Source organism: Candidatus Chromulinivorax destructor, assembly GCF_003366055.1.
Taxonomy (GTDB): domain Bacteria; phylum Babelota; class Babeliae; order Babelales; family Chromulinivoraceae; genus Chromulinivorax; species Chromulinivorax destructor.
On the sequence record NZ_CP025544.1, the window covers coordinates 749,731 to 807,401 of the forward strand.

Below are 57,671 nucleotides of genomic sequence, written 5' to 3' on the forward strand. Positions count from 1 at the left end.
TCATCTTCATCATAAGATTCTATTGCTTGTGCTGCATCTTGAATTGCAAAAAAATTAATGTTATCAGGACTTTCAATTGGAGTTGCTATAACATTATCAACTTCAGTTGTATAAGGAAATTCATTTCGCTTTGTTTTGTTATTTTTATGGGGCGTGGAAAATGAAGATGGAAATATTATAGAAGAACAGATAAGCAGGTGTACCACTAATAGTTGTAATTTTTTAAAAAAGTTCATAATAAAAATCCATATTGAGTTATAAATTTAAAATCTTATGTAAATAATAATGCAATTTGTGTTGCGTAATCAAGTAAAAATTTTTCTATATGAAATTTTTATCATTTGAATTGCTATTTTTATAATCTTTTATTAATTGTTAAAAATTAAAAGTATGAGGTTCTGTAAACCAAATTTTTACGAGAGATTTTTGCACTCCGTTTTCTATAAAAACTCCGGGGATCTGTAGGCCAGTGGGCCTGATGTACTATTTATTTACATAAAAAAGCGTAACGTGGTCGCTGCCACGATGTCTTGGTTGATGAGCAGAACTATATCGTAAGTTTTTATGCACATGTAAATTCGGTTGACACAGCTAGGTTTCCACATAAATTTTTTAAGGTTTACAAATATTCTCATTTACAATTCGTCGAGTTATAATTTTCAATATAGCAATTGATGTTTATTACTTTATACTTCATAAAGAAATAAGATTTTTTTAAAAAATAATTATAGTATCGTAAGTTTTTATATATGAATCACATTCCAAAAAAATATTATATTGCAAATTGGAAGACGTATCAGTCAATTTCAACAATTAAAAGATTTATACAAGCATCTAATCAAGAAGCAGACTGGCATGAAACTATAATTAATTCTTACATTGGAATTGCAGCATCCTATGAACACCTTTATTATTTGCATAAAAAAATTTCAAAGCTTGCCATGCACCTTGGTTCTCAAGACTGTTCAGCTTTTTTGCCTGGCGCTTATACAGGACAAGTTTCAATAGAATCATTGCAAGATATGAATATATCATTTTGCTTAGTTGGTCACAGTGAGGTTCGAGCAGAGCTTGGTCAAAGTGATATGCTGATAAGCTCCAAGTTTAAAATGTTACTTGCAGCAAACATATCTCCTATTATGTGTATTGGAGAAACGCTTGCGCAAAAAAATGATGGTATGGCTTTGCAGGTTTTATATGATCAACTTGAACATATTTTAAATTTTTTACAATCGTATACTGGTTCTACTAAAATTTTTATAGCATATGAACCACGGTACTGCATTGGTACTGGTATTGTTCCCTCATCAGATGATTTACAAAAGGTTTTTTGTTTTTTAAAGAGTTTGGTGCAACAACTTCCTATTGCTAAAAACGTGATGTTTTTATATGGTGGGAGTGTTTCAAGCAAAACAGTGCAGCAGTTGCATGATATTAAAGAAATTTCAGGTTTTTTGATTGGAAAAGCGAGTATTGATTTTCAAGAGTTAAAAAAAATAGTACAATCAGACGGTAGAATGGTATAAAATTTTTTTATAAACAAGAGCGAAGGTTTTTTATGATTATTTTTTCTTTATTAACTTTTTTGTATGGCCTTATGTGTTGCGTTATTGTACTTCTTGTACTTATTCAACGTGGTAAAGGAAGCATGGGTCTTGGTAACATGGGTGGAAATAACCAAATGCTTTTTGGTAGTTCTGGTGGACAAGATGTTTTTCAAACAGCAACATGGATTTTATGCGCATTGCTTCTTGGTGGGTCATTAGTTTTATCTACATTAAAAAGTCGATATGGTAAACCACTTTCAAAAATAACATACACAAGAAATATTCCTGCAGACAACAATCAGAACGAAGATTCGCAAGAGCAAGCTGTTTAAAAAACAGTTTGTTTACACCGTAAGGTTGTCGTATGGCACTTGAATTATTTGGGTTTATTGGAAAAAATGTTTTACAAGCTTGTCATGGATTTGGGCAGTATGCTCTGTTTGTTACTCAAGCTGGAAAAACAGCATGCACCATGAAACTTAAAGTCAGTAAACTATTTGTGCAAATGGAAAGGATTGGAATCCAGTCCCTTCCTATTAGCATTCTTACCGGTTTTTTTGCAGGAGCTGTTCTTGCTTTGCAGACGTACTCAGGATTCCGTCAATTTGGTTCAGAAGCAATGATTGGGCCAGTAGTTGCCATGACTATCACCCGAGAGCTAGGGCCAGTCTTAACTGGTCTTATGGTTGCAGGGCGATGTAGTTCTGGAATAGCTGCTGAAATTGGTACCATGCGAATAACTGAACAGCTTGATGCGCTTGAAACATTATGTATTAATAATTTTCAATATCTTATTGTTCCAAGAATTTTGGCTGCAACTATTGTTTTACCATTCCTCGCTATATTTTCTATGGCATTTGGTATTCTTGGTGGTTATTTAGTATGTGTGTATGTTTTTTATTTAAATCCAATTGGATACATTGATGGAGTTAAAGAATTTTTAACTATTACTGATATCTCAGGCGGCTTAATCAAAGCTGCTGCATTTGGATTTATACTTTCTTCTGTAGGCGCTCTTAAAGGGTATTATACCTGGGGCGGAGCTAAAGGCGTTGGTATTGCAACGACCCAAAGTGTTGTTGCTGCATCTATTGCTATTTTAATATCAAATTATTTTCTCGCTATTTTACTTTTTGAGACGTTGTAATGCATAGATCAAAAATAAAAATTGTTAATTTAAAAAAACAGTTTAGCGATACCGGTCGTTATATCACCGATGGATTAACGCTTGATATTCCTGAAGGAAAATTAACGTGTATAATTGGTCGTTCAGGTGAAGGTAAATCAGTTTTACTTAAACAGATCATCGGTCTTATTGAGCCAACATCAGGCTCTATTTTTGTTGATGGTAAAGATACCGTTGGACTTGTTGGCAAAGATAGAATTAGTAATTTTAAAAAATTTGGGTATGTTTTTCAATCTGCAGCATTGCTTGACTCTTTAACAGTATTTGAAAATATTGGAATTGTTGATTTAGAAGATGGAATTGATCCTGCTCTTGTTCGTAAACGGGTGCAAGAAAAATTGTCGTTAGTTGACCTTGATCAAAGCACAATTGATAAATATCCTTCAGAATTATCTGGTGGTATGAAAAAGCGGGTGGATCTTGCAAGAACATTAATGGGAAACCCTGAAATAATTTTATATGATGAGCCAACAACTGGATTAGACCCAATAACAGTAAAAGTTGTTCACGAATTGATATCTAGTATGCAAAAAAAATTAAATGTTACATCAGTCGTTATTTCACATGATGTTGATATTTTTAACTATGCTGATAAAGTTGCACTGTTGTATGAAGGTAAAATTGAAACTGAACTTTCAGCTCAAGGCATTTGGGAGAGCCAAGATCCATATATTTATCAGTTTATTCGAGGCTTACCTCATGGGCCAATACAGCTTGAGCATGTTGTAATTAAAAATAAAGCATAAAGATTTTTGATCTTTAGATTTTTTTTAATTACTATAGTTAACATTAAATCGAATAGAAGAAGGCATAAGAACTTTTTAGGATGAAAAAATGGAACAAAAATCGTCTGAAAAAATTATAGAACAAGTTGCTTATTACAGCCAAAAATTTGTTGTATTGAAAGCTGAAATATCTAAAGTTATAGTTGGCCATAGTTCAATTATTGATGCAACGTTAATCGCAATGCTCAGTAATGGGCATATTTTGCTTGAAGGTGTTCCTGGCGTAGCAAAAACAACGTTAATTAAAACGATTGCAGATGCTTTAGGTTTGTCATTTAGTAGAATTCAATTTACGCCTGATTTGCTTCCAGCAGATCTTATTGGTACTTTAATTTACAATCCAAAAGCACAAGAGTTTGATACAAAAAAAGGCCCTATTTTTGCCAATTTAGTTTTAGCAGACGAAATAAACCGTTCACCTGCAAAAGTTCAGTCAGCTCTTCTTGAAGCAATGCAAGAACATCAAGTAACTATTGGATCAACGACATTTCCGCTTGAAGAACCGTTTTTAGTTTTTGCAACACAAAATCCTATAGAAAACGAAGGAACGTATCAACTTCCAGAGGCTCAAATAGATCGTTTTATGTTTAAGCTACAAGTTGGATATCCAACATTTGATCAAGAGCGTGAAATTTTAAATAGATCAATGCAGAAAACAACCGTTTCTAAAGTTGTTTCTCGCCAAGATATACTTGATACTCAAAAAATTGTTCAAAATATTTATATAGATGAAAAGCTTATCGAATATATTTTAAAGCTTGTTTTTGCAACCAGAGAACCTGCTGCATACGGCTTAACTTCATTAGCTAAAATGGTTCAATATGGAGCTTCTCCTCGTGCAAGTATCTCTATTGTTCATGCAAGTAAAGCGTATGCTTTGTTGCAAAATAGACATTTTGTGATTCCTGACGATATCAAAGTAGTAGCTCGAGGTATTTTGCGTCATAGAATATTGTTAACATATTATGCTCAGGCAGAAAATATTACATCAGATATGGTTATTGATAAAATATTTGATATTATTTTAACACCATAATTGACTCATTTTTATTATTTTGTCATACATTCAAGGGTTCACCAACTTGATAATTTTGATTATACAGATAGTGGTGTAAAAAATATTGAAAAAAGGATATACATGAAACAGTCGGTGTGGATTTTAAATAGTAGTTTGCTTATTCTTTTTTTTATAAGCCAATTATTTCTTTTCATGCTGCAAAAAGCTGTACCTCGACGTATATCCATAGCTCCAACTGCAGGTATAGTTATAAAAAATCAAGTTGTTGAGCCGGTAAATATTGCTACTATTTATGAAAACGACCTTTTTGGAACGTATCAAACACCCGCTAGCGTATCAACAAAAATTGATGATTCTATTCTTCCAATGCCTCAACCACCAAAAAATATAGTATCACAAGTTCCTCTTGAAAAAGCTCCTACATTTTTTGCTCCATTACAAGCAATTTTAAAAGGGGTTATTTTTGTGAAAGATGACCCTGCAAGCAGTCTTGCAATTATTCAGTTTAAAAAAACAAAAGAAGAACAAAATTATCAAGTAGGCGACCTCATTGAAGATGCTCAAATCTTAAAAATACTTCCGAATCGAATTATTATTATTCGATCAAATGGACAACAAGAAACATTGTATTTACGAGAAGAAGATGCAGTTCATGATTTTGATGCTGAATCAACGTATTTACCAAAAAATGTTATTGAATCATCTTCTGGAAATAAATACAAAATTAACATTGATGAATTTGTAAATAGAATTTCTAATCTTGGTGAATTTATCACCATGCTTGATTTAACAACTGTTTATCGACAAGGAAAAAGTTTTGGTTGCCGTGTTGGTAAAATTAGCACTGATTCATTAGGCGCTATGTTAGGTTTCAAGGCAGATGATATTATTGTAAAAATTGATGGATATCCTCTTGATGATGTAACTCATCGACTTGCAATTTACGATCATATTCTTGCAAGTGCTTCTGGAGATATCATAGAAGTTGAAATACTCAGAAATAATATTTCTATGACGATGTTATACGGTTTAATTGATAATGCTTTTAAAAATAGTACCTTTACTCAGCAAGATATGCATCAAAAGTTAGTAGCTTCTTTAACACCGGTACAAGAGCCTCAAGATGTTACCATCCAAAGAAAAAAAGTTCCTCATGAATCTGAAAACAAAGCTGAGACGGATAATTTTTTAGAAGATAGAGCTATAATTGAATATCAAGCATCATCACCAATGATGATGCAAGTTGTTTGCCAAGAAAAATTACATCAACTTGATAATCATAAAAATAAGTTGTCACAAGATCGTGAAAAAATGGAGCCTATCATCCAAGATATCAAGGCTCAAGACAGAAAGAATATGCTAAAACAGTCAAAGCGTAATGTTATTTTTAATGGAATGACACAATAGTTTGCTTAAGATACAAAAGTAGATAGGTATATTGCAATGAAAAAAATGAACAAATTTTTAATGGTAAGTTTGCTGGTTGTGGTAACTGAACTTCTTATAGCAAAAGATGTTCTCGCTTCAATGCATGAGACTTTTGGAACAGAAGAGATGGGTCAAGAAGAACAAGAGTCTTTTGAATCGTCATTTCATCAAAAAAATGAGATAGATCAACAGCAAGAGCAGCTGCTTCCAGAAGAAATACAATCAGTTCCTCTGCGACAACCAGGTGCTGATGTTGTTGAATCGGTTGTTTTTAACTTTGAAGATATTGATTTAAAGAACGTTGCTCAGTACATGGAACGAGTTCACAAGGTAAAATTTATTACAGATGATATTTTAGATACGAATAAAAAAGGACCGAGTCTTGCAGGCAATAAAGTTTCTTTTAGAACAAATACGCCTTTAACAAAGCAAGAAAGTTGGAGCTTGTTTATTACGTTTTTGAGTATGGCTGGATTAGATCTTGTACCAATGGCTCAAGCTGGTTTTTATAAAATTGTACCTTTACCAAATGCATCACAAGAAGCAATTCCTACCTACATTGGACCAAGTCCTGATATACTGCCTGATAATGATATGATTATTCGGTATGTTTATTTTATGCAAAATGGTGATCCATTAAAAATTCAAGCATTAATTAGTAAGTTTCAGGGATCAACTGGTTCAATTTCTATTTATAAAGATTTAAAAGCGTTAGTATTTACCGATAAGTCATATAATATTAAATCGCTCATGACTATTGTTAAAGAATTTGATAAACCTTTACCACCTCAAGTGATGTCGGTTATCAAATTAAAGCGAGCAAACGTTGAAGATGTTATTAATCTGTATAAATCATTGCAGCCTCAAAATCCAGCTCCTCAACGAGCTTGGTCTCCCGATGGTAAAGAAACCTATACAGAATTCTTTCCATCAAATGTTGTGTTAGCTCAAGATAAAAGAACAAACACCTTAATTCTTTTAGGTTCTCAAGAAGCTGTTGATCGAATTGAAAAATTCATAATTAAATACATTGATATTGAAGCAAGTGGTGATAAACCACCTGTTTTTGTTTACTACCTTGAATATACCAACGCAGCTGAAATGCAAAAAACATTAACAGCGCTTGTTTCGTATGGAAGTCAAACATCGGCTGGTCAATATGGTGGTGTGCGTGATGGACAAAAATATCTACAACAGATGAATATTGTTGCAGATACGCACTCAAATTCATTGATTATTAATACTAACCAAGAAGATTATAATGCAGTTGCGGATCTTATTAAACAATTAGATGTTCCGCAAAAACAGATTGCCTTAGAAGTTTTAATCGTTCAAATTACTTCAATTAATGATAAGGCGCTTGGTAGTCAAATATCTGGCCCTAATAATGATAATACATTTTTAAGAAATGTGAGTGCTCAAACCTCAGGAATACCTCCGGGAACTGGTATCGTTACAACTGCAGGTGGTAATGGTTTAGCTCAATCAATAAAATCAAGTCTTGCAAGTTTATTAGCAGGTCCTATTGGTGAAGTAGGTTCAACAATATTAACCTTTGGTCAACCAATTTGGGCTGTTTTTAAAATATTAAAAACAATATCGACAACAAAAATTTTATCAAATCCTTTTTTAGTAGTAAGTAACAATTCAAAAGGGTTTATGAAAATCGGAACATCTCGTCGGGTTGTAACCGGGGAAGTTGTTTCTGGAGGAAATACAAGTGCTTCTGGTTACCAATCAGCTGAGGCAAACTTATCCCTTACCATTGTTCCTCAAGTAAATGACCAAAAAATGATTAATCTAGCAATTGCTATTGAAAATAATCAATTCGTTAATCCTGGACCAAACAACGCGGTACAGGATCAAAAATCTATCACTACCATGGCAACAGTAGCTGATGGCGAAGTGTTAGTTCTTGGTGGTATTATGGCTGATAATACGTTAGGTTTTGCGGCTGGGGTGCCTTTCTTTTCAAACATTCCTATTTTTGGTTGGTTTTTTAAGTCAAAAAATACTTCTAACAGAAAGAACATATTTATTACGTTTATTTGTCCAAAAATTATAGATAACATAACAAGCCAAGAAGATGTTCAACGTTATACTCGTAGTAAAATAGAAGAAGCGCAAGATTATCTACGTATTATGAACGAGACTCAAGATGCTGAATCTGGCCAAGATCCTTTAGAGCGAGCTTTTTTTGGTAAGCGAGAAACAAAAGCTGATGATTTAACGGTTGATCGATTAGCTACTCGTGGGGAGCTTGTTTCTGCTCATGAAAATGTGAAAAGAACTAAAAAAGAGTTTGAAAAAAAGAAACCATCAACTTCTTTAAAGAAAACTAAGATTAAAAATCAACCAACTACAAAGCCTGTTATTATTGACATGTCTGAACCTGAAAAAGAAGCTATCTATAACAAACAGTATCGTATTAAAAATATAGTACAAAATGCTTCAGGAGACCTTGCATGATAAAAGATATTTTTATACCAAGCAAACTTGGATCATATTATATTTCTCATAAAAGAGTTGTATCTTTTAAGATCACGACAATAAGTGTGCATGCTACATTGTTTTCATTTGTAGGTAAGAAAATTACTATTGAAAATACGATGACTATAATATTACAAGATCAAACACCAGCAACACTTATAGCAGCGATTAAAAAAATTGGGTCAACAATTGGGACGTATGATGAAGTCGTAACTTCATTAACAAGTTCTGCTGTCATATGTAAAGAATTGGTTCTTCCTTTTATAGGTCGAGAAAAAATAAAAATGATTCTTGGTTATGAAATAGAGCCGCTTTTACCTTTTGCATTAGATGAAGCTGTTATAGACTTTATAGTTACGCAAGAAAATAAAGAAACGATGCAGACTACGATCTTGGTTGCTGCAATTCGTAAATCAGATCTTGATAATCAGGTAAGTTATTTTGAAAAAGCTGGTATTAAATTAGATAGTGTGACACTTGATATGTTTGCTTTGTATGATTTTTATAAAAATACAGCTCCTGTTGCTCAAAGTAGTTTGCTTGTAGTTGATTTTAGTGTTGATGCAATTGATATATTGTATATTCAGCAAGGAATTTTAAAATCAGTTCGATTGGTATCATATGGCCTTGTAACGATTATGAATAGAGTTGATCAAGCGACAACTTCTATCATGCAACATCGAATATTGGAAGGTCTTTTGCAGCACAATGCTCATGAAGAGCAAGATGTTATACATCATGATATTGCTCAAAAAATTATTATTGATTTTTGCAAACAGATTAATTTGTCGTTGTCTTTTTTTAAAAAACAGATTCCAAACTTTGTAACCCCATCAAAAATAATTTCTTTAGGCATTGGAACAGGTATTCCTGGATTTTTAGAACAAGTAAAAATTCATACCGACATTTCTGTTGAAATTTTTGATATTAAAAAAAATATAACAAAAAGTAATATTGTTGTGCATAAAAAATCTAAAATTGATGCAAAGCATAGTGCAAGTATCATGGTAGGTTTATCAGCAGCTCATTACGGAGATGTTAATTTTTTATCATATACATTAGATGCAGCTAAAAACTCTTTATTGTACAAACAGCTTATCAGCGTTGCAATCATTACATGTGCAGCATTTGCAGGGATTTATTTTTATAGTCAATACCAGCTAAGAATTTGGGATGTAGAATATAATAAATCAAAAAAAGAGTTGATAACAAAATTAAAAGAGCAGATGGATGTTGATACAAAAGGAATGAAGCGCGTTACAGATATTGTTGCAGCAGCACAAGCAAAATTGGAGCAAGCAAAAAAAGTATGTTTTTCTTTTTCTCCATCGAATCATTCATTTTTACGTTATTTAGAAGAATTAAGTAGTAAAATAGACAGAGAAAGCTTGGGTCTTGACCTTAAAAAATTATCGATACATGATAAAGAAGTTACGTTACAGGGTAAGGTAAAAGATTTTGATGTAATAGAAACATTTGAGGAAGAGTTAATGGAACTTAAAAATTTTACTTTAAAAAGTAAGCTTCCTGGTGAATTGGCTTTTACGGTAGTATTACAAGCTCAAGATACTCAAGATGCTCAATAGGAATAATAATGTTTGATATACAATCTGTTAAAGATTATTTGTATAGTCTTAATCAAAAAGAATCCATAAGACTTATGGCAGCTTTTTTTATGTGTTGCGCTTGTATGATTGGATTTTTACTTTTTCGGCATACGAGTCTATTGCATGAAATTGAACAAAAAACAAAAGTTTTACAAAAAGCTCGACGAGATGTTCAGACTATTTTAACTGAATATGAACAAATGAAAAATAAAAAAACTGAAGTTGATCTGATTTTAATGAAAGATAAAAATTTTTATATTAAAAAATATTATCAAGATACCATTAAAGAATTGCAGATTACCAATGAATCATCATCTAATTTAATGACTCAGTCATGGCCAAATGGTTATGAAGAAGAAAGTTTACAAATTAACTTTTCTCAAATGAGTATGAAGCAGCTGTGTGAGTTTTTACAAGCGTTACAAAGTAACCAACGTGTTTTTGTAAAAGACTTAGATATTACCAAAGGGTCGTCTATGACTAAAAAAATTAATGCGACATTAACGATTGCAACGCTCAAGCCAGTCATAGATAAACAAGCAATACGAGGTAATTAAAAAATGATAAAAAGAGTAATATTAGCCGTTGTTATGTGTTTGCTTGTAGGTCAAAATAGTGCAATTTTTGCTCGATCAGAAAAATTGATGAATGAAGATGACAAAAAAGCACATGCAGCAAATCTTGTAGATTTTAAATTTGATAAAAGGGATTTAAAAGATATTTTAAATGAATTTGCTCAGTTGCGAGGAATTAATATTTTATATTCATCAACAACTCAATTGAATGCAAAGGTAACTTTTGATGCAGGTAAAAAAATCACGTTTTTAAAAGCGTGGGATTTTTTACTTATGATGATTGAGCAAGCTGGATTTAGTTTAATTAATCAGGGCCAAGATTTATATGCTCTTATTGCAATCGATCAAGTTGGTTCAACACCATTACCAACCTATATTAATACTGACACAAATGAATTGCCATTAACTCAAGAAAGAATTCGCTATATCTATTATTTTAAGAATATAAATATAACGCAGCAACAGAATGATCTTACCGTTGTTTTAAAAAACTTCTTTGATCAAAAAAATATAAATCAGCAGTTAATTTTTGATCAAAATTATAATGCTGTGATTCTTACTGCAAAATCTGAAATGATTAAAGCAATCATGAAATTTATTGATGTATTTGATCAATCAGGTGAAGGGCAGTCTGTTGAAATTTTTCAATTGAAGTATGCTAGTGCCAATGAAGTAGCGTCTATTTTAACGGATCAACTTATCAGCGGACAAGGAATTGCAAAGTCAAATAGAGGTTTGAATGCACGGCAACAAAACTCAGGTGATGGCGCAGCTGTTTTTTCTACAGGGACCCGAGTTATAAGCCTTTTTGGTGCTACATCTGCACTTGGTTCATCTTCAACAACAAGTAGCTCTAATTCAATTGTCATCTTTGGGAAGAAAAAAGATATTCAGCAAGTAAAAGATTTTATTCTTGAGCACTTAGATGTGCCGCTTGAACAAGGTAAATCATTTTTTCATGTTGTTGATTTACAATGGATAAATTCTTCAACATTAGCAGATGTTCTTAATAATCTTATTAAACCTTCAAGTGGCTCAGGTCAGTCAACAAGCGTGAGCTTATCTGACTTAGCATTTGATCCTCAAATCCAAGTTGTTCCAGAATCAGTTACGCAAGGGCTTGGTCAAGGCCAAGGAGAAAGTGCTTCACTTGCAACTGGGACACAAAATAATTTACAACGCGGAAGTAATAAAGTTATTATTGCAGCAACGAACAAAGATTGGAAACGCATTCAAGAAGTTATTAATAAAATTGATATTCCTCAAAAACAGGTAATTATTGAAGTTTTAATTTTAGATCTTGCGATGGTGTTTACGCATAAAATTGGATCACAAGTGAGAACAAATTCACTTGTTTCATCAATATTTCCAAAGACCGTGCAAGCACAAGCTTCAATGTTGATCAATACGATTACAACACAACCTGCACTGCCTTCAAATACCTCATTACAAGCAGATTTATCAAATATTTTAGGTTTTATTGCAGGTGCTGGTGGAGATGATCAGACCGTTGATTCAACAATCTTAATGATTGGTGATAGAACCAAAACAAATGGAATTTGGGCATTTTTTCAATTATTAGCGCTGCACCAAACAACAAAAACGGTATCAAGAGCTTTTGTTATTGCTCAAAATAATCAACCAGCAGTTATTACCAGCAGTGTTACCAAGCGGTTAAAAGGTAAATTAACAGCCGGTGTTACTGCAACGATTTCATATCAAACGGTTGCTGCGCCTGTAACGGTAAATATTACTCCGTTGATTAGTTCAAATGATATTGTAAACTTGCAAATCGAGATGGATGCTACCTATTGGAATGATCCTACAAATGGTGATTCTGGGACTGCGCAAAATCGTCATCTTGAGACGAATTTTTCGATGCAAGAAGGGCAAGTTGCTGTACTTGGTGGTTTAACCTATGATCAGCTGGACATTATTTATAATGGCGTTCCTTTTCTTGAAAAAATACCCTTACTTAATTTGTTTTTTACCAATAGAAGCAAAACTGAAGATAAAACCAAGTTGTTTTTATTAGTAAAGCCAACAATTATTAAGCCTGTGGTTAATGGAATGGGTAAAGTAACTCGTCGTATTGCAGCAGTGACTGATCATTTATTAAAAGATGATCATGATGATCTATTTAGTTCGTTAAGTGACCCTATTTCTCACTGGGTCTTTGATGAAGTGGTTCCTGGTAAAAAAACTGGTATGCCACTGCATGATTTATTCATGTCATCAAATAATCAAACAGGCATATCTGGTTAGTAGAGTAGTATGAATTCATAAAAGAGCGGGTATAGTCCATTGGACTATACCCGCTCTTTTATGGGCGATTTTTACTTTTGATGACCATGATGTTATAATTTGAATTATTACAAGTTATATAGCTTGTATAAGCTTATTTTTAATTACAAAGCTATTAACAAAATGAAAGTTATCACATAAAATTATGAAAAAATATCAATTATTATTTATTTTATTATTCGGTATGCATAGTGTAAGAATGTATGCATCGCAAAATAATTTACTGCAATATGAGCAAGATAATAAAGATATTTTAGATAGTTATATTCCTTTAAAAGAGGGCTTTAATCTTTTACCAGATGAAGATAAAACTAATTTCTTATCAAAATACCATCATAACAATATTGATGATGTCATGAAATGTATGCTGAATGATAATGAAGATGAAGCATTCTATGGCGATGTAATTCAAGAAGTTGAGGATTTACTTAATCAGAGATTTAAAGATTCTTTTTTGAAAGAATTTGAACGAGTAATTAAAACACCACGTAACAGTATTTATACTATTTCTGATCCAGTATTTTCTTATGTTATGAAGTATCATCATACTAAGCTACAAGGAATGGTAAGAAGTTGGATAGGAAGAAAAGATAAAAGATATTTGGACAGTGCAGTTGATCATAAAAATCGATGTGTTGTTAAAATGTTATTAGATCTTGGAATTAATCCAAATGTTAAAAGTTCTTTTCGTTCTATCATGCGAGATGAGATCGTTTTAGATATGCAAGCAATAAAGCATAAGACTAGATTATTTGAAGGTTGTGATAATGCAGGCACTGCATTACATAAAGCTGCAGAAAAAGGCTATGTAGAAATAATAGAAGAATTAATAGCTCATGGTGCAGATATAAATATTCAAGATTTTAATGGTTTGACTCCTTTACATCAAGCAGTGCAAGGAAACCAGATTCGAGCTATACAATTATTATGTCGTGCGGGTGTTGATCTTAACATTAAAAACAGGTTAGGACAAACAGCGTTACACCAAGCTGCAGAAAAAGGCTATATAGAAATAATAGGGGAATTAAGAGCTCATGGAGCACATTTAAATATTCAAGATAATGAAGGAAATACTCCATTACATAAAGCAGTGCAAGCACAGAAGATTCAAGCTGTACAATCATTATGTTCGATGCGTGCTCATGTTAACATTCAAGATAACTTGGGACAAACAGCATTATATAAAATTTGTTTAGGTAGAAGAACAGACCGGGAGAATGATTTTTTAGGAATATTATTGCGTGCACATGCTGATGTAAATATACCAGATAATGAAGGAAATGTGCCATTACATATTGCTGTAAAATGTGATCGGAATGCTTTAGTAGATTTACTTATTAAAGCAGGTGCAAACCTAAATGCTCAAAATGATAACGGTGACACTGCTTTACATTATGCTCGATATCTAGGATCTAATAGTGAGTATTCATTATTGAAGGCAGGCGCAAAGGCATTTGTTAAGAACAAACAAGGGATGCTTCCAGAAAAATCTTCTACAATGAGTAATGATAATTGTCGGATGTATCGCTTTCGTATATACAACAAATAATTTGTTATTTTGTTTATATGGTGTCATAAAGCAAATTTAGTACTTTAGATTTTTTATAAAAAAGAGTATCTTTGCAAATAAAACAAAGATACTCTTTTTATGTATTGAATGTCTATTACTCAGCGTTGATCATGCGGTCAATTTCTAACAATCGATTATATTTACTTAAACGTTCGCCTCGACAAGGTGCACCAGCTTTTATAAAATCTGCAGCAACTCCAACAGCAAGATCAGCAATAAACGTATCATTTGTTTCGCCTGAGCGATGAGATATAACAATTGTTAAATTTTTATTTTTACACACATCTATAGCTGCAAGCGTCTGGCTGACCGTACCAATCTGGTTTGGCTTAATTAACACAGCATTTGCAATTTTTTGTAAAACGCCTTTACGAATTTTCATTGGGCTTGTTACAAAAATATCATCACCAACAAGCTTAATTTGCTCACCTAGTGCAAGCGTTAATTTTTGCCATCCTAGAGTGTCGTTTTCGTCTAATCCGTCTTCTATGCTCATAATTGGGTACTGCTTACACAGTGATTCGTAGAGAGTTATCAAATCAAGGCTGGATAAGTTTTTTTCTTGTTGTAAGTGATAGGTTTTTGTTGCTTCATCATAGAACTGTGATGCTGCTACATCAAGTGCTATAGCATAGTTTTGTAGGCCAAGTTCTTTTATTGAGCTCATTAAAAGCTCAAGAGCTGCAGTATCTTGCGATAAATTTGGAGCAAAGCCACCTTCATCACCAACGCTTGTTGATAATCCTTGTGTATCAATTGATTTTTTAAGATGTTGGTAGAACGTAACGCCATCATGCAAAGCTTGCGTATAATTTTTTGAAGTTGGTACGATCATGAACTCTTGGATAGCAAGATTATTATTTGCATGAGCACCGCCATTAATCATATTAAACATTGGCGTTGGCAGATGTGCTTGATTTGTTCCAGATACTCGTTGAATTAATTCAAAAAGTTCGATATTTTCAGCTGCCGCTTGAGCTTTAAATAGTGCCATGCTGACTGCAATTGTGGTGTTAGCGCCAATAGTAATTTTTTGAGGATGTGTATCAAGATCCATTAAGATCGAATCCATGGCAAGAGCATTAATTGGTTGACCAATAAATTTTGGAGCAATGGTATCGTTAATAATTGCAACTGCTTGCAATACGCCTTTGCCAGCAAATCTTGTTATATCATTATCACGGAGTTCTAAGGCTTCTTGTTTACCAACTGAAGCGCCAGATGGAGCAGATGCTGTTACTTTTTTTCCATTTGCTAAATAAATACAGCATTCAATTGTTGGAAGTCCTCGAGAATCAAAAATTTCATAGGCATATACATTAGTTATGTTCATACTATAGACAATCTTTTTTAAGGTTAATTATTATTTTAAATTATACTGTAATAAAATTGTGGTTGAAATGTTATTTTGTATACAAAAATATTTTTTAAAATTTTCAGAAAGTTATGACGATGCATATATCTATATTTTTAATTTTTTTCTTGCCATGTATCGTAACTCATCAACTTATGAGCGCTGAAAGGCTTCAATTTTTAGATGAAAAGTTTATAAGTAGTTATGTGGGAAAATTGAAAAGTGAAATCATTGCTCTTGAGCTGCAGCTAGAAAATGAATCAATATCTCCTGCTTGTTATGCTCATGCACTGCAATTTTTAATGCAAGATTTTTCTATGCAAATCAAGACTCAAGAGTTAAAAATATCGGTAGAAACTCTTCATCAAAGGGCCCTTGATAATGATATTGAATTATTACCGCTTGAGGCAAGCGAAAAACTTATTGCAGGTAACCACGTGTACTCAGCAGAATATATAAATTTTATTTGCAATAGATTGACTTGCCCTGTAAAAGCAGACACTATACCTCTTTCTTTTCCTGTTGCTCAACATGTTATACAAGTAAGAAAAGCAGCAATTATAGCAAAAAATAATTACGAACAAGAAGAATATGATAGGTAATAAAAATATTCATCTGTTTATTAGGTTCCGTTGAGTTTTTAAAATAAATAAAAAACAATAACAAAAACATCCTACGTTTTTTACAAAAACTCCGGAAAACGAGACCCCAGCGGGGGTGAATCGCTAAAATTTTATAAAAAAGTGGATAGTTGCCGCCGCCACCACGGTCGCAAAAGCGCAAGCGTAGGCTTATGGTAAGTGATTTAAAGGTTAACTACAAAACTCAACAGAACCTAGTAAGTTTTTGTAATTACATAAGATTTACATCTAAAATATTTTTTTATCAGCACGGTTTGTTGCATCTGGATGAGCTCCTAATGAAAGTAAGAGATCAATAGCTTGACGACGTTCAAAAAGATAAGCTCTATCAAGAGCACTGTATCCTTGAGAGTCTTTTTCATTCAAATCATGACCTAAATAATGTAAATATTTAATAGTTTTAATGGCATTGCATTGCGCAGCAAAAATAATCAGAGGTGCTGCTTTTAATGATTTTCTATGGGATTTATGCCGTCCAGATGTGCTTTTTACCCCAGATTTCATAAGAAGTTGTACCATTGGTAGAGCATCATTTTGTAAAGGGTAATAGAGGGGGGTTTTTTTTATTGGCTTATTATCATGATGAATTAAAATACCACATGCAATCATTAAAGCTGCAATTTCCAAACTGTCTTCAGGGTATAAAATATCTGCACATATATCATTAAAATAGTTATTGCATGCAGGCAAAGCACTGTCACAAATTGGTGATGGCGGCATATACTTATCAGTTGTTACATTTTGTCTTTGTGCATAAGCAAAGTATCTATTCCAATATTCAACTCGTAAACAATTTTTTATATTTTTAATTGCATATTTATCTCTGTTTGATGAGGAGAGTAGATCAAGATAGCATTGTAAATTATTTTGACAGTTTTTAACAACAAGAGCCTGGTGTTCAGGAGTTTTAATTAATGTTAATTCATTTGATACCTCTGAGTTAAGAGGAGTAAAGTGAGTTGCTTGTAGATATGATGTTATCTGATCTTGGACAGGGACAGGTAAATTGTTATATTGTGAATATAGGCTTGGTTTGCTTCGTGTAATGGATTGTTTTTCTTGTGTTAAATCTTCTGGATAGAAAGCATAAAAATTATTGCTCTCTAAGAAATCATTATATTTTTCTTGGGGAGTTTTTTGTATTTTTTTATGTGATTTTTGTTGTGGTATTATGTCAATATGGCATAGCAAAGGCAATAAAAGTAAGGTTGTTCTTTTTCTCATGAGTTACTACTTTTTATTATTATATTTATTGTAATTGTTTATATACGCAAATGAGGTTACAGCAACTACCCCAATAACAGCTTCAGGAGTTGATGCACTGACGCCAAGAACAATACCTGCGCAGTGAGCTGGAATCGATTCTGGTGCTTTTACTCGAGCTAATCCATAACTATTGATAGCAAGTGCTGCAAGATGAAGAGCTTGCATGTATTCTATTGGTTGATCACAGAAAGATCGTTGTTGAAAAGTTACATTGCCAATAGATTTTTTTAGCAAATGTCTATGCATTGGTAGAATTGATTGATGCACGATACAACAACTGAGTAAAAATATTTTTTTAAGTATATGTTTCATAGTACTCCATTCTATAGCGTCATAAAATAATGTTTATTATTCTAAAAAATGAGAGGAATTAGATTCAAGAGCTTGAGGTAGAATGAATCAAATTTTTATTATAAATTTTCGCCCTACGTTTTTTATAAAAACTTGGCGAAATTGCAGGCTTGTATATTAATTTTTAAATTTGGTTCACATAGTCTACAAAATAAAAGCTCAGGCAAGTGCTGAGCTTTTATTTTGTGTAATTTAGTTATGTGATAGCGAGTTGTTTTCTTCATCTATTGCTCTAATATGAACAGTTAGCACTCGTTTGTGGTCTGCTTTTTCTATAGTAAAAATAAAATTTTTATAAGTAATAGCTTCACCTTTTCGTGGTAAATGTTGCATTTGTTCAGAAATAAATCCGCCAAGCGTTACGGCAGATTGTGTTGGAAACGATATTTTGAGTAATGGATGAAGTCGATCAAGATCAATTGTTCCATCAACAGACCATTCGCAATCTTTTTTTAAGACTCTAATTTTTGCAGAGTCACGATTTGCATCATGTTCATCATGAATATCGCCAACAATTTCTTCTAAAGCATCTTCAAGCGTTACAAGACCAATCGTATTTCCATATTCATCAAGCACCATCGCCATGTGAATATGTTGCAATTTAAACTCTTTTAAAAGTTCATTTACTTTCATATTGTCTGGCACAAATATAATTGGACGCATTAATTCTTGTAACTTCATAGAACGCTTTTTTTGCAGAGCAAATAAAAGGTCTTTTAAGTAGACGATACCAATAATATTTTCTGGATTATCTTGATAGACAGGAAATCGAGAGAATTGATATTCTGAAAATTTATCAATAAATGTATCAATATCATCCATGACATTAATGCTAATAATTTCACTTTTAGGGATTAAGATTTCTTTTACCGAAGTCTGTGTCATAATGAATATATTTTGCAGCATAGCTGTTTTTTCATAATCCATAAGACCATTTTCTTCGATATAGTTAATCAAAAAATGAATCTCTTTTTCAGAAATAATTTGCTCATCTTCTGCACCCATAGCTTTTGAGATATATACTGATATGTTATTCAGTTGATTAGCTATTGGTCCAAGGACTTTATAAAAAATATTTACGATCCACAAGGTTGACGTAAATGTTTTAGTCCCAAGTGATTGAGCAATACTTTTAGGAACAATTTCACCAAAAATAGAAACCATGATTGTCGTAATCAAAATCCCAAGGATAAATGAAATACTATCTGGAACCTGGAATCGTTGAAATAAATTGTCTGTTAAACGTTGTGATATAACAGCACACGTTACATTGGCAAGATTAGCAGCGATCAAAATAGAAATTAAAACATGCTGAGGATTTTTTCCAAAAGCCTGAAATAAATGTTTATATTTTGGCGTTGCAAGTTCTATTTCTTTTAATTTAAACAATCGTAGTGCTGTTATACTCGTTTCAAGAAATGAAAAAAGTGCACAGGTAACTAAAGATAATAAAAAAAGTATGACATTTACTGATAATGTTTGCGTGTACTGTTCCATAAAAGCTCTCTTTTTAATTTACAAAATTATTCGTTGTCATCAACATCAGTATTATTAAACTCTTTTTCGAAGAAAGATTGAAGCTTTTTGCTTCGAGAAGGATGTTTAAGTTTCTTTAAAGCTTTAACTTCGATTTGTCGAATACGTTCTCGCGTTACAGAAAAATCTTTACCAACTTCTTCAAGTGTATGTTCTGATGCAACATCAATACCAAATCTCATTTTTAAAACTTTTTCTTCACGAGGAGTTAAAGTTTTAAGAACTTCACGAACTTTTTCTTTTAAATCGCTGTTAGCAACAATATCAGAAGGTGAGAATTCATTTTCACTTTCAATAAAATCTTTAATCGAAGCATCGTTGCTATCACCAACCGGAGTTTCAAGTGATATTGGTTCTTTAGAGATTTTAATGATGTTCTTAATTTTCTTTTCATCAAGATTAAGTTTTTTTGCTAATTCTTCGTAGGTCGGTTCTCTTCCTGAATCTTGTAAGAAGGAGTGCTTAATTTTGTTGATCTTGTTTAAGGTTTCTACCATATGCACTGGAACTCGAATAGTTCTTGATTGATCAGCAATTGCACGTGTTATTGCTTGACGGATCCACCAGGTAGCGTAGGTAGAAAATTTATAACCACGTTCAAATTCAAACTTTTCTACAGCCTTCATTAAACCGATATTTCCTTCTTGGATCAAGTCTAAGAAGTGTAATCCACGGTTTACATATTTTTTTGCAATATTAACAACAAGTCGTAAGTTAGCTTGTGCTAAATCACTTTTAGCTTGTTTGTCTTTAGCTTGCCCTTTTAAGAACTTTTTGTAAAATTCAATCGATTTTGCAGACGGCAAACCAAGTTCATTTTCAGCTTTTCTAATTGTTTTTGTTGCAATTCGAGCCTGAACTTCGTAGTCATTAATTGTCGCTTGCTTTTCTTCATCACGATCTTTTGATTTCTTAAGACTTGTAATCGTCAAATTCATTTTTTCAACAAAACGACGACGCTCAAGAATCTTATTGATACCTTTATCGATTTTCTTCCCAAGTTTTCTAATTAATTTATTAGATAACTTAATAGATGAAATAGTAACGCTTATTTCTTCTTTGTTTTCGCGCACTTTATCAAGCATTTCTTGCTTAGCAGCTTGTGTTGTTAGTAAGCCTTTATAGCTGACGTAAATAGCTTTTTCGTTTTGAATCAGCTTTTTAATTTTTGTAATAATCTTAAGCAGATATTTTTTCTCTTCTTGAAGATTTGGTAAGTTTTCTTCATCAAACTCAGAAAATTGAATAATATCTTTCAGTTGAATTGTCTCTTTGGTTATCTTATCGCCAATAATAGACAGTTCTTTATGAATAATCGGAAAATATGATAAAGCTCGAATCGATTCTGCTTTTCCTGATGCGATTTTACTTGCAATTGCAGCTTCAGTTGCTTTGTTAAGCAAAGGAATTTTACCGATATCACGTAAATAACATTTAACACCATCAGCTACTTGTGATGAATCTGAAGTATGACGAGTTTCAGCTTTATCTTCTTTGTCATCTTCGTCTTCTTCATCTTTATCATCTTGAAGATACAGTGTCGAATTAATTTTCCCAATGGTAAATGAAGCCGACTCATCGGTATTGCTGGTTCTCATGTCATCTGCAGAAAACAATGGATCAGCACTTATTTCTTCTTGCATAACAAGTTCAATATTGTTTTTTTCGATTGATTTTAAGAACTTGTTAGCATCAGCTTCAGAAAACTTGTGTTCATCACCAAATTCTATAACCGATTCATACGTAACAAAACGATTCTTTTTACCTTCGTCAAGAAATGCTTTAATAGCATCTTCTATCGAAATAGGTTTTTCAGCTGCAGCGACATCTTTCATCGCTGATAGCTTTGAGTATTTGGTTGGTTTTCCAGCTACTTTTTTTATCATAAGCTTCCATTCTTTAATAATTTTAATTTTATAGCTTGAAAAGCTGTCACAATCGTTTGTATTTCTTCGTTATTAGAATCTTGAGTAGCTTGTTTCAATTTCATCTTAATATTTACAACGATTGATTTCCAATGTTTTTTCTGAAATTGTAACAACATCTGCTCAAAAGCACTTTCTATATTTGTTTCTTCAAGCGCAAACAAAAGTTGATGAATATAAACTTGCTCATCAGCTGTGAGTTGTTCTTGAATTTTTGCTAAAGAAATAGTTGGATTCGGTTCTATTATTTTCGCTATTTTTAAAAGTAATTCATTATAAGGGGTTGGTAACCCGGCTGCAAGTAAAGTTTTATTTTCGCTATTTAATAGATGCGGATAATGCAATATTGCAGAAAATATCTTACTTTCAAGCGGCGTTAGAACGCTACTAGAGGTTATATCTGTCGTTGATTTCTCAACTGGTTTGCTGGTAACATTATACTCTGTTCTTAAAATTTCTAAAGGAATTTGTAAGATTTCAGATGCTTTTAAAAGTAATATATCCTTTTTTAAAGGATCTTGGAGCGAGTGTATTAACGATATAATACTTGCTGTTGCTTCCATTTTTTCTTTTAAGCTTTTATTCTGAAAATCATGACCTTTTGATTGTAAGAAAAATGTAAAAACGTCTTGCGCTTGGCGAATATACGGTTTTAGATCCTGATTTTTATATAAAAATGATGCGGGATCACTATCTTTTGGCAAGCTAATAACTTTTGTCTCAACATCAATACTCCAACAAAGTTGCGTTAATCGTAAAATAGCTTCTTGCCCAGCATTGTCACCATCGTACATAACATACAGTTGTTGCGTGTAGTTTGCTATTTTTTTAAGATGTTCAAGTGTGCAAGCTGTTCCAAGTGTAGCAACGCTATTTTTGTATCCATAACTGTGCATTGCGATGCAATCTGTGTATCCTTCAACCAAAAATGCAATATCATTGCTTTGAATATTTTTCTTTGCAACGTCTAATCCAAAAAGTAATGTTCCTTTCTGGAAAAACTGATTTTCTTTTGAGTTGTAATATTTTGAGCGTTCATCATCTGGCAAGAAAACTCTTCCGCCAAAACCACAATGACGTCCAAGGTGATCTTTAATTGGGAAGATAATTCTGCTTTCAAAAGGTGAATAGATGTTTGCCTGCCCTTGAAAAATAATACCAGCACGTATTAAATCTTGTGTTAAAAACCCTTGCGCAGATACATAGTTGAGAAGGCTTTTTATAGCCATATTTCCTTTAGGGAAATATCCAATTAAAAACTGTGTAATTGATTGCTGGTTAAATTTTCGACTATGCACATAATTTAATGCGGTATCATGTTGAAATAACTGGTCGTGGCACCAGTTTGCTACCAGCTTACACAAAGCAAAGTATGCATCTTTTTCGGTTCGAGTTTCTTGAGATGAAGAAAATGATGATTTAATTTGTTCAGGAACGTTCAGATTATACTTTTCAATTAAATATTGAGCAGCTTCGTATTGCGACATTTTTTCAATTTTAGCAATAAAAGAAATTACATCACCAGACTCATTACAGCCAAAGCAATAAAAAATTTCCTTGTCCGGACTTACCGTAAACGAAGGAGTTTTTTCTTGATGAAACGGGCAAGGTGATTTCCAGTAGAGACCACCAGATTTTTTAAGTGTTGTATATTCATTGATGACATCAAGAATGCGAACACTGTTTTTAATAAAGTTAAATAGATTCATCTGTTTTTTTATAGATCGTAATAAAGATGAATAAAATGAGTGCCGCTCCAAAAAGCAACACGGCTAACAATTGTTGAATGGATAGATACCTAAAATATCCACATTCAGTATAAAAAGCTTGATCACCACGCCAAAACTCAACAAAAAATCGTTCTGCGGTTGTGAGCATAATGTAGAGGCTTATAAGTTGACCTGGTTTTGTGCGTGTGTATGTATCAAAGCAATATAGCACAACAAAGGATAAAAAAAGTAGAGAACTGCTATAAATTTGTGTTGGATGCATCATAACATGCAATGGAGCTAGGCTTTGCGCATGAGTATACACAACACCCCATGGAAGATTTGTTGGTAATCCATAACAACATCCAGCAAAAAAACATCCAAATCGAGAAATTGATTGTAACAAAGGCGCGTACAGTGCAAAACGATCAAGTACCGCAAATAAAGGCAGTTTTAGTGATGAAATATACCATGACAACCCAATTGCAATACCAATCACAGCTCCTAAAATTGATAAACCACCATTCCAGACGGTAAAGTAATCGGTCCAGCTCGTTATTTCAGAAAAATTTGTGGTCAAAAACCAGATTCTGCCACCAATAATGCCAGAAATGACGCAAATATTGATAATGTTTGAAAGCTGGGCAGATGTGATCAGTTTTTGTAATTTTTTATCTCGATCAAGTAGGTACAGGGTAAGAATTAATCCGATGACAATCATAAGACCAAAACTGTGAATCGCAAAGGGCCCGTAAATATGGAGAAGTATTGGTGACATAAAAATTCCTTATGGAGTAGCAATTCTATATCTAGTCGCCATTTTGATCGCCAGGTGTTTTTTGCAAAAACGGCTTGATAAAAAATATCTTACAATAAACATAATTTGTATTTTAATTATACCATATTATTACAGGTATGATAAGTAGATTTTATAGCGCGATTAGCTTTTAATGTATGAATTTATGTAGTGCAATATTTTTTATAAAAATGATTCATAAACAATTCAGCTGGGTCGTATGATTTTTTCAAAGCAAAGAAATTATCTAACTGCGGGTATGTTTTTAAAGCTTGGTCTTTTGTTGCATGCAGTTGGATTGGCAAATAGTATGCTCCACCAAGTGTGTAAGCAGATTCTATGAGTTTTTGTGTCCATTGTTCTGTCTTTTTATAATCTTGTTCTGTAAATTTTTGATTAAGTAATATCACAATTCCAATCCGGTCTGTTGATGTGTAATTCAGATAACTTTCTGTATTTTTTGGAATATATCGAAGAGCTATGTGCATAATATTTACGTTAAGCTGTTGAGTTATCTTTTCTAATGATTGAATAAATTGAGTGAATTTATCGATAGGAATAAAATATTCTTGTAACAAATGTGTTGATTTTAAGCTGTTTATGCACATGTGGTCGACTGGTGGACGCATAATATTATTACGAGATATAACCTTATTATATTTTTTTGTTTCTGGAATCCAGTGGAAAGCTTTAATGATTTTACTTTTCGACCAAAGTTTTACACCCATTTTTTTAATTTTTGTGAACTGGGGCTGTTGTAATTGCCGTATTTTTTTTTGTTTTTTATCAGAAAATTGAGCCGGATCGATTTTATTAAAATCAAGGCATACTATTTTGCCAAAGAGATTTTTTTTAAATGGGGTTAATGTGAGAAAAGCAAAATGAAATCCCATGTTTGGATTCTTCAAAAGCATTTTTATTTTTTTAGTATAATCATGGATCGATGTAGTCGTAATTGCAGGCTTATAAAGATCATCTTTTACAACCTGTAAAGTCACTTCAAGAATAATGCCACATAACCCATAACCACCAATTGCAAGGCAAAATAATTCGGAATTTTCTGATCGACTTGCTATGATAATTGATCCATCTGCTTGTAATATTTTTATTGATTCTACTGATTCAATAAGTGGTCCATAATGAGGATCAATTCCATTACAGTTAACGCTTAAAGAACCCCCAAGACTAAAAATATTGGCATATTGCATTATTTTTACAGCAAAACCATGACCATGTAAAAATTCTTGAAGCTGTTCCCATGTGGCCCCAGCTTGTACGGTAATCAGCTTTTCATGTGGATTAAAATCTAAAATTTTATTGAGTTTTTCAAGGTTGATGATAATTGCATTGCGATAAAAAGCATGGCCGCCTTGGCTATGTCGAATGCCGCTAACAGCGATTTTTAAGTTGTTTTGGTCTGCATATGCAAGAATACTTTGAAGTTCTTGGTATGACGTCGGTGTATTAATATGGTGTATTTGTGTTGAATTCAGCCGTGAAAAATCGTTAATTGTTACATTGTCTTTCTGCGGTATATCTTGAGCTTGTAAATATGAGAAAAAGATGACAATTGAAATAAATATATTTGAAAAATTTTGATAATGCATATAACACACCTTTCTGTAAATGACTTAGAGTAAAGTTTATAGAAAGATCTATGAATCATCAAAAGGTCATGGGTGTTTTAAATTTTTAGTTACGATCAATATTAGAAAATAGATACTCAAATTTTGCCCATACTGCCCATGAAGAGATAGCCCCCATCGACTGAGCAACTTCGATACTTGCTCCAAATCCATACACATAATTTTCTTCGACTCGTTGTGCGTTAAAATTAAGTGTGTTGGTCGTGTACGAGTTTGCAGCAGCTGATGCCTTATCAAACATTGCGCTTGTTAATTCGACCGGATTGCCTACAGGATCAAGTATAGGGGTGTCTTGATTAATACGAGCTTTACTTGCTGTCGTTACACCTCCAGTTCCACCGCCTGGACCAGTAATCGCATAAATGCCATAACCTGGTATCATTTCGTGAATATCTCCAATAGTTTCGGGCGCCGTATAAAAAAAGTTGAAACTTAATTCACATGCAACTTTGCCAATTTGTTGTTCTAGTCTTGTATACATATTCAACTGGCTGTGACCTTTAATTTCAGCTGGTTGTGTAAAAAAATTAATGCCAGGCAGGCCAAGGGTCTCTGGTGCTGTTGGCAAACCGTATAAGTTTTGCACTGATAAATAGCGTGACCATTGTCCGCATCCAATAAGATCAAAGGATCGAGTTTCTACCGCAGGCAGTAAAAAACGATAATTGCCACCAATCATAAATTTCATACCGCTATCAGAGCTCATTAAGAACTCATTACCAAAACCTAATCCCCAGTGATTTGTTCCTATTTCTGCACCAAAAAGCCAGGGAGAACCTTCTCCTGAACCTGCTGGGGCTTCGATGACAATAAAATTTCCCATATAAACTTCAAAAGACTCGACTGCTCGAGCAATCTGATGACTGCCTCCCATAAGAATTTGAATGTTTGCAAGCCCCACGTCTTGATTAGGTTTTCCTATTTTTCCATAATTCCAAGATGGTTGTGTAAAAGCTTGCAATGCGTTGGTAATACCTGGTTGTGAGCCATTTTGGGTACCATATTCTTCGATTTTAATTTGAGTGACCGCATTAACAATTGAGGTTTTAATGTCGACAAAAAAGTTTTTGTGTTGCTGATAAAAATGTAAAAATAGCCCTGATTGAGACTGTACCGGGGTAAAAGTTACCTGTGAATGGTAGTATGCATCACTGTATGAGCTCATTAAATTCAGCCATGCAGGGTTTAAATCCCCGTTGCCTTGTTGGTCAAATATTAAGGTTGTTTTGCTATTTAAAATAATGTTTCTTGCAATGTGCGCAGAGTCATACATGCCCACGTGAAAAGGAAGCCCCTCAATGAATGACTGTTTTTTTGAATAGTCATTCATGGTATAAAATAACGGTGATGTTGAAAGTGGCCGCATGGTAAGCGTTGAAGTTATATCAGCAGACAGTTGGTAGTAACTTAAAAAAATAAGGAGACTTGCAAGTTTTTTCATAGATTTCTATTTTTCATATAAACGTATCTGAATCGTAGTTTTCACGCTGTGTAGTCTATATAATTTTTAGAAAAACGAAAGTAAAGAGTTAAGTGTGGATTGTTATATCTCAACACATCAAGACTTTTTTAAAAATTTTGTAATACAGGCAGTCTTTTTTAATCACCATCAGAAAAAGAATCATCATGACAATCATAAAAGTATAAAATTTGTGGTTTATGCATATTTTGTACTGCAATTTCATACGCTTCAACGAGAAGTGATCGTGGCGTTAACGTTAAAAGTTGTCGCGTTGAAAGCGAAAACAAATTATCACCTTGTTCATTTTCTTGTATGTATTGGATCATTGCAGAAACTGGTATTTCTTGGCAGTCATTAAGTTCTACTAGATCAGATGAACTACTTTGCAAATATTTTGCTAAGGATAACATTTTTTCAATATGAGGATTATAATGTTTTGTCTGCATAGCTTTCAATACTGAAGCGTTTACCATAATCAAGCTAAAAATTATGCATATGGTGATATGTAGTTTTTTCATTTATTTTTCATCTTTAATCTTTTGCGATGCAATTTTGTATGCTTGTACAAGGTGGTTGTTTGGCACAAGTCCTAACAAATTAACAGTTTGGGTTGAAAATGCACAACCGCCATTTTGATTATTCTCTTGTATGTATTGTGTCATTTGTCTTACCAAAGTCTCTTGGCAGTCATTATTTTCAAAAAAAGCTTTTTGAACTGTGCTGTTATGCGTGTTTGTTAGCTCTGGAGTACGAGCTTTTATATAATTAGCTTTCCATAACATTTCTTGAATTTTTACATCAGTATCTTTTTCATTCATAGCAAATAAAGAATCTTGTGATATACAAGCAAAGTTAAGCAGCATTAATAGATTGATATAGCGTCTTTTCATAATATTGTGTTTCTTGTGGAATAAATTTTTGGTAAAAATACGGAAAAAAAGGAGACCGAAAGGCCTCCTTTTTTTGATTTGTTTTTATAGCTCTAATTCATCTTTATGAGGAAATACTGCTAATTCTTGCTCAGCTTTTGCAATTCGTTTTTCTAGCACATCTTTTTTCTCTTGAGCAGCAGTGTACTCTGAAGATCCAAAAGCAGCTGCATAGCTGTTTGCAAGAACAGTTTCAAGTTCAGCTTTGTATTTATTCATGTTGTTTTCAAGATTTTTGTACTTTTTACGAAGTTCAAAAAGTTCTTTTTTAGAAAGCGTTGATTCTTTCACATTTTTAACTTGAGCTTTTGCAACAGCAGCAACTTCTTTACGTACTGACATGTTCTTAAAGTCAAGATACGCATCGTAGTTACCTTCGTAGCTTGAGATGCCTTCAGGTGTTAATTCGATGATTCTTGTCGCAAGATTGTTAACAAAGTCTTGATCATGCGATACGAATAATAAGGTACCATCAAACTGCTGTAAAGCGTTTAATACAGTTTCTTTAGATTCGATGTCCAAATGGTTTGTAGGTTCATCGAGCATCAAGAAGTTTGCGTTGCTTAAAAGCACTTTTACCATCGCAACACGGTTACGTTCACCACCACTTAATACTGATGTTTTTTTCATTACATCACCTTTTGGGAAAAGGAATGAACCAAGGAATGTACGAATTCTTTGTTGAGACGCTTTGCATGAGCCTTCAACTTCTTCAAGAATTGTTAATTTTGGATTCAATACTTTTTCTTGATCTTGGTCAAATAGTGTTGATGTTACGTTGTGACCTTGTTCAATTTGACCTTGTTGTAGTTCAAGTTGTTTTGAAATCAAGTTGAAAAGGGTTGATTTACCTGTTCCGTTTGGAGCAATTAAAGCAACTTTATCACCACGATTTACTACGAAGTTTACGTTAGTAAATAGTTGACGATTAAATGAGTGAGCAACATTTTTTACGATTAAAACTTCTTTTCCACATCGTTCAACCGGTGGAAGTGAAAAGTTTACTTTTTTTGAAGCTTGGTTAACTTCAATAATTTCTAATTTTTCAAGTTGTTTAGCCATACTTTGAGCCATTTTTGCTTTTGAAGCTGTTGCTTTAAAGCGATCAATAGTCTCTTTACGTTGCTTAATATCTCGTTGCTGAGCTTCATACGCTTTTTCAAGCATAATAGTTTCTTCAGCTTCAAGTTTTTTGTAGTAGCTGTAGTTACCAGCGTACACTTTACTTTTTCCACCAGCTGTAATTGCAAGTGTTTTGTTACACAGATTATCTAAGAAGTATCTATCGTGACATACTAAGAGGAAACCAAAAGAAGTTTCGTACTTTAAGAAGTTTAAGAACCACTCTTTTGTTGAAAGATCAAGGTGGTTAGTTGGTTCGTCAAATAGATAAAAATCAGCTTCTTGTAACAATAATTTTGCTAAAACAAGGCGCATTCTCCAACCAACACTCAGTTGATCAACGCGAGTTTTACGATGTTTTTCATCAAATTTTAAGCCGCTTAACAGTTTGTTAACTTTAAGAATTTTAGCTTCAGGTTCCATTTCTTGAATATCATGTTGTAATTGAGCGTAACGTTCAACATCTTGAGCAGATGGTTTTGCACTTGCATGAATTTTGTCTTCAAGCTCTTTAGCTTCTTGCATGTTCTCGTACATAGTACCAAATGTTGCTAAAGCTTCTTCTTCTACTGTTTTTGTAGAAAGAATAAGCATCTCTTGAGGCATGTATGCAACGTTCATTCCTTTAGAAATAGCGATTTGTCCGCCATCAATACCTTGTTGCCCAGCAATAATTTTAAGTAATGTTGATTTTCCAGAACCATTTCTTCCAACAAGAGCAATCCTGTCAGAATCCTGGATCATCATGGTTAGATCATCAAAAACTGTCTGATCGCCATATTTTAAACTAAGGTTTTTTAAATGAATCATAATTATACCAATATCAGAAAAAAGTTTTAAATTTTATACACCAGATCAACTTGGAGGTTGCAACCGGTAGATGAAATTTTTTTGTTATATTTTTACAGCGGGTGAAGTTGAGCTATTTTGCTAATTCAGGTTTTCTTGAAACAAGCACTAACAAAGAAATTGCCGCGGGTGTAATTCCTGGAATTAACATCGCATCAGCAACAGTTGCCGGTTTATAGCGGGCTATTTTTTGTTTAATCTCAGTTGATAATCCTGAAATGTTTAAAATAGCATCCATGTCTGGCAGCTTAATTTGGCGATGTTGTTGTACTTTTTCAACTTCGCGATTTTCTCTTTTTATGTACTCACGATATTTAATATGTGCAAATAATGATAATGCATTACGAGCAGAAACAGTGTATCCAAGAAGATTTTCAATAATCTCTTGCATAGGAATTTCTTGCTCTGCAGCTTTCACTAATTCAGCATTGTTATATCGTTTGTCAAGATCGATGATAGCAACCTCTAAATCATGTTTTTCTTGCAAGAATTTATCATATAATTCTTGTGTTACCGTACCAAGCTGGTAGCCTTTTTCCGTTAAACGTAAAAAAGCGTTATCTTGTCGCAAAACAAGACGTCGTTCAGCGCGAGAGGTAAACATGCGATATGGTTCATCAACGCCCATCGTTACCAAATCATCGATCATAACGCCGATGTAACTTTCGTTACGGTCAAGAATAAATGGATCTTTTCCGGTAGCTTTTTGGTGAGCATTAATACCAGCAATAACGCCTTGGCCTGCAGCTTCTTCGTAACCTGTTGTTCCATTGATCTGACCTGCTAGAAAGAGGCCTTGTATGGATTTAACTTCAAGAGAATGATGAAGTTGATCAGGATGCACGAAATCGTATTCTACAGCATAACCAGGTTTTGTTATAACCGCGTTTTCAAATCCTACAATCGATTGAATAAAATCTTTTTGTACAGATTCTGGCAATGATGTCGAGATTCCACTTGGATATACTTCAACGTATGCAGCAGTTTCTGGCTCTACAAAAATATGATGCGATTGTTTATCTGCAAATCGAGATATTTTATCTTCGATTGACGGACAGTAACGAGGTCCAACACCTTTAATATTACCGCTATACATTGCAGATTTATGTAAGTTATCAAAAATAATTTTATGTGTTTTTTCATTGGTGTGAGCAATAAAGCAGTCGTGACTGCTTGAAACATCCATTTGATCAAATTCAAAAAGATGTGTAAGAGGCTCTGTTTCTTGACGTTCTAGTTTGCTAAAATCAATAGTTGCAGGATCAAGTCGAGGAGGAGTTCCTGTTTTTAGGCGTCCCATACGTAAATTAAGCTTTGTCAGATAGTTAGAAAGTTTTATTGCAGCTTGTTCACCGCTACGACCTGCAGCAAAGTTAACATCACCAATATGAATCAGGCCATTCAGGAAAGTACCAGTTGTTAAAACGACTTGGTTTGCTGTGTAAATTGTGCCATCTGAGCTTTTAATACCACGAATTTGGTTATTTTCGACAATGATTTCATCAACCATTGCTTGAACGACGGTCAAATTTGGGGTGTTGTGCATAATTTTACTTGCAAGGTCAGCATAAGCTTCTTTGTCGATTTGTAGTCGCAAGCCTTGAACAGCAGGACCTTTTTTCGTATTAAGCATACGAGCTTGTAGATATGTTTTGCTACAAATTTTTGGCATTAAACCGCCAAGTGCACTGATTTCAAACACGATGTGACCTTTTCCAACGCCACCAACTGAAGGGTTACAAGGAGCAACACCAATTTTGTTTGCATCAAGTGTAATAAGTGCTGTTTTTGATCCCATGTTTGCAGCAGCGTATGCAGCTTCAATACCTGCATGGCCACCGCCAACAACGATAACATCAAAAGAATTTTGAATTTGATTCATAGACTCAATCATTAAGATATTTTAATTTCTTTTAGTATACAAAAAAAAAGACCGAACAACAATTATTCATCTTGTCTTAGAGCAAAAAAAGGGGAACCGGTAACAGTTCCCCTTTTAAAAAAAGGAGCTTTTTAATTATTTTGTAAGCGAGTTCTTAACGTTGCTAGTTTCTTAAACGGATTTTGTTTTAAGAAATCCTGCGTTCTTTGAGGTAATAAATGCAGTAAATCAGGATTCATAAGAATTGGCATCCAAATTTTTAGATCTGCTATATTCTTATTTTTTTCAAGCACGAGAATAAAATCATGACATTTTTTTGAGATACAGCATCTAAAGATTTTAATTTTAGTTCAAGTATTCCAATGAGTTGTGTAACTATATCAGAAAATCTTGCTTTATTATTGTCATTAAAAAAGTAATTTTCAAAGAAATCATGCAGTAAGTTATCGCATTCTTCTTGAGTCAAAACAGATTGGTGTTCATTATTTTGATTATCTGTTATTTCAGACATGTTATTATCTATGTTTTGTGTACATGCTATTGGTGCAGCGATTGAAAATAATAATCCAATAGAAAGATACAATTTATAAGTAATGTTCATAAAATTCCTTAGTATAACTTCTCATTTCAGTTTTTTAACTTTTCAACTTTAAAACTTAAAGCTTACTATGAAGTTACGTTGTTTCGTGCAAACCGTCAAAAGGGTAGGGGTGTTTTTTCGTTGCCTTCAGATCTGCAACATTGTAGGCTTATGAAAAGACCCTTGGTTACAGAGTTATCTTTATAAGGAATTTGTTTATGGTATTTATGCTTGCATCATATGTAGAAGGCTATATTCCGTGGTTTCATGTTGTACATTACATTTCCGTGCGAGTTGTTGCTGGAATGCTCACATCTCTTTTTTTATCGTTACTTTTTGGAGATGCATTTATAGCATACTCTAAAAAACTTTTTACAACAAAAGCTCGTCCATTTACTCCTGAGTCGCATAAAAAGAAAGATAATATCCCTTCAATGGGTGGAGTTTTTATTTTATCGGTTGTTCTTGCCACGATGCTTATTTGGTGCGATCTGTCTAAAGTTGATGTATTGTTATCAGTTATAACACTTATAGGGTTTGGTTTTATTGGTTTCCTTGACGATTTGTACAAGGCTATAGAGCAAAAGGGGTTACATTCTAAAACTAAATTCAGATTACAACTCTTGGTAGGTCTTGGTGTTGCGTGTGCTATTGTTTTTTTAAAGCATCCATCAACTGAAGTCTGTGTTCCATTTTTCAAAAATATCCATCCTCATCTTGGCTTATTTTACATTCCATGGGTGGTTTTTTTGCTTGTAGGCGTCAGCAATGCGGTTAATCTTACTGATGGACTAGATGGCCTTGCTATTGGCGGGCTTATCACAAATTTTTCTGTTTATTCAGTTATTGCTTATTTAGCAGGGCATTTTGCATTTGCTCATTATTTACATATTCCTTTTGCAGCTTCATCTGAAATGGCAGTTATTGGTGCTATTCTAGTAGGAGCATCGCTTGGGTTTTTATGGTTTAATGCCCATCCTGCGCAAATTTTTATGGGCGATGTTGGTTCGCTATCATTGGGTGCAATGCTTGCACTTATGGCAATTATAACTCAGCAAGAGCTTTTGTTAGTAGTCTCAGGTGGTTTATTTGTGCTCGAGACACTATCAGTCATTGCTCAGTTAACTTGCTGGCGATTGTATCGTAAGAAAATTTTTAGAATGGCGCCTATTCATCACCATTTTGAGTTGCAGGGGTGGTCAGAGTCAAAAATTACTATGCGGTTTAATATTATTTCTGTTGTGTTGTGTTTATTAGCATTAATTAGTTTGAAAATGAGATAAATAAAAAGAGCGGATATCAAAGGATATCCGCTCTTTTTTATAGTCTATAAATTTCTATTATTTTCTATTTCTTAAAAAAATATAGCTCGTTGCTAACGATGCTAAAGCTGTTGTTGCAATAACACCATTTTGAACGGTGAAATAGGCTGTTTTTTTCTCAGGTGTGTTTGTTAGATTGTCTTCTTCTACTTCATTAAGAGATATTTCTTCAATAGGAGCAATATCTTCCATAATGATTTGATCTTCATCGGCAAAAACTTCTTTTTGATTGTCTAAAGAATGCGCTTGACCTTTGATTAATGTCAGTAAATCTAAATTGATACGACCACGCAAAATAAACGGAGTATTATCTTTAAATCTACCTTTAAACTCAAGTAGAGAATCAAGTTCATTTTTTTCTAACGTTGCAATACTTTCGATATGAGCATCAAATTCTTCCGGGCTTTCATTGAAGTAGTTGCGAGGTGACAATAATCTACGATTGTTTTTTTGAAAAGAAAGTGTACTTGGTTCAAATTCTTCATCTTTAAATTCGTTTTTTCCTGTGGATAAATTTGCAAATAAGTCTTGAAATTTTCCTTCTTCTTTTTGATTTGGTGTCAAATCAGGTAGTTCAATACTCAATACAGGGTGAGAAAGAGTTTCTTTTCTTAAATTCTTTGGTGAGTTGTTTTTAGATTCTACATCATGAAAAGCTGACTCTGATAGATCTAAAGAAGATAATGGTTCTGACTGTTGTAATTTTTCTGAACAAAAAATCCCTTGAGAAAATGCTATGAACATCATATATGGAGCCATTTTTATCATATTTTTCATGATTCACCTTTTTATTGAACATATTGTTAGATTAATGAGTGAATTAAAGCAACTAAAAGAGTTGATGTCAATTGATTTTGTATTAGTTATATTGTGTCTCTTTTTAAGATTAGGTTCCGTTGAGTTTTTAAAATAAATAAAAAACAATAACAAAAACATCCTACGTTTTTTACAAAAACTCCGGAAAACGAGACCCCAGCGGGGGTTAATCGCTAAAATTTTATAAAAAAGTTGATAGTGGCCGCCGCCACCATGGTCGCAAAAGCGCAAGCGTAGGCTTATGGTAAGTAATTTAAAGGTTAACTACAAAACTCAACAGAACTTATTTTATTTTTTTATAAAACAAAACAAGGTAGCACTTACGAATCTGTAGATGCTACCTTGTTAGATACTATTTTTAGTTATGCAGCGTTAAGCATATCAGCTGTTGGTTTATATTTTTTTATAATATCAGCAAGATTCTCTTGCATGCTGTTTAATGTCATTCCTGAATAATATGCCCCTGCAGCAGCAGTCATAGCAACCAAAGAACTAATTCCAAGCGATAATTTAAGCCATGAATAAGGGTTGAGTTCTTGAATGCGGGTTTCGATTTGGTGTTGCATTTTGCGTAATCGTAGTTCAATATCGCTTGCAAATATATATTTTTTGTCATATTTAATATCGGCAAGAGCTCCATTAATAGCTCGTAATGTTGCTTGTAATCCATTGAGAATCACAGGTCTGTTTTCATTTTGAGGGTCAGTTCCGGTTGTTTTTTCAAGAATTTGAAAAATTGTAGGCAAATTTTCAATTGAAGCTGTTGCAACATTGACTTGCATAAATGGAGTTGTTTGATTTTGAATTTGATCTACAGAAGGAAGATCTATACTGTATTGTGAAATTGGTTTTTTTGCTTGTGTATTATCACTTTGCATGAGCAATAAAATATTATATTTCATACGATCAGTTTTGTAATTTTGTTTGATAAGTTCGTTTGCATGGTGTTCAATGTCATCATAATTTTTATTAGCTTGCTCTTCACGAGATTGCAAAGCAACCCTCATTTCTTCTTCTGAAACAATAATTTTTCTCATATTGTTGTGTTGAGCTGGTAGGTTAGGATAGAAGTTTACGGTTCGTCCAGGTAAATTTCTTTGATTTTGTGTTGATTGGCTTGTGTGCGCAGTTTGGTATCCAAGAAAAATAGATAGAATTAATAATATTTTTTTATTTGTATTCATTTTACAACTCCAACTATATTTTAAAATAAGTCTATACGTTGTATATAGTATCAAATTGAAATGATTTATTTCAATAGTTTTGATAAGCAATGAGATGTGCAATACAAAAAAAGGTGCGAATGAATCGCACCTTTATAACTATTTCTATGGAGTAAGAAAAATTTTAAGCTGTTGCAGCTTGGATAAGAGCATCTTGCATGCCAAAGACATAATCTTTGATCTCACCTTGCTTTAAAACTGCAGTTGTTATAAGTATAACAGTTGCATATTTTGCTGCTGTCCATCCCAATTGTTCCCATGTATTGTGATGTAATATAGCAAGTTGGTTACGCAGTTGTCGCTCTATCTGATTGATTTCTCGTATCACTCTATTATCTTGCGTGTCGACAAAATAAGATTTTAGGTAGCAACCCCAGCTCATATCGTAAGTTTTATCTGTTTTTGCCATATAGACAGATTTTAAAGCTTTATTCAACCTGTTATTTTGTTGCTCAATTAGATCACTATTGATCAAATCGTTGATTTCTGGATTTAATTTTTCATTATTGTACGCAACGTTTCTGTTATTTTCCATATATTTATTCATTAATTTATTTGCTTCAGTTGCATATAAACTAGGTAAAGAAAATAACATTAATGCTGATAAGAATAATTTTTTCATAATATTTCCTTTGCTTGTAATATAAACACCATAAATTATAAGGTTCATGGCGTTTTTCTTATAAACCAAGGATTACAAACATCTGTCTATTTGTAAAAAGCTTCCCCTTATTTTGTTAGTTGCTTATACATGAACATGCAGCTTCCTATTGCCAAAATACCGATGAATAAAAGCAATGGAGCAAGTCCTGTTTCACAAAAACTGACCATGCAGTTTGCAACAAATATGGTACAGGTAACAAAAGCTGCAGTTGAAATCATAAAATCTTTGTGACTCCCACCAACTTTTTTAAGGAGTAAAAAGTAAGAAAGTGCACTAATGGTGTAAGCAATAACAATACCAAGTGCTGCAGTGCGTTGTAATGGCAGTTGTGAACCTTGGTTAAACAATAAAAACATTGCGCAGATTATGGCTTCAGCTAAAACTGCAACATATGGCGTGTTGTGTTGATTGAGCTTGGTGATAACCGAAGAACCAATCAGATGATTGTTTTCTGCAAGGGTGTACAGGTTCCATGAGTTAGAAAATAAAATACCATAGGCTCCACCAAGAGCAGATGAACCAATTGCAAAGCTTAAAATAATAGAAAGTTTATTTGCAATAAATTCTGAGCTAAACAATGTATGAGCGATTGATGGAAATATCTCTTGGTACGATGTCAATGATGCTAATTGTTCATAGGTGCTCATGTAAATTAAACCTTGAAATAGTCCATACAGTGCCATAATGATACCAAATGAATAGTAAACAGCTTTTGGTCCGTTTATTGATGGATTTTCGATATTACGGCTTAATGAACAAGCTGTTTCAAAACCAGCAAGGCAGTATAAAACAAGAGGGATGTTAATAATCATACCGCTGAACACAAATGAACTTGTTGTGATACCTGAGGTGTCAAAAAGTAAAAACCCGGAGATAATTGCAAATATAATTGGAATTGATTTTGCAGTTAAGAAAAAGCTGTGAATAACCATTCCAAGCTTCATATTCAATAAGTTTAAAAAAGTGAAAAAACTTAAAAGTCCTAAACACATCATTAAAGGGTTGATCGCAGTTGCTCCAGGAATTAACTGTTGAAATAAGGTTGTTGCAACAAACAGCATAAGAGCGCATGATGCAAGTTTTGCAAAAAAATAACTCCAGCAGCTTAGAAATCCAAGGTAAGCAGAATGTTCTTTTGCAAAGGCATATAGACCACCAGTTGGATAATAGTTCAAAAGTCTTCCTGTAATTGCAATCAATGGAAGCATGCAAAGACCAACTAATGGGTATAAAAGAAAGCCTGCAGCACCAGCACGAGCTGATAATAGATAGGTATTAACAAAGATGCCGGTACCAATCATAACATTTAAGTTAATAAAAATTGCTGAAACAAGAGATAATTTTTTTGACGCAGATGCTGACATTATATTCCTTTAGGGTAATAAAATCGTAATTGATGGTAGTGTAGCAATAAAATTATAAAAAATGATATCAGTTTTGTTGTGACATCAAATATAAGCCGATAGAGCCGGCAACTCCAGCATTTAAACTTTCTGCTTGCCCCGGCATTGGAATTGTCATTTTTTCTTGGCATAGAGCAATTTGTTGAGCTGATAATCCATGAGCTTCGCTGCCTACAACTAAAAATTTATGGTGCAAGTTGAGTTGATCAGGTGTTTTTCCGCCTTGTACCACAAGAGCACATAGGTGCAAAGTATGTTGTGCTGCAAGTTTATCAAATGTTGTTTGGTAAAGTCTTACGGCGGCTAAACAGCCTGCAGTTGATTGAATAACTTTTGGGCTATAAGGATCAACGCCACCAATAATAATAACTTCTTTAATATTCATTGCAGCTGCTGTTCTGATGAGCGTTCCCATATTTCCTGGGTCATGAACATCCATAAGAATAATTCCTGGACCAGTTGTTGGTAAAGGTTGTTGAGCTGGTATGGCAAAAATAGCACAGATCCCGCTTGGTGTTGCTGCTGCACTCACTTTTTCCATGACATGAGGAGCTAGAATAGTTGTTATTTTTTCATAACAAGCAATATCTTGATGAGCATTTTGATAATCTTGCGTCATGAACAGTGCAAGAGGTTTGTATAATTGTACCAGCTCATGGTATGCACGAGTTCCTTCAATCAAGAATTCTTGATGTTGCATCCGGTATGATTTTTTTCCAAGATTAATCAGGTGTTTAATCTGATCATTATGGACTGATGTAATAATTTTCATTTAAATTTTCCCATCTAAAATATCTTGACGGTACTGTTTAAGCAGTTGTGACATGTGCCATACGTTATGAATTGTTGCAAGGGTTAAGGCAACTGGCTCATGTGCTTTAAATAAATGATGCAAGTATGAGGTTGTATAGTTTATGCAGGTGTAACATAAGCATGTTGCATCGACAGGTGCAAAGTTAAATTTATGCTTACCGTGCAGAATTTTTACTGGTCCTTGGGAAGTAAATAAAAGCCCATGGCGTGCACATTTTGTTGGGTGCGAACTGTCAAAGGTGTCGATTCCCAGTGGAATGATTTCTTTAATTGCAGGTAGATCACCAATACCAAGAAGGTGGTTTGGTTTATCTTCTGGAAGTTGTGGTAAGGTGTAGCCAAGCATTGCAATCATTTCTGTATGATTTTTACCAACGCTTCCACCAACAGCAAAACCGTCAAAAGGCATGGCTGTTAACGTTTTACAGCTTAATGATCGAAATTCTTTATTAATGCCACCATGAATAACAGCATACATTGCTTGTTGTGCAGGATTTTTAAGATGTTCATCAAGTGAACGTTTTTCCCAGCGATGTGTTCTATCTAATGACTTTTTGAGCTGTTTTTCATCGATGTGGTACGGTGGCAATTCATCAAATGGAATAATAATATCTGCACCAAGATCTTTTTGAACTTGTATTGATATTTCTGGTGTTAAAATAATCTTTGCACCATCACGATATGATCGAAATGTAACACCATCTTCAGTTATTTTTGCAACTGAATTTTGAATGCTTTTCTTGCCTTTACTTTTAATTTCATCTCGCACTGTCCCGTACGCAAGACTAAAAACTTGAAAACCGCCAGAATCAGTAATAATTGGTGAGGTGCGGTTAATAAATTTATGAATTCCACCAGCAGCTTTTACAACTTCTGGTCCAGGGTGTAATAATAAATGGTAGGTGTTGCAAAACATTAACTGCTGTTCTAGTTGTTCAAGTAAGACGTTATCTAATGCTTTTAAAGTTCCGTTAGTTCCTACAGCAACAAAATTTGGTGTATCAATAACTCCGTGAGGAGTGGTAATTTGTCCAACTCGAGCACGAGATTTTTTTGATTGATGAATAATTTTAAATGAAAAATAGCTCATAAAGATCGTTTGCAGTATTAAAAGTTAATAGGTATATAACAACAGTATACCTCTTTTTATATAAATGTTGAGCAGATGAAACTTGTTTCAATTTGAAATAAACATTAACTGCGTACTATTGATTTTAATTCTTTTAAAGAGATATGATAAAGATAGTAAAAAAATTGTATCTCTTGATAGGGCGTGTCTATGAAAAAAATAGTAATAATGTTAATAATGTTTATACAGTCTTTTCTGGTGCAAGCTATTTTTATAGGAATTAATGAAAGCACGTCACAAAATAGTTTTTTGGGGCAGACTGTTAATGCTTGTTCAAATAAAAATTATAACTGTTCAAATGAGACTATTTCTGGAATTTTAAACGTCGATTTTTTTTCTCCCCAAAACTACGGCAAACAGCTGTATATTTTTAATGATTTTATCTATTGGGTCGGGGCACAAAATAAAGCTGAAGAGTATGCACATACTGTACAAAGATTTTCAGGATCGGCTCTTGATAAAAAAATGGATGATGATTTTCCTGTACCAGGAACCTATATGATTGTGCTTGGGACTTCAGATTATTTAAAAAAAATTATAGCCCCGACAAAAACTTGTCCATCTGGCCAATGGCTTATGATGGCACAATTAAAATATAATAATGGCAAAATGATTTATGCATGGTCACAAGATTCGATTTGTTTAGCCCCAAAAGATTCATTTTCGTTGCAAATTAGTTCCGATGCCGACAATACCATTCCATTTTCTAGTAATGTAACGACACCTCCTGCAGCGCCTGATGCACAAGGAATTGACTGGATGAAAGATACTGGTCCAGATGCTGCGATGTATAATAAAGCAAGCAAGTCTGCACGAAAAATTAGGTTAGTTAAAAGCAGTTAAATGATACATTGATTATATTTGTGCTTATACGGTGAATTTATATATATTTACGCTAATTTTTTTATAAAAAAGGTATTTATTTTGAAGAATAATAAAATAATAGTATCGATCGTATTGTTTTTTATTGGAGCGCAATATTATGCTGCTCAGAAAGATTTATCAATAACAGATGATGTTTATGATAATTCATCATCTTTATTGCATGATTTGCTATTAAGTGATGGCGATTATCAAAAAAAATCATTTGAAACTGATCAGGATGCAGTTCAAATTTTTTTGCAAGATTGGGATGAATTTTCTGAAAATGAAAAGGCTATAGAATTAGTTAGCCAGCTTGGCCAACCAGATAATATATTAGAGCCTGATAAAAATTTAGAATTCTTAGTTAATTTAGTACCAGATAAACAACAGGAATTGGTAGGTCAAGTACAAAAAAATTTAGAAAAAAAAGAAGAGAAAAGTAGATCGTTAAAATTTAATGATCTGCATGTCAATGCAATTAAGAAAATTCTTGAATCTAATAATATGAGTATTGATGCATTTAATGAATTAAGTCGAGAAAGAAAAATTACATTATTACTACAATTAGCTTCTGAAGATAGAGCCCAATTACCTGAAGCAGAACAAGAAGCTTTGAGCAAGCTAGAAGAACATCGAAAAAAGAAGTTACGATTGGAGAGAGAAAGAAAATTAAAAAGAAAATTACATACATTATCTCAAAATGAAGAGACTATAGGATTAGTTGGTGAGTTTGCTCAAGGAGATAATGTATTAGAGTCTGATGATAAGTTGGAATTCGTGCTTAATTTGTCACCTGAAGAACTGGACCAATTACTTGGTCAAGCGCAACAAGATTTAGAAAATTCACAAAAAAGTATGGTTTAGAAAAAAAGAAGAAAAATGGAACAAATTAAAATTTAACAATGATTTGTATGCAAATGCGATTGAAAGAGTAGTTGAACAAAATAATATGAGTATTGAGAGATTTCTAGATACTGAGCGTAAAAAAAAATTTGGAGCAGAAGCTTAATAATGAACGAGAAGAATTTAATAAACAGTATTTACATGCCATAGAATTAATTATTGATGCTGGGAAAATAGATAGAGCATCTTTTCATGCATTAGAATCTGACAAAAAATTAGAGTTACTGCTTAATTTAACACCTGAACAGTTAGAAAAATTGCCTATTGATGAGCGGCAAAATTTGCAACTGCAAGAAAAAATTAATGGATTACGTAAACGCCACAAATCAAATTACATGCAATTAAGGCCAATAACGTAATGTTTTTCAAATTTATTTGAAAAATATTATAAAGAAGTTGAGTGATTATAGATTTAATTGTATAAAAAACACGCTCTTGTATAAGCAGTAATTTATTATGCAATTTGAAAATTTAAAAGTATAAAATCCTTGAATTAATTCATGTTGATTTGGTATGATGATTTCAGTCATGAATATTCATAGTAAATAGTTTAATAAAAAAAGGGGAATACGTATGAATTTTTATAAAAATTTTTTGTATGGTTTAATTTTAGTGTCATGTATAGGTGGGTCTATTTTTGCAAAAGGCGGACATAAAAGTGGTGATACAACTATTATATTAAATACACCATCTGATGGTGCATATTATGCACTTTATAAACAGGATGTTATGTCAAAAAAAATTACTTTCTTTTATCCTGATCCAAACACTACAAACCAATATACGTTTAACCCAAAAATTAATGATTCTCAATGGTTTAATCTTGTGGTTTATCAAAATAACACTACCATTGTAAGTCGCTTTCACAATGGTAGTAGTTTTGCAAATCATCGTTATTGGGATTGGACAGTTGATGGTTTTGGTAATGAAACACTAGATCCTCGATAACAAATAATTACTATGCAATGTGATTAAAATATTCAATTTAATGGATTAATTTTAATAAATAATAAGGCTCAACAAAAATATTTTTGTTGAGCCTTATTATTTTATCTTTTTTAAAACTTAATTAAATGGATGTTATTCAAAAGGATTTGTTGCAAAACCAACAAGCTGACACTCGGGTTGAGGTTTAATCTTGTATTTTTCATAGACCATCTGTTGCATTAACTTTGTAAGGTTAATGACATCGCAGCTGGTTGCGGAGTTATTAGTTACGATCATGTTTGCATGTTGATGCGATACAATTGCACCACCAACAGAAAGTGTTCCTTTAACGCCGATCTGGTCAAGGTAATAAGCGACAAAAATTAATTTTTTTTCTGTATCAATTACTTCTTCTGGATGAAAGTTTCTAAAAAAGCTTCCACAAGTATTTTGATAAGGGTAGCGGCGGTTGCGATGGCGAACAATTTCAAGATAGCGACCTTGTGCATGAGCAATCATCAATGCATCAGGCGCTTTTCTCAGTTTGAACGTAGCATCAAGAATAAAATATTCTTTTTCTTGCAGTTTAGACTGGTCGTACCCAAACTGAAACCAGTTGGTATCGACCGTCATAATTTCTAGAGTTGTTTTGTGAATAAGTGTTGCTTGTACAATAAACTGCTCGAGCAAGAATTCATAATAATGAAGATTAATATAGACAGCACCTCCAACATTTCCAGGAATACCGCTAAACTCTTCTAGACCTAGAATCATATGATCAAAGCAAAGTTTAATAAGCGCATCGATAGATAATCCAGCACCTGCTTTTACAAATACCTGATCATCGTGCGCTGATGATGAAATAACTTCAAACGTGGTAATGTTAGGACGAATAACCAGTCCAGAAAATCCATCATCGCTGATTAAAATATTTGCACCACCACCGAGAACAAAAACTTCTAAAGCATTAATTTTTGCAAACTGCAGTGCTTGAGCAAAGGAATCAATAGATGTTGGCTCTGTATAAAATCGAGCTTTGCCACCAGTTCTAAAGGTATTTTTATCTGCAAGAGGTACATTTTCTTGGATGAAAAATGGTAGCACATGCGCTTGATTTTCAACCGTTAACATAACATGATTCCTTTACGCTTCAAATTTTTATGAGCTTGTTAATGACTATTTGCGCAATGATGAGCGAGAGTCTCTTTCGACAGTTTGTTTGGTTGCAACAAGCATTTGGCAATGCTGACTGCAACTATTACCAAGGCGTTCTATGCATGGTTGGCAACTTGTGTAATGTTTGTTACACATTGCATTTAAGCAGTTGGTGTAATCATCAGATTTTGTGTCGCAGTGCAAGCATGTTGAAAGGATATCAGCATTTGCTCGTACCGTAATACGTTCGTCAAATACATAATTTTTGCCACGAAAGTGTCCGTTTGGAAACTTTTCGATATAACGATGGATGCCACCATCGATTTGGTATACATTTTTAGCAATATCTTTTTGTACTAAGAATGCTGAAGCGCGTTCGCAACGAACCCCACCAGTACAATACATTAAGACTTCTTTATCTTTATATCGTTCTAAATTTTTTTCTACGTATTCAGGAAATTCTCTAAATGTTTTGATGTTTGGTAATTCTGCGCCGGTAAATTGGCCAACTTGCCATTCATAATCGTTGCGAGTATCAAGTACAATTAAATTATCTGGTCTATTTGTCAGTAGTTCATGAACTTGTTCAGGAGTTAAGTGTTTGCCAGTATCTTTAACCGTTACTTGGGATGGATCGACTCCAAGGCGAACAATTTCGTTTTTAATGCTGATCTTTAATTTTGGAAAAGATTCAGAGCCGCCGTCAGCAGTTTTAAAATCAATGTCTTGAAACAGTTCATGAGCATTCATCGCGTCAATATAGTTTTGGCAGGCTTGGTCTGTTCCACCAATAGTACCATTGATGCCTTCGTGAGCAAGAATAATACGGCCTGTTAAGTGTAGTCCTTCGCACAATGATCGTTGCCAATTTGCAATCTCTTGCGGATTTTGGATGTTGATGTATTTATAATAAAGTAAAATTGTTCCCATTGACGAAAGCCTCTGTTTAAAGGGTTATTAGCTACACTATAATTTCAGTATATCATGCTGAAAAATAGTCGTCTACTGACAAAATCGATATGAAAAAAAGAAAAAAATATAGAGCTTTGTTTGTATGCAATTATGGTGAGGCGTTGTTGTATCTTTCTAATTGAGATATAATTATATTTATAAGGTTAAAAACTATTCAAATTAAAAATGTCGTTGAGTTCTAAAGTAAGGAAAATTCATGAACAACTCTCAGAAAATAGTAGTTGGTTTTGGTTTAATTATGGTTCTTGTAGCTGGAGTCTATCTACAATTTGGCAAAAAAGCTGAAATTCTTGATGAACAAGGCCGCACAAGTTTGTATCAAATTATTCAAACCAATGATATTCAAGCTGTGCAAGATTGTATTTTATCTGGCAGCAATGTTAATCATGTTGATGCAAACGGCATGACGCCATTACAGTTTACCACACAGCTAAGAATCCATAAAAATAGCGGTGAAATAGCTCAATTATTGATTGATGCGGGTGCTGACACAACGCTGAAAAATGAAGCAGACTGGACATTACTCCAGATGGCTGTTAACAAACGAAATGAATTTGTTGCAGGTGCTTTAATTAAAGCAGGGCTTGATGTTAATGTGCAAGATCCAGTTGATGGTTGCACTCCATTGCATACAGCTGTGATTCAAGCGTGTACTGCAGCGATTAAAGATTATCAAGGTTTGATTAGCTGTCCTTGTTGTGTTGAGAAAATGTTTACTAAATCCTTGGCAATTGCACAGTCAGTTTTGAATGCAGGTGCTGATACAACAATTAAAAATAAAAATGGTCATACAGCGCAAGATATTATTGAAGTTATGTTTGCAACCGTAACGCTTGGTCAAGATGATACATTAGTACAACCTACTGTGTATTACGATGTGCAAGCATTAGTGGATAAACCAGAAGATTTTGATACGAAAGTGGCATTGAAATTCCAGGCATTGAGAGATATTTTTATTGCATAAACTAATGTCATAAAATTATATGTATAAAATAAGAAAGCGGTTCTTAGAAATAAGACCGCTTTTTTTATGACTAGGTTCTGTTGAGTTTTGTAGTTAACCTTTAAATTACTTACCATAAGCCTACGCTTGCGCTTTTGCGATCGTGGTGGCGGCGGCAACTATCTGATGTTTTATAAAATTTTAGCGATTCATCCCCGCCGGGGTCTCGTTTTCCGGAGTTTTTGTAAAAAACGTAGGATGTTTTTGTTATTGTTTTTTATTTATTTTAAAAACTCAACGGAACCTATATTTTTATGAAAAAACTTTTAATTAAAGATAATAATGAATTTATATAATTATTTTGTTTAACTGATGTTATATCAGTTGTTACATGAACATAGTTCCGTTCATCGATCACAATATATATCTGTGAAGTTTTATCTTCATGCATTTTTTTAATGTTAAAGAGACATTGCATAAAGTTTTTTTTAGATAGAATTAATTTGCCTGTTGTAGGCAAGCACAGTTCATCATTGGTTGCAAGATCATAAACGCTGAAAAGTTGAATATTTTTACTCTGTTTATGGCAAAAAAGTTGATTGGTTGTCCAGCATTGCAGGTAGGAGCTTTTATAAAAAGTGAGCAACTGTTCAAGACTTGTTTGGTCACTTTTTACCAGCAGTGAAAGTAGATAAAAATCATGATGCATCGATTCAGATGTTGTATAAGTATCTATTGAACTGTTTTTTGTTAATAAAATGTATTTGATGCTATTCATAATTTATTCTTTTTTAAAAAGAGGATAAGCATCGATGATGTTATTATTAGTATCAAATATCATCTGTATATGCATGCCTTGGTCAGTTATTCCCACAACAGTTTTTTGTATAATTGCCTTATGATCATTAATAATCGTAGATATTGGTGCAATGACATTGTTTGATGCTTGTACAATTTGTTCAAGAACAAAGTCTTTAGTCCAGGTTGGGTTAAAAAAAGTTGTCAGATATGGGATGTAATTTTCATGTGGAGCTGTTAAAAACCCTTGTATCGTTCCAAATTTATCAGTTTTTTTATCAAGAATCGTAATGTTTTCAGACCGCTCTAGCTGGTTACGATAATCATGGTGAAGTAAAGGGATCCAGATAGCTTTAATTTTTGACCAGTCATCAGTTGGAATAACTTTTATGATCGGATTAAATAAACCTTCAAGTTTAAATTGAATGCAGTTACAGATTACATCTGATTGATGATGAGCTATATGTGATATTTGTATAGCCGTGTGGATATGGCTATTGCTTGATTGGTTCATAGTATTGCGTGATGAAAAATGTGATGAATGGTTATCAGCATCAGATTTTAGCAGAAACTATGAAAGTTCCAACTTTTTTTTGTAAGGAACTGACTGCATACTATATATTGAGCCGGTTAACTACCTGCGCAACTTGAATAAACTGTTCAATCCAGTCGTCATTTCTATTTTTAGTTTCACAGATACATGCTAAATATATAAGTCGTATAAAAGAAAAATCTCGTAACTGTTGTTTATCAAGTTGTAATTCATCACTCAGCCGATTAAGCCTGTTTTGTAGAATATCTTGTATTGTATCGTGTAAAAGTAAAAAGTCTGTTGGGCTTGTGAGAAATGATGCTGCTTCGTAAGTAAGTGGCCCGACGCTTGCCCATGGGTCAATTGCAATGAATTCATTATCATTTTGCAAAATGTTTCTACAATGCAAATCACCATGTAATAAATATTCAGGGGTGTCTGATCTAAATAATTGACCATAGAGATTACAAGCTTTTTGCAGGAGGTGCGCTGGAATTTTTGTAAAATTATAAGAATGTAACAAAAAAAGTTCATCTTCAAGCTTTACGTAATGAGCAACTGTAAGATGTTTTGGGGATGCGTGAATTCTTTTAAAAACATCTACAAAAGCTGAGATAGCAAGGTTGTCATCTTGCGTTATGCATAAATAATCAGCGAGCGTTATATTTGATGGAATGTATTGCAAGAGTAATGCAAAATGTTCAAGATCATAATCAAGTAACTCTACCATGCCATTACCTTGAAAATATTCTAACGCTTTGCATTCATCATTTGATTGACCAATTTTAATAATTATATCTTGTTGATACAGCTCACTATATGCATGAGCTATGTAATTATTAAATACTGATGGATATGAAATAGGAGCTAACCCATGCAATTGCCATTTTTTAGTCAGATACGTAATGCTATTTTCAAGACCTATTGAAAGTTTATGACAAGATGAATCGGGAGTGTCAAAAACTATAGTATTTGAATGCTCATGACTTTGTATCATAACAATATGTAAACATAATAACATCATGCGGATATGTGTCAGAAATTTCATACATTCCAATCGTTATAATTTGATTACCTACCTTAATTTTTAGATTACTATACTTTGCTTGTACAAGATATATCAAGCGTTATATAAAATATTTTATATGCCAACCATTTGTCAAAAGTTTCTATTTGAATTATTGTGTTTGTAGATAGATGTTTAATTTAGAAATATATATAAAAGTTCATAATATGATTAAAAAATATTTCGCAATAACTTTATTAATGCTTGCAACCTCAATAGAAGTAGTTCAATGTAAGAAATTAAAATCAAATTAATATAAGGAGATTTGATGCAGTTATTTTTAGTTACTAATCTTATTGCTCTTGCATTATTTCATGGAAATGTCGATCATATCATGAACAAAGAAGAGATATGTAATCAAGAAGTCATCATGAGTGATGGTATTTTAAATTACGTAGCATCAAGGGATTTACCAGATGTTATAGAAGTTCTTTCTGATAACTATAAATGGTTAGGTTATTGTGATGCACAACATATTATAAAATCTATGAAGCTACGAACTGATGATCAGCCTGATCATGAAGTGTTTAAAGTTTTACGTGTAGAAAATAAAGTAGTTGGCTTGATAATGTATGAGTCTTATCATTTTCAAGATAGGGGTAATATTAGTCGCTTAGCTGTTCATAAAGATTTTTGTAATAAAGGTTATGCTTCTCAATTATTACAATATGCAATTGATGATATGAGATCGCATGCAATTTCTGACGTTAGGTTGTGTTGTCATCGAGAAAATGAAAAAGCTTTAAGTTTATATGAAAAAAAGTTTAATTTTCATATAAATATGCCTGAGTGGTTACATCTGAGTCTTGATTTATCTTCAATATAGTTACTTGCATGGTATGCTTTTAAACATCCAGGGATATAATTTTACGAAAAAAAACCTGCTGTGAAATTCAATTCACAACAGGCTTTTTTATTATGTACTATTATTTTTTAGGCAGTCTGATCTGTTGTTTTTAATCTGCGAGCAATTTCATCTTTAAGAGCTTGGGCGCGAGTAGATGGCCCAGGATGAGTTGGTCCATTACAAAAATCATGCCACCAGCGAAGCAATGGATTTTTTTTAGCATCTTGTTTTTCTTGTAAATCATTTTCATCATACATTTCAAAATATGCTTGAATTATTTTTCCAAGCGTTGAATCAACTTCAACAAAAGGTGATAATTCTTTATCTTCTATATTCCATAATGGGTCGACTTCTTCATTTTCAAAAAATGATACGCCTCCATATAAAGCCTCTAACTCTGCATTGTTAGCAGCAAAAGCATCAGCATTTGTTTTTTGGTAGCGTGATACTGCCATTGAAGTAAGAAAATTTCCTACTTGTTGGTAGCATTCTATGATAAAAATTCGATACGCTATCGCCATTTCAATTGAATACTTAGCTCCTAGCTCTCCTTCTGAAAATAGTTCAAATCCTATAAATCGATTTATACGAGTAAAAAATGCGCTGTTTTTGTTTGCTTGTTGTTCCAATGATTGATAAAAATATTCATTGCTTAATTCTTTGTATAAAGCTGTAGCAGCATGCAGTGAAGTAATCATTGCAAAAGTTGTTAACAATCTAACTGCTATGTCATTATGTTCAATGTGACCTGCTTCATGTAAAAGAATGAACTCATATTTTGCTAATATGAATTTTTCTTCTTGAGTGACTAAGTTTTCAGAACAGGCTTCATTGTTTTCATGTGCTACTATTTTTTTATAAATATTTTCAATTTCTTCTAAGTCTTTTTCAGAAGCATAAATGTTGTGAAACGTTGAACACCATTGCATATATTTTTTTGGAAAATTACGCCATGTTTGTAAAAATAACTTTTGTTCAAGGTGAGCTTGCGGGTATTTTTGAGTCATAGCTTCATACCAAAGTTGAGCAAAAGGATAGTCTGTTTCAACAAGGTGCTCTTCTTTGACTAAGTATGTTGTGATTGCATAGTTAGTAGCTCCATACATAGCTAACATAACTGCTGTAATTGCAGTATTTATAATGAACTCTTCTCTTGGGGTACAGGATAATTGAGAGTACTCAATCATCTCTTGTTTTGAAAGTTCTGCTTGTATTGGTAGGTAGACTAAATTAGCCCCCAAAATGAAAAATAGAAGTTTTAATTTTATTGTATTCATAGATAAGTCCAATTGCTTTACATGGTTTTTAATTTTTATGTAAAAAAGGAGTATGTTTTACCATACTCCTTTTAATTTTTATCAGACGTTTACTCAGAAAAAAAACTTATTTTTCTTCTTTGTACATAACGTGACGACGAACGACTGGATCATATTTTGATAATTCAATACGTTCAGTTGTGTTTGCTTTATTTTTGTAAGTCCAGTATCTGTGCGGACTTTCAGAACTTTTTAGTTTGATAATCTGACGATTACCTTTTTTTGCCATGGGAATATTCCTTATCTGAGCAACTATTTTATAGTTTTTAAATTCAAAATTATATATTTAATATACCTTGAACTTTATGGTTTGTCTATGGTCTTTGTAGTTGTTTTTTGTAGAAAACCCGCTGATATTTGTAGCTTAGGATCTTTTTTCGTATACTAAAACCTAAAGATAGAGAATTTTTTAGCTTAAAAGGCAACTTATGAAAATATCAGTTAACTGGATGCTCGATCATATCGCAACGCCAATATCAAAAATTGATGTCGGTCTTATTGTTGCAAAATTTAATACACGCACCGCTGAAATTGAACATTATGAACAACTTGCATTAGATGTAGACAATTTATTTTTGGTACGTATTGAGTCGATTGATCCATCAGGCTGTATCGCGTGGTGTGATGAACTAAAAATTTCACTCAAACTATCTTTCCGTAACGATATTTGTGTTGATCAACTTGTATTTATTCGCAGAGATGGCAATGAGTTTAGCTGGGAAGCTTTAAAAAAGTATAGTGCAACAAAAGAAGGTCTTTTTCCGGCAGTTGATTGTGAAGATGTTTTAGTTGCAGGTGAGTGGAAAAAGTATATCGAAGATGTTGATTGTATTTTAGATGTTGATAATAAATCAATTAATCATCGCCCTGATTTATGGGGCCATCGTGGGATTGCTCGTGAAGTTGCAGCGTATATGGGTTGGCAATTAAAACCACTTGAGTCAATGATTATTCCTGTCCCGAGCATTACTGCAGAAAAAAAAGTTGATGGATCATCACAAAAAACTTTATCAGTCGAAATTGATGATGTGAATCTTTCACCACGTTTTGCAGCATTGTATTGTCATCAAATCGAAAACAAAGCTTCCCAAATTTGGATGGCAATGCGTTTGGCTCGTGTTGATAGTCGTCCAATTAATACTGTTGTTGATTGTACTAATTATGTGATGTTTGATATCAGTCAACCAATGCATGTATTTGATGCAGTAAATTTTCCTGACAAAAATCTAACAGTTCGTCGTGCAGCATCTCATGAAAAATTAGAGCTGCTTGATGGAACTAATATTGCACTGACGCAACAAGATATAGTTGTAACCGATGGTAAGAATCCAGTAGCGCTTGCAGGCGTTATGGGGGGCAAACAAGCAAGTTTTTCAACCAAAGCAACCTCAATTATTATTGAAGCTGGATCATTTCATGCATCAATGGTTCGTAATAGCGCAACTCGTGTTAAGCATGTAACAGAGTCTTCAACTCGATTTTCAAAACAACTTGACCCCATGCAAAACACAACAGCTTTATTACGATTCCTTGCGCTTGCAAGCCAAGCAGGGGTTTTAGATGCAGTCAGTGAGCCGCTTGTTTGCGTAGGAAAAGTTGTTCAAGACAGTGTGATTGTGGTAACTCATTCATTTATAGAAAAACGCCTTGGTACCAAAATTTCATCTGAGCAAGTACGAACTTTATTAGAGTCTATTTGTTGTGGTGTCAGCATGGTAGAAAAAGAAGATGATAACATATACCATGTAACAGTTCCAACGTATCGTACAACCAAAGATATCTCGATTCCAGAAGATATTGTAGAAGAAATTGCTCGTTTGTACGGGTTTGAAAATATTGCGTATCAACGACCAGCTCGCTTGATGAAGTCATTTGATCTTTCAGTTGATGAAAAAATACGAAAAATTAAACAACATTGCGCTTTTGCCATGAAAATGCGCGAAGTTCGTGATTATCTATTTTATGATGAATCATTCTTAAAGCGTCTTGGCTGGTACCCAACTGATGCTGTTGCTATTAAAAATCCAGTTTCAGAAAATTGGAAAGTTTTAGTAACCTCGTTAATTCCTCATTTAATTAAAAACGTTGAGTTAAATAGTCATAGTCATGAACAAATAAATTTATTTGAACATAATAATATTTGGCGTGAACTTTCTGCAACCGAATCGGTAGAACGCAAAGCTTTATCAGGAATATTTTTTGGAAATGCTCATAAAGATTTTTATGATTATAAAGCCCAGCTGGTTGATTTATTTAACTCTTTAGATTTACCCGTTGTATGGGCAAAAACTCAAGGCAACATGGATCCATGGTTTGATCAATTGCAAACTGCAGATCTTATCATTGATGGTGTTAAGATTGGTCGTGCAGGGATGTTATCAGCAGCTTTTGTAAAAGGGGTTGTTAAAGGCAAAGGGTTTGTCTTTGAATTAAGTTCAGACTTAATGATTGCGTATCCAGTAGCTGCTAAAAAATATACACCATGGTCAAAGTACCAGGCTGTTTGTGTTGATATCAGCATGCTTATTGATGCGGATAAAACTGCAGACATGGTAGCTGCAACGATTAAAAAAGTTGATGATTTAATTATTAATGTAGAGCTGGTAGATTTCTTTGAAAAAGAGTCTTGGGGTGATAAGCGTTCGTTAACAATGAGGTATACAATTTCTGACTTTAAGCAAACCTTAAGCAAAGAAGTTATCGATACAATTACCCAAAAAACACAGCAAGCGATTATGAATCTTGGAGGCGAAATCCGCTAATGAATATTCGATCAAAAAAAATGTATCTGGTTGTAGCATCGTTTATTATTGCGCTTGATCAGCTGGTAAAACAGTATGTTGTCAACTCATTACCTCATTATACTCTCAATGATTATTTTGCGATTGATTTAGTTTTCAATCGGGGTATCTCGTGGGGGTTGTTGCACTCTGATAATCCAACAGTGTTTGCGTGTGTTAATAGTGCAGTACTGTTTGTCATCGCATCATTAATAATTCATAGCATTGTTCGCATGATGCAGAAAAACTGTATTATTGGTGAAGTCGTGGTCTTTGCAGGTGCAGTTTCTAACTATATTGATCGTTATTATTATGGTGGCGTTATTGATTTTATTTCGATTTCGTATCAGGACTGGTGTTTTCCAGTTTTTAATCTAGCAGATATTTTTATTGTTTGTGGAGTTGTGTTGATGTTGCTCTTACAATGGCGCAAATCATCATGAAATTATGCACATATATTGCAACATTGGGGCCGGTAGGATATCTACCTGCCCCAGGTACTATGGGAAGCTTGGCAACATTACCTTTAGTCTATGCAATTTCATCGCTGTTCATGCTTGATCAATGCATTTTTATTTTGTTTTTTTCAATTATTTCATACTTTGCGATAAAAAAAGCGTTACCATATTTTGTGTCACATGATCCATCGCACATTATTCTTGATGAAGTTATTGGATGCCTTGTAACTTTTATTGGTATAGATTTTTCTTGCCAATCATTGGTTGTAGGTTTTTTTCTTTTTCGTCTGTTTGATATTCTTAAACCTTTTGGGATTAAGAATATAGAAAAAATAGGTGGAGCATGGGGTGTTATTCTTGATGATGTTATTGCAGGTTTATTTGCCAATATAATTTTACGATTATTAATTGTATAAGCTTTCATAGATTCTATTGTTTTACGTGTGAGAAGAGTTACATACTGGAGATGAATAGGCTTGTCTTAAAAATAAATCTATGAAAGATTCTTGCTATATGATTCATCTGTATCTACAAAAACTGTACACTTTTTTCACCTATTTTATTGCGCCGCCATACTGCTTGTTTTGTAAACAATCGATGCTCGAACGGCAAGCTTTATGTTCAACATGTTTGATAACAGTCTTGCCCATTGTGCCGTACGATTTTCATATTGGTCGTCATCAAGATGTCAAAGTGTATGCAATGGCTGCGTATAAAGATCCGTTGCGTAAGCTCATTGTTGCAAAGCATTTTAATAACGCAATTCCTTCATGGTATCTTGCTAAAATGATGTGTGAACAATCAATTTTACAGTACTTAGAATTTGATATAATTGTTTTTATTCCTTTGCATTGGACTCGCTATGCTGCTCGTGGCTTTAATCAGGCAGAAATTATCGCACAAGAAATAGGTCGGCATACGGGTAAGCCGGTGATTCCATTATTAATTCGATCCAAAAAAACCCAATTTCAAGCAAGTTTGTCAGTTGATCAACGGGCAGCAAATTTGAATAATGCATTCTCTCTTAATCCAAAATATCAGCATCAGATAATCGGTAAAAAGATAGTAATTATCGATGATCTTTTTACGACTGGTTCAACGGTAAAAGCAGCAGCGCAGCTTATTTTTCTGCATAATCCATTAAAAATTACTGCTTTTGTGGTTTGTCGGGTTGTTTCATAATAAAGTATTGCAGTTTGAATATTCTTATTGGTACAGTAAGACTATATATAAGGAGCTTTGTTATGAACTATATACGTAAATTTATTGTATGCCTGATCATGATTATTTCAGTTGATAGATCGTATTGCTACAATGCTGCAAAAGTAAGAAAACTTAAAGCTGCAGCTGCTGCAAAAAATTCTAACCAAGTTTCAAAATTTCCAGCAGCTGACTTTCGTGGAATGCAGTTAGATGAAAATTTTGATGCTCATGGATTTCATATGCCTGGGGTGCTTTTCTTGCCATGCACACCAACTGATACTAATAAAGATACTCCTATGGTGTGTGTTCCAGGTCAAGCCTCAAAGCTCAAGGGCATTAATCTTGCGAGTGCTAATATTTCTAATGGATCGTTTGATGGAGCTGACATGGAAGGTGCAGACCTTACTGCTACGAATTTTAATCAAGGTTCAGCAATTGGGACTAATTTAAAAAATGCAAAAGTTTCTGGACTTCAAGCGCAAGATACAACTTTTTGTAATTCTATCATGCCTGATGGTAAAAAATGTGACGACAAGCTGAAAGTATGGAAAGGGCAAGGAGTTACTCTTGCGTGTAATTGTGGGTAATGGCACGTTGTGATTACAATAGTTTTTTCAGCGTACTTTCTAAAAGATTTTTGCAAGGATAGGCTTTTTGTGGTAATCTTTCGCAACAAAGTGTATAACTGTAAAATATTTTGATAAAGGAAGTCTGTATGATTATTTCAAGAACAGAAAAAGGTTCAGTCTCAACTTTTCTATTAGCAGGGTCGCTCTTGTTGTTAACTGGTTGTTTTCAAGATAAAAAAGAACTAAGAGTTGCTGATCAAGTTTGTCTAGCAACTGATAAAGGTGAATTGTTACTATCTATTGATGGGAAGCCTGTTTTATACGCACAAGATTTTGAAGAACAAAAAGCAATGGCAATGCAGTCAGAGCCACGCTTGCAAATGATTTTACAAATGGTTCCAGACGCAGAATATACCATGATATTTAAAAGCCTTGAAGCTGCATATGTTATAAAAGAATATATACATCGCCAAGGTATTGATGAAACGCCTGAATTTAAAAAAACATTACGTGATGCTCAAGAAGCGTTTTTGATCCAAATGTGTATGAAAGCATATCAAGATGCACATCCAATTACGGTAACAAAAAAAGAAGCTCAAGATTATTACAACGCGCATAAATCAACAATTCAAGGGCTTGCAACAGCTCCAGCTGGAATTGAAGTTATTGCTGTAAAATTTGATAAAAAAGAAGATGCTGAAAATTTTGCACAAAAAGCTAAAGATGGATCAAAAAAACATTTTGAAGCTGCAGCAAAAGAGCTAGGTCTTACTGTGTTACCAATGGTTATTAGCGACGAAAGTTATGCTGATGAAGTTGTAAAATCTGTTGCTTTATCTGCAACGAAATTTCCATCAAAAGAAGTTGTAAAAACAACTGATGGTTCATATATGGTTCTTGGTATGATTAGCAAAAAAGATGCAGAGTATCATAGCTTTGATTTACCTGAAGTTGAAAAAGGTATCACTGATATGTGTATGAATGAAAAAAGAGAAGCTGCTCAATTAGCTGACATTGCAAAATTCAAAGAAGAATTTAATGTTGTAGAGCATAAAGCATATTTTGAAAAAAAATCTGAAGCAACTGCACAGATGCACAAAGCTTTACAACAAGCGCATAATGCGGCAATGAATGCTGATCAATCAGCAGATGATGTAGAAATGATTGAAGAAGATGTTCTATTTCAAGATAAGATCTAATTATGGTTGATTACAAAAAAATATTCATACTATTTTTAACTCTGCCTGCTTATATGCAGGCAGAGTTTATGCTTTTTGATCAGGGTCATACGGTTGTAAGTGGTCCAGTTGCTGACGTTATGATTACTCATTGTGATGTGTATGAAAAACGCAGCTTGGATGGTAAGCATGTTTCGCTTAAAGATCGTATTGACATGATTATTATTGAGCAAGAAATCAAAGAATCAAAAATGCCTATCGATGAAACTGCGCCAGAAAAATATATTGCCAATATTAAAAAAGAGCATAATTTAACTGACGAAGATTTAGAAGAGCTTGCAGGACAATGCGGTTGCACGTTGCTTGAAGTTAAGCAACTTTTAGGCGCTCAGTACATGAGAGATTTTTTACTCTGGCATAAATTTAGAGCGCATTTAGTTCCAACAGATCAAGCAATTGAAGAATATTGTAACGAGCATCCTGAAGTTGAACCAGGGTTTTGCTCTATTCTTGTAGCTTTTGTTGATTATACAGATGATACAAAAGAAGAAATTCATACGATTATCGATGATGTTGTAGCTGCAAAAATTGATACGAATGATCTTATTAGTTGGAGTGATCCAATTAAAGTTGATATGGATAATATTGCAGATGATAAGCTATTTATAAAAGATTTACAAGTTGGCCAGATAGCTGTTATTGACGATAAATCTGTTTTTGAACTTTATAAATTAGTTGAAAAACAGGATGAAAGATTAGTTCCAGTACAAGCTCGTAAAGCTTTAGTTATTGATCTTTTAAATCGCGAGATGTATGAAGATTTATTAACTAACTATGAGCAACATATGCGAGATAATGTTGCGATTATTCATTTAGTGCCGACTGAATCTGTGGCATAAATAATAAAAAATAAAAGAATAAAAAAGAGCTCATGTAAAAGTGAGTTCTTTTTTTGTAATAAAGAGGTGTTCACCTTTTGTTAAGATTTAAAAAGCCTGGTACTATCAATAGTAGAAAAAAGTTTGAAAAATTTTAACAAAAAATCCTTATGAATGTATATCTTAAAATTATTATAGTATCCTTCTTTGCTTGTAATCTTCAAGCAACATTGCTTGTTGTAAAAAAAGAAAATGATCATTTTGTTTGCTTGGATGAATCAGATAAATTAAACCACGATGCAATTGGAGATGTTTTTTTACGTTACGAATGGCCAATGGTAATAACAAATAGTT

Annotated in this window: 55 protein-coding genes (2 of these 55 only partly in view); 27 read left to right on the forward strand and 28 right to left on the reverse strand. The window is 33.3% G+C overall.

The window, feature by feature from the left end; all coding sequences use genetic code 11:
• A protein-coding gene (locus C0J27_RS03705) for a hypothetical protein (protein ID WP_115585838.1) crosses the window boundary here: on the reverse strand, positions 1 to 236 show its beginning. It extends 985 nt beyond the left edge of the window; 236 of the gene's 1,221 nt are visible here — the first part of the coding sequence; the start codon lies at positions 234 to 236; its stop codon lies off the left edge, out of view.
• A gap of 513 nt (positions 237 to 749) precedes the next feature.
• Here C0J27_RS03705 and C0J27_RS03710 point away from each other — a divergent pair.
• The 11 genes from C0J27_RS03710 (at position 750) to C0J27_RS03760 (ending at position 14,489) form a co-directional block, all read left to right on the forward strand.
• Positions 750 to 1,526: a triose-phosphate isomerase family protein gene (locus tag C0J27_RS03710; RefSeq protein ID WP_115585839.1), complete on the forward strand. Its 777-nt coding sequence runs from the start codon at positions 750 to 752 to the stop codon at positions 1,524 to 1,526.
• Between the two features lie 32 nt (positions 1,527 to 1,558).
• Positions 1,559 to 1,879, forward strand: coding sequence for a preprotein translocase subunit SecG (gene secG / locus C0J27_RS03715; RefSeq protein ID WP_115585840.1), 321 nt, complete (start codon positions 1,559 to 1,561; stop codon positions 1,877 to 1,879).
• A gap of 32 nt (positions 1,880 to 1,911) precedes the next feature.
• Positions 1,912 to 2,694: an MlaE family ABC transporter permease gene (locus C0J27_RS03720; protein ID WP_115585841.1), complete on the forward strand. Its 783-nt coding sequence runs from the start codon at positions 1,912 to 1,914 to the stop codon at positions 2,692 to 2,694.
• Positions 2,694 to 3,479, forward strand: a complete 786-nt coding sequence (locus tag C0J27_RS03725) for an ABC transporter ATP-binding protein (protein WP_115585842.1) — start codon at positions 2,694 to 2,696, stop codon at positions 3,477 to 3,479. The genes C0J27_RS03720 and C0J27_RS03725 overlap by 1 nt, the downstream gene beginning before the upstream one ends.
• A gap of 88 nt (positions 3,480 to 3,567) precedes the next feature.
• Positions 3,568 to 4,554 carry an AAA family ATPase gene (locus tag C0J27_RS03730; RefSeq protein WP_115585843.1) on the forward strand — a complete coding sequence of 329 codons (987 nt, stop codon included), beginning with the start codon at positions 3,568 to 3,570 and terminating at the stop codon, positions 4,552 to 4,554.
• Positions 4,555 to 4,656: 102 nt separating this feature from the next.
• Positions 4,657 to 5,943 (forward strand): type II secretion system protein N, encoded by a 1,287-nt coding sequence (locus tag C0J27_RS03735; protein WP_115585844.1) that lies wholly within the window; start codon positions 4,657 to 4,659, stop codon positions 5,941 to 5,943.
• A gap of 36 nt (positions 5,944 to 5,979) precedes the next feature.
• Complete coding sequence (locus C0J27_RS03740) at positions 5,980 to 8,433, forward strand: secretin GspD/PilQ domain-containing protein (protein ID WP_115585845.1); 2,454 nt, start codon at positions 5,980 to 5,982, stop codon at positions 8,431 to 8,433.
• The gene (gene pilM / locus C0J27_RS03745) at positions 8,430 to 10,040 is read left to right on the forward strand and encodes a pilus assembly protein PilM (protein WP_115585846.1); all 1,611 of its coding nucleotides are present in this window, start codon (positions 8,430 to 8,432) and stop codon (positions 10,038 to 10,040) included. The genes C0J27_RS03740 and pilM overlap by 4 nt, the downstream gene beginning before the upstream one ends.
• Before the next feature lie 8 nt (positions 10,041 to 10,048).
• Complete coding sequence (locus tag C0J27_RS03750) at positions 10,049 to 10,618, forward strand: hypothetical protein (protein WP_115585847.1); 570 nt, start codon at positions 10,049 to 10,051, stop codon at positions 10,616 to 10,618.
• Between the two features lie 3 nt (positions 10,619 to 10,621).
• Positions 10,622 to 12,901, forward strand: a complete 2,280-nt coding sequence (locus tag C0J27_RS03755) for a secretin GspD/PilQ domain-containing protein (protein WP_115585848.1) — start codon at positions 10,622 to 10,624, stop codon at positions 12,899 to 12,901.
• Between the two features lie 184 nt (positions 12,902 to 13,085).
• On the forward strand, positions 13,086 to 14,489 hold the full coding sequence (locus C0J27_RS03760; RefSeq protein ID WP_115585849.1) for an ankyrin repeat domain-containing protein: 1,404 nt from the start codon (positions 13,086 to 13,088) through the stop codon (positions 14,487 to 14,489).
• Positions 14,490 to 14,604: 115 nt separating this feature from the next.
• Here the strand turns inward: C0J27_RS03760 and eno are convergent, their stop codons facing one another.
• A complete protein-coding gene (gene eno / locus C0J27_RS03765) occupies positions 14,605 to 15,843 on the reverse strand; it encodes a phosphopyruvate hydratase (RefSeq protein WP_115585850.1) in 1,239 nt (412 codons plus the stop codon).
• A 119-nt stretch (positions 15,844 to 15,962) separates the two neighbouring features.
• Here eno and C0J27_RS03770 point away from each other — a divergent pair, with 119 nt between their 5' ends.
• On the forward strand, positions 15,963 to 16,466 hold the full coding sequence (locus tag C0J27_RS03770; RefSeq protein ID WP_115585851.1) for a hypothetical protein: 504 nt from the start codon (positions 15,963 to 15,965) through the stop codon (positions 16,464 to 16,466).
• A 267-nt stretch (positions 16,467 to 16,733) separates the two neighbouring features.
• Here the strand turns inward: C0J27_RS03770 and C0J27_RS03775 are convergent, their stop codons facing one another.
• From C0J27_RS03775 to C0J27_RS03835, 13 genes are all read right to left on the reverse strand, one after another.
• On the reverse strand, positions 16,734 to 17,729 hold the full coding sequence (locus C0J27_RS03775) for an ankyrin repeat domain-containing protein (RefSeq protein ID WP_115585852.1): 996 nt from the start codon (positions 17,727 to 17,729) through the stop codon (positions 16,734 to 16,736).
• Between the two features lie 6 nt (positions 17,730 to 17,735).
• Positions 17,736 to 18,083, reverse strand: coding sequence for a hypothetical protein (locus tag C0J27_RS03780; protein ID WP_115585853.1), 348 nt, complete (start codon positions 18,081 to 18,083; stop codon positions 17,736 to 17,738).
• 231 nt (positions 18,084 to 18,314) lie between these two features.
• A complete protein-coding gene (locus C0J27_RS03785) occupies positions 18,315 to 19,619 on the reverse strand; it encodes a hemolysin family protein (RefSeq protein WP_115585854.1) in 1,305 nt (434 codons plus the stop codon).
• Positions 19,620 to 19,645: 26 nt separating this feature from the next.
• Positions 19,646 to 21,544: an RNA polymerase sigma factor RpoD gene (gene rpoD / locus C0J27_RS03790; protein WP_115585855.1), complete on the reverse strand. Its 1,899-nt coding sequence runs from the start codon at positions 21,542 to 21,544 to the stop codon at positions 19,646 to 19,648.
• Complete coding sequence (dnaG, locus tag C0J27_RS03795; RefSeq protein ID WP_115585856.1) at positions 21,541 to 23,292, reverse strand: DNA primase; 1,752 nt, start codon at positions 23,290 to 23,292, stop codon at positions 21,541 to 21,543. The genes rpoD and dnaG overlap by 4 nt, the downstream gene beginning before the upstream one ends.
• Positions 23,279 to 24,070 (reverse strand): prolipoprotein diacylglyceryl transferase, encoded by a 792-nt coding sequence (locus C0J27_RS03800; protein ID WP_115585857.1) that lies wholly within the window; start codon positions 24,068 to 24,070, stop codon positions 23,279 to 23,281. Before C0J27_RS03800 ends, dnaG begins: the two co-directional genes overlap by 14 nt.
• 182 nt (positions 24,071 to 24,252) lie before the next feature.
• The gene (locus tag C0J27_RS03805; RefSeq protein WP_115585858.1) at positions 24,253 to 25,695 is read right to left on the reverse strand and encodes an FAD-binding oxidoreductase; all 1,443 of its coding nucleotides are present in this window, start codon (positions 25,693 to 25,695) and stop codon (positions 24,253 to 24,255) included.
• Between the two features lie 85 nt (positions 25,696 to 25,780).
• Complete coding sequence (locus C0J27_RS03810; RefSeq protein ID WP_115585859.1) at positions 25,781 to 27,175, reverse strand: hypothetical protein; 1,395 nt, start codon at positions 27,173 to 27,175, stop codon at positions 25,781 to 25,783.
• A gap of 158 nt (positions 27,176 to 27,333) precedes the next feature.
• Positions 27,334 to 27,714 (reverse strand): hypothetical protein, encoded by a 381-nt coding sequence (locus C0J27_RS03815; RefSeq protein WP_115585860.1) that lies wholly within the window; start codon positions 27,712 to 27,714, stop codon positions 27,334 to 27,336.
• On the reverse strand, positions 27,715 to 28,086 hold the full coding sequence (locus C0J27_RS03820; RefSeq protein WP_162801783.1) for a hypothetical protein: 372 nt from the start codon (positions 28,084 to 28,086) through the stop codon (positions 27,715 to 27,717).
• A gap of 84 nt (positions 28,087 to 28,170) precedes the next feature.
• A complete protein-coding gene (locus C0J27_RS03825; protein WP_115585862.1) occupies positions 28,171 to 30,057 on the reverse strand; it encodes an ABC-F family ATP-binding cassette domain-containing protein in 1,887 nt (628 codons plus the stop codon).
• 112 nt (positions 30,058 to 30,169) lie between these two features.
• Entirely contained in the window at positions 30,170 to 31,978 is a 1,809-nt protein-coding gene (gene mnmG, locus C0J27_RS03830) for a tRNA uridine-5-carboxymethylaminomethyl(34) synthesis enzyme MnmG (RefSeq protein WP_115586216.1), read from the reverse strand.
• A 268-nt stretch (positions 31,979 to 32,246) separates the two neighbouring features.
• Positions 32,247 to 32,579 carry a hypothetical protein gene (locus C0J27_RS03835; RefSeq protein ID WP_115585863.1) on the reverse strand — a complete coding sequence of 111 codons (333 nt, stop codon included), beginning with the start codon at positions 32,577 to 32,579 and terminating at the stop codon, positions 32,247 to 32,249.
• 197 nt (positions 32,580 to 32,776) lie between these two features.
• On the opposite strand from C0J27_RS03835, the gene mraY reads away from it, so the two are divergent.
• On the forward strand, positions 32,777 to 33,841 hold the full coding sequence (gene mraY / locus C0J27_RS03840) for a phospho-N-acetylmuramoyl-pentapeptide-transferase (protein ID WP_115585864.1): 1,065 nt from the start codon (positions 32,777 to 32,779) through the stop codon (positions 33,839 to 33,841).
• Between the two features lie 57 nt (positions 33,842 to 33,898).
• Here the strand turns inward: mraY and C0J27_RS03845 are convergent, their stop codons facing one another.
• The 6 genes from C0J27_RS03845 to tgt all read right to left on the reverse strand — a co-directional run bounded on the left by C0J27_RS03845 (position 33,899) and on the right by tgt (position 39,889).
• Positions 33,899 to 34,657: a hypothetical protein gene (locus C0J27_RS03845; protein ID WP_115585865.1), complete on the reverse strand. Its 759-nt coding sequence runs from the start codon at positions 34,655 to 34,657 to the stop codon at positions 33,899 to 33,901.
• A gap of 401 nt (positions 34,658 to 35,058) precedes the next feature.
• Positions 35,059 to 35,880 (reverse strand): hypothetical protein, encoded by an 822-nt coding sequence (locus C0J27_RS03850; protein WP_115585866.1) that lies wholly within the window; start codon positions 35,878 to 35,880, stop codon positions 35,059 to 35,061.
• A gap of 163 nt (positions 35,881 to 36,043) precedes the next feature.
• A complete protein-coding gene (locus C0J27_RS03855; protein ID WP_162801784.1) occupies positions 36,044 to 36,541 on the reverse strand; it encodes a hypothetical protein in 498 nt (165 codons plus the stop codon).
• Between the two features lie 107 nt (positions 36,542 to 36,648).
• The gene (locus tag C0J27_RS03860) at positions 36,649 to 37,947 is read right to left on the reverse strand and encodes an APC family permease (RefSeq protein ID WP_115585868.1); all 1,299 of its coding nucleotides are present in this window, start codon (positions 37,945 to 37,947) and stop codon (positions 36,649 to 36,651) included.
• Positions 37,948 to 38,014: 67 nt separating this feature from the next.
• Positions 38,015 to 38,758, reverse strand: coding sequence for a TrmH family RNA methyltransferase (locus C0J27_RS03865; protein WP_115585869.1), 744 nt, complete (start codon positions 38,756 to 38,758; stop codon positions 38,015 to 38,017).
• Positions 38,759 to 39,889: a tRNA guanosine(34) transglycosylase Tgt gene (gene tgt, locus C0J27_RS03870; protein WP_115585870.1), complete on the reverse strand. Its 1,131-nt coding sequence runs from the start codon at positions 39,887 to 39,889 to the stop codon at positions 38,759 to 38,761.
• Between the two features lie 189 nt (positions 39,890 to 40,078).
• Between tgt and C0J27_RS03875 the strand changes: the two genes are divergently transcribed.
• The 4 genes from C0J27_RS03875 to C0J27_RS03890 all read left to right on the forward strand — a co-directional run bounded on the left by C0J27_RS03875 (position 40,079) and on the right by C0J27_RS03890 (position 42,643).
• On the forward strand, positions 40,079 to 40,771 hold the full coding sequence (locus C0J27_RS03875) for a hypothetical protein (protein ID WP_162801785.1): 693 nt from the start codon (positions 40,079 to 40,081) through the stop codon (positions 40,769 to 40,771).
• Positions 40,772 to 40,852: 81 nt separating this feature from the next.
• Entirely contained in the window at positions 40,853 to 41,656 is an 804-nt protein-coding gene (locus C0J27_RS03880) for a hypothetical protein (protein WP_115585872.1), read from the forward strand.
• A 128-nt stretch (positions 41,657 to 41,784) separates the two neighbouring features.
• Positions 41,785 to 42,054 (forward strand): hypothetical protein, encoded by a 270-nt coding sequence (locus tag C0J27_RS03885; protein WP_115585873.1) that lies wholly within the window; start codon positions 41,785 to 41,787, stop codon positions 42,052 to 42,054.
• A 214-nt stretch (positions 42,055 to 42,268) separates the two neighbouring features.
• On the forward strand, positions 42,269 to 42,643 hold the full coding sequence (locus C0J27_RS03890; RefSeq protein ID WP_115585874.1) for a hypothetical protein: 375 nt from the start codon (positions 42,269 to 42,271) through the stop codon (positions 42,641 to 42,643).
• 132 nt (positions 42,644 to 42,775) lie between these two features.
• Here the strand turns inward: C0J27_RS03890 and murB are convergent, their stop codons facing one another.
• Both murB and trhO read right to left on the reverse strand, forming a co-directional pair.
• Entirely contained in the window at positions 42,776 to 43,753 is a 978-nt protein-coding gene (murB, locus tag C0J27_RS03895) for a UDP-N-acetylmuramate dehydrogenase (RefSeq protein ID WP_115585875.1), read from the reverse strand.
• A 45-nt stretch (positions 43,754 to 43,798) separates the two neighbouring features.
• Positions 43,799 to 44,707, reverse strand: coding sequence for an oxygen-dependent tRNA uridine(34) hydroxylase TrhO (gene trhO / locus C0J27_RS03900; RefSeq protein ID WP_115585876.1), 909 nt, complete (start codon positions 44,705 to 44,707; stop codon positions 43,799 to 43,801).
• Positions 44,708 to 44,945: 238 nt separating this feature from the next.
• Here trhO and C0J27_RS03905 point away from each other — a divergent pair, with 238 nt between their 5' ends.
• The gene (locus tag C0J27_RS03905; RefSeq protein WP_115585877.1) at positions 44,946 to 45,713 is read left to right on the forward strand and encodes an ankyrin repeat domain-containing protein; all 768 of its coding nucleotides are present in this window, start codon (positions 44,946 to 44,948) and stop codon (positions 45,711 to 45,713) included.
• A gap of 283 nt (positions 45,714 to 45,996) precedes the next feature.
• On the opposite strand, the gene C0J27_RS03910 is transcribed toward C0J27_RS03905, so the two are convergent.
• The 3 genes from C0J27_RS03910 to C0J27_RS03920 all read right to left on the reverse strand — a co-directional run bounded on the left by C0J27_RS03910 (position 45,997) and on the right by C0J27_RS03920 (position 48,070).
• Entirely contained in the window at positions 45,997 to 46,470 is a 474-nt protein-coding gene (locus C0J27_RS03910) for a hypothetical protein (protein WP_115585878.1), read from the reverse strand.
• A gap of 3 nt (positions 46,471 to 46,473) precedes the next feature.
• Positions 46,474 to 47,004, reverse strand: a complete 531-nt coding sequence (locus C0J27_RS03915) for an EndoU domain-containing protein (RefSeq protein ID WP_115585879.1) — start codon at positions 47,002 to 47,004, stop codon at positions 46,474 to 46,476.
• Between the two features lie 100 nt (positions 47,005 to 47,104).
• On the reverse strand, positions 47,105 to 48,070 hold the full coding sequence (locus C0J27_RS03920; RefSeq protein ID WP_115585880.1) for an aminoglycoside phosphotransferase family protein: 966 nt from the start codon (positions 48,068 to 48,070) through the stop codon (positions 47,105 to 47,107).
• A 286-nt stretch (positions 48,071 to 48,356) separates the two neighbouring features.
• Here C0J27_RS03920 and C0J27_RS03925 point away from each other — a divergent pair, with 286 nt between their 5' ends.
• Positions 48,357 to 48,914 (forward strand): GNAT family N-acetyltransferase, encoded by a 558-nt coding sequence (locus C0J27_RS03925; protein WP_115585881.1) that lies wholly within the window; start codon positions 48,357 to 48,359, stop codon positions 48,912 to 48,914.
• A gap of 107 nt (positions 48,915 to 49,021) precedes the next feature.
• Here the strand turns inward: C0J27_RS03925 and C0J27_RS03930 are convergent, their stop codons facing one another.
• Both C0J27_RS03930 and rpmG read right to left on the reverse strand, forming a co-directional pair.
• Positions 49,022 to 50,212 carry a M48 family metalloprotease gene (locus tag C0J27_RS03930; protein ID WP_115585882.1) on the reverse strand — a complete coding sequence of 397 codons (1,191 nt, stop codon included), beginning with the start codon at positions 50,210 to 50,212 and terminating at the stop codon, positions 49,022 to 49,024.
• Positions 50,213 to 50,318: 106 nt separating this feature from the next.
• The gene (gene rpmG, locus C0J27_RS03935) at positions 50,319 to 50,480 is read right to left on the reverse strand and encodes a 50S ribosomal protein L33 (RefSeq protein ID WP_115585883.1); all 162 of its coding nucleotides are present in this window, start codon (positions 50,478 to 50,480) and stop codon (positions 50,319 to 50,321) included.
• 199 nt (positions 50,481 to 50,679) lie between these two features.
• On the opposite strand from rpmG, the gene C0J27_RS03940 reads away from it, so the two are divergent.
• The 8 genes from C0J27_RS03940 to C0J27_RS03975 all read left to right on the forward strand — a co-directional run.
• Positions 50,680 to 53,013, forward strand: a complete 2,334-nt coding sequence (locus tag C0J27_RS03940) for a phenylalanine--tRNA ligase subunit beta (protein WP_115585884.1) — start codon at positions 50,680 to 50,682, stop codon at positions 53,011 to 53,013.
• On the forward strand, positions 53,013 to 53,474 hold the full coding sequence (gene lspA / locus C0J27_RS03945) for a signal peptidase II (protein ID WP_115585885.1): 462 nt from the start codon (positions 53,013 to 53,015) through the stop codon (positions 53,472 to 53,474). The genes C0J27_RS03940 and lspA overlap by 1 nt, the downstream gene beginning before the upstream one ends.
• Positions 53,471 to 53,905, forward strand: coding sequence for a phosphatidylglycerophosphatase A family protein (locus tag C0J27_RS03950; protein ID WP_162801786.1), 435 nt, complete (start codon positions 53,471 to 53,473; stop codon positions 53,903 to 53,905). Before lspA ends, C0J27_RS03950 begins: the two co-directional genes overlap by 4 nt.
• A gap of 79 nt (positions 53,906 to 53,984) precedes the next feature.
• The gene (locus C0J27_RS03955; RefSeq protein ID WP_115585887.1) at positions 53,985 to 54,671 is read left to right on the forward strand and encodes a ComF family protein; all 687 of its coding nucleotides are present in this window, start codon (positions 53,985 to 53,987) and stop codon (positions 54,669 to 54,671) included.
• A gap of 62 nt (positions 54,672 to 54,733) precedes the next feature.
• Positions 54,734 to 55,279 (forward strand): pentapeptide repeat-containing protein, encoded by a 546-nt coding sequence (locus C0J27_RS03960; protein WP_115585888.1) that lies wholly within the window; start codon positions 54,734 to 54,736, stop codon positions 55,277 to 55,279.
• 128 nt (positions 55,280 to 55,407) lie between these two features.
• The gene (locus C0J27_RS03965) at positions 55,408 to 56,460 is read left to right on the forward strand and encodes a peptidylprolyl isomerase (RefSeq protein WP_115585889.1); all 1,053 of its coding nucleotides are present in this window, start codon (positions 55,408 to 55,410) and stop codon (positions 56,458 to 56,460) included.
• A 2-nt stretch (positions 56,461 to 56,462) separates the two neighbouring features.
• Complete coding sequence (locus C0J27_RS03970; protein WP_115585890.1) at positions 56,463 to 57,338, forward strand: hypothetical protein; 876 nt, start codon at positions 56,463 to 56,465, stop codon at positions 57,336 to 57,338.
• 149 nt (positions 57,339 to 57,487) lie between these two features.
• Positions 57,488 to 57,671: the 5' portion of a hypothetical protein gene (locus C0J27_RS03975; protein WP_115585891.1), read on the forward strand. The gene runs 1,511 nt beyond the window's last position; 184 of the gene's 1,695 nt are visible here — the first part of the coding sequence; it begins with the start codon at positions 57,488 to 57,490; its stop codon lies off the right edge, out of view.

Excerpts from the sequence above, each read along its gene's own strand:
- C0J27_RS03710 (WP_115585839.1), top strand. The coding sequence starts at position 750 with ATGAATCACATTCCAAAAAAATATTATATTGCAAATTGGAAGACGTAT.
- secG (WP_115585840.1), top strand. The coding sequence starts at position 1,559 with ATGATTATTTTTTCTTTATTAACTTTTTTGTATGGCCTTATGTGTTGC.
- C0J27_RS03720 (WP_115585841.1), top strand. The coding sequence starts at position 1,912 with ATGGCACTTGAATTATTTGGGTTTATTGGAAAAAATGTTTTACAAGCT.
- C0J27_RS03725 (WP_115585842.1), top strand. The coding sequence starts at position 2,694 with ATGCATAGATCAAAAATAAAAATTGTTAATTTAAAAAAACAGTTTAGC.
- C0J27_RS03730 (WP_115585843.1), top strand. The coding sequence starts at position 3,568 with ATGGAACAAAAATCGTCTGAAAAAATTATAGAACAAGTTGCTTATTAC.
- C0J27_RS03735 (WP_115585844.1), top strand. The coding sequence starts at position 4,657 with ATGAAACAGTCGGTGTGGATTTTAAATAGTAGTTTGCTTATTCTTTTT.
- C0J27_RS03740 (WP_115585845.1), top strand. The coding sequence starts at position 5,980 with ATGAAAAAAATGAACAAATTTTTAATGGTAAGTTTGCTGGTTGTGGTA.
- pilM (WP_115585846.1), top strand. The coding sequence starts at position 8,430 with ATGATAAAAGATATTTTTATACCAAGCAAACTTGGATCATATTATATT.
- C0J27_RS03750 (WP_115585847.1), top strand. The coding sequence starts at position 10,049 with ATGTTTGATATACAATCTGTTAAAGATTATTTGTATAGTCTTAATCAA.
- C0J27_RS03755 (WP_115585848.1), top strand. The coding sequence starts at position 10,622 with ATGATAAAAAGAGTAATATTAGCCGTTGTTATGTGTTTGCTTGTAGGT.
- C0J27_RS03760 (WP_115585849.1), top strand. The coding sequence starts at position 13,086 with ATGAAAAAATATCAATTATTATTTATTTTATTATTCGGTATGCATAGT.
- eno (WP_115585850.1), bottom strand. The coding sequence starts at position 15,843 with ATGAACATAACTAATGTATATGCCTATGAAATTTTTGATTCTCGAGGA.
- C0J27_RS03770 (WP_115585851.1), top strand. The coding sequence starts at position 15,963 with ATGCATATATCTATATTTTTAATTTTTTTCTTGCCATGTATCGTAACT.
- C0J27_RS03775 (WP_115585852.1), bottom strand. The coding sequence starts at position 17,729 with ATGAGAAAAAGAACAACCTTACTTTTATTGCCTTTGCTATGCCATATT.
- C0J27_RS03780 (WP_115585853.1), bottom strand. The coding sequence starts at position 18,083 with ATGAAACATATACTTAAAAAAATATTTTTACTCAGTTGTTGTATCGTG.
- C0J27_RS03785 (WP_115585854.1), bottom strand. The coding sequence starts at position 19,619 with ATGGAACAGTACACGCAAACATTATCAGTAAATGTCATACTTTTTTTA.
- rpoD (WP_115585855.1), bottom strand. The coding sequence starts at position 21,544 with ATGATAAAAAAAGTAGCTGGAAAACCAACCAAATACTCAAAGCTATCA.
- dnaG (WP_115585856.1), bottom strand. The coding sequence starts at position 23,292 with ATGAATCTATTTAACTTTATTAAAAACAGTGTTCGCATTCTTGATGTC.
- C0J27_RS03800 (WP_115585857.1), bottom strand. The coding sequence starts at position 24,070 with ATGTCACCAATACTTCTCCATATTTACGGGCCCTTTGCGATTCACAGT.
- C0J27_RS03805 (WP_115585858.1), bottom strand. The coding sequence starts at position 25,695 with ATGCATTATCAAAATTTTTCAAATATATTTATTTCAATTGTCATCTTT.
- C0J27_RS03810 (WP_115585859.1), bottom strand. The coding sequence starts at position 27,175 with ATGAAAAAACTTGCAAGTCTCCTTATTTTTTTAAGTTACTACCAACTG.
- C0J27_RS03815 (WP_115585860.1), bottom strand. The coding sequence starts at position 27,714 with ATGAAAAAACTACATATCACCATATGCATAATTTTTAGCTTGATTATG.
- C0J27_RS03820 (WP_162801783.1), bottom strand. The coding sequence starts at position 28,086 with ATGAAAAGACGCTATATCAATCTATTAATGCTGCTTAACTTTGCTTGT.
- C0J27_RS03825 (WP_115585862.1), bottom strand. The coding sequence starts at position 30,057 with ATGATTCATTTAAAAAACCTTAGTTTAAAATATGGCGATCAGACAGTT.
- mnmG (WP_115586216.1), bottom strand. The coding sequence starts at position 31,978 with ATGAATCAAATTCAAAATTCTTTTGATGTTATCGTTGTTGGCGGTGGC.
- C0J27_RS03835 (WP_115585863.1), bottom strand. The coding sequence starts at position 32,579 with ATGAACATTACTTATAAATTGTATCTTTCTATTGGATTATTATTTTCA.
- mraY (WP_115585864.1), top strand. The coding sequence starts at position 32,777 with ATGGTATTTATGCTTGCATCATATGTAGAAGGCTATATTCCGTGGTTT.
- C0J27_RS03845 (WP_115585865.1), bottom strand. The coding sequence starts at position 34,657 with ATGAAAAATATGATAAAAATGGCTCCATATATGATGTTCATAGCATTT.
- C0J27_RS03850 (WP_115585866.1), bottom strand. The coding sequence starts at position 35,880 with ATGAATACAAATAAAAAAATATTATTAATTCTATCTATTTTTCTTGGA.
- C0J27_RS03855 (WP_162801784.1), bottom strand. The coding sequence starts at position 36,541 with ATGAAAAAATTATTCTTATCAGCATTAATGTTATTTTCTTTACCTAGT.
- C0J27_RS03860 (WP_115585868.1), bottom strand. The coding sequence starts at position 37,947 with ATGTCAGCATCTGCGTCAAAAAAATTATCTCTTGTTTCAGCAATTTTT.
- C0J27_RS03865 (WP_115585869.1), bottom strand. The coding sequence starts at position 38,758 with ATGAAAATTATTACATCAGTCCATAATGATCAGATTAAACACCTGATT.
- tgt (WP_115585870.1), bottom strand. The coding sequence starts at position 39,889 with ATGAGCTATTTTTCATTTAAAATTATTCATCAATCAAAAAAATCTCGT.
- C0J27_RS03875 (WP_162801785.1), top strand. The coding sequence starts at position 40,079 with ATGAAAAAAATAGTAATAATGTTAATAATGTTTATACAGTCTTTTCTG.
- C0J27_RS03890 (WP_115585874.1), top strand. The coding sequence starts at position 42,269 with ATGAATTTTTATAAAAATTTTTTGTATGGTTTAATTTTAGTGTCATGT.
- murB (WP_115585875.1), bottom strand. The coding sequence starts at position 43,753 with ATGTTAACGGTTGAAAATCAAGCGCATGTGCTACCATTTTTCATCCAA.
- trhO (WP_115585876.1), bottom strand. The coding sequence starts at position 44,707 with ATGGGAACAATTTTACTTTATTATAAATACATCAACATCCAAAATCCG.
- C0J27_RS03905 (WP_115585877.1), top strand. The coding sequence starts at position 44,946 with ATGAACAACTCTCAGAAAATAGTAGTTGGTTTTGGTTTAATTATGGTT.
- C0J27_RS03910 (WP_115585878.1), bottom strand. The coding sequence starts at position 46,470 with ATGAATAGCATCAAATACATTTTATTAACAAAAAACAGTTCAATAGAT.
- C0J27_RS03915 (WP_115585879.1), bottom strand. The coding sequence starts at position 47,004 with ATGAACCAATCAAGCAATAGCCATATCCACACGGCTATACAAATATCA.
- C0J27_RS03920 (WP_115585880.1), bottom strand. The coding sequence starts at position 48,070 with ATGAAATTTCTGACACATATCCGCATGATGTTATTATGTTTACATATT.
- C0J27_RS03925 (WP_115585881.1), top strand. The coding sequence starts at position 48,357 with ATGCAGTTATTTTTAGTTACTAATCTTATTGCTCTTGCATTATTTCAT.
- C0J27_RS03930 (WP_115585882.1), bottom strand. The coding sequence starts at position 50,212 with ATGAATACAATAAAATTAAAACTTCTATTTTTCATTTTGGGGGCTAAT.
- rpmG (WP_115585883.1), bottom strand. The coding sequence starts at position 50,480 with ATGGCAAAAAAAGGTAATCGTCAGATTATCAAACTAAAAAGTTCTGAA.
- C0J27_RS03940 (WP_115585884.1), top strand. The coding sequence starts at position 50,680 with ATGAAAATATCAGTTAACTGGATGCTCGATCATATCGCAACGCCAATA.
- lspA (WP_115585885.1), top strand. The coding sequence starts at position 53,013 with ATGAATATTCGATCAAAAAAAATGTATCTGGTTGTAGCATCGTTTATT.
- C0J27_RS03950 (WP_162801786.1), top strand. The coding sequence starts at position 53,471 with ATGAAATTATGCACATATATTGCAACATTGGGGCCGGTAGGATATCTA.
- C0J27_RS03955 (WP_115585887.1), top strand. The coding sequence starts at position 53,985 with ATGAAAGATTCTTGCTATATGATTCATCTGTATCTACAAAAACTGTAC.
- C0J27_RS03960 (WP_115585888.1), top strand. The coding sequence starts at position 54,734 with ATGAACTATATACGTAAATTTATTGTATGCCTGATCATGATTATTTCA.
- C0J27_RS03965 (WP_115585889.1), top strand. The coding sequence starts at position 55,408 with ATGATTATTTCAAGAACAGAAAAAGGTTCAGTCTCAACTTTTCTATTA.
- C0J27_RS03970 (WP_115585890.1), top strand. The coding sequence starts at position 56,463 with ATGGTTGATTACAAAAAAATATTCATACTATTTTTAACTCTGCCTGCT.